Source organism: Streptomyces sp. NPDC048496 (assembly GCF_043200055.1).
In the GTDB taxonomy this organism is placed as follows: Bacteria; Actinomycetota; Actinomycetes; order Streptomycetales; family Streptomycetaceae; genus Streptomyces.
Genome location: NZ_JBICXB010000048.1, coordinates 1 through 42,925, shown reverse-complemented (window position 1 = coordinate 42,925; position 42,925 = coordinate 1). Strand labels below are relative to the sequence as shown.

General features: G+C 72.4%; 29 protein-coding genes, 1 tRNA gene, 2 pseudogenes and 2 riboswitches. Of the genes and pseudogenes, 16 read left to right on the top strand and 16 right to left on the bottom strand.

Translation table 11 applies throughout. From position 1 onward, the window contains the following. Window positions 1-55: 55 nt before the first annotated feature. The 3 genes from ACGFSA_RS29345 to cobN form a co-directional block, all read right to left on the bottom strand. Window positions 56-613 (bottom strand): hypothetical protein, encoded by a 558-nt coding sequence (locus ACGFSA_RS29345; RefSeq protein WP_393309064.1) that lies wholly within the window; start codon window positions 611-613, stop codon window positions 56-58. Between the two features lie 232 nt (window positions 614-845). Then, window positions 846-2,474 (bottom strand): adenosine deaminase, encoded by a 1,629-nt coding sequence (locus ACGFSA_RS29340; RefSeq protein WP_393309070.1) that lies wholly within the window; start codon window positions 2,472-2,474, stop codon window positions 846-848. A gap of 366 nt (window positions 2,475-2,840) precedes the next feature. Next, on the bottom strand, window positions 2,841-6,440 hold the full coding sequence (gene cobN / locus ACGFSA_RS29335; protein WP_393309063.1) for a cobaltochelatase subunit CobN: 3,600 nt from the start codon (window positions 6,438-6,440) through the stop codon (window positions 2,841-2,843). A gap of 71 nt (window positions 6,441-6,511) precedes the next feature. Beyond that, a riboswitch (cobalamin riboswitch) is annotated at window positions 6,512-6,649 on the bottom strand. Window positions 6,650-7,039: 390 nt separating this feature from the next. Here cobN and cobG point away from each other — a divergent pair. From cobG to ACGFSA_RS29320, 3 genes are read left to right on the top strand one after another with little or no spacing between them, the layout of a single operon-like run. Then, window positions 7,040-8,332, top strand: a complete 1,293-nt coding sequence (cobG, locus tag ACGFSA_RS29330) for a precorrin-3B synthase (protein WP_393309069.1) — start codon at window positions 7,040-7,042, stop codon at window positions 8,330-8,332. A gap of 56 nt (window positions 8,333-8,388) precedes the next feature. Then, a complete protein-coding gene (locus ACGFSA_RS29325) occupies window positions 8,389-9,015 on the top strand; it encodes a precorrin-8X methylmutase (RefSeq protein WP_393309062.1) in 627 nt (208 codons plus the stop codon). Window positions 9,016-9,017: 2 nt separating this feature from the next. Further along, on the top strand, window positions 9,018-10,532 hold the full coding sequence (locus ACGFSA_RS29320; protein ID WP_393309061.1) for a precorrin-2 C(20)-methyltransferase: 1,515 nt from the start codon (window positions 9,018-9,020) through the stop codon (window positions 10,530-10,532). Between the two features lie 34 nt (window positions 10,533-10,566). Here ACGFSA_RS29320 and ACGFSA_RS29315 read toward each other — a convergent pair whose 3' ends face one another. Then, the gene (locus ACGFSA_RS29315) at window positions 10,567-11,313 is read right to left on the bottom strand and encodes a cobalt-precorrin-6A reductase (protein WP_393309060.1); all 747 of its coding nucleotides are present in this window, start codon (window positions 11,311-11,313) and stop codon (window positions 10,567-10,569) included. 15 nt (window positions 11,314-11,328) lie between these two features. On the opposite strand from ACGFSA_RS29315, the gene ACGFSA_RS29310 reads away from it, so the two are divergent. Then, window positions 11,329-12,444, top strand: a complete 1,116-nt coding sequence (locus ACGFSA_RS29310; protein ID WP_393309059.1) for a cobalt-precorrin-5B (C(1))-methyltransferase — start codon at window positions 11,329-11,331, stop codon at window positions 12,442-12,444. An 18-nt stretch (window positions 12,445-12,462) separates the two neighbouring features. Here the strand turns inward: ACGFSA_RS29310 and cobM are convergent, their stop codons facing one another. The 4 genes from cobM to ACGFSA_RS29290 all read right to left on the bottom strand — a co-directional run bounded on the left by cobM (window position 12,463) and on the right by ACGFSA_RS29290 (window position 16,598). Next, complete coding sequence (gene cobM, locus ACGFSA_RS29305; protein WP_393309058.1) at window positions 12,463-13,212, bottom strand: precorrin-4 C(11)-methyltransferase; 750 nt, start codon at window positions 13,210-13,212, stop codon at window positions 12,463-12,465. Beyond that, window positions 13,209-14,486 carry a precorrin-6y C5,15-methyltransferase (decarboxylating) subunit CbiE gene (gene cbiE, locus ACGFSA_RS29300; protein ID WP_393309068.1) on the bottom strand — a complete coding sequence of 426 codons (1,278 nt, stop codon included), beginning with the start codon at window positions 14,484-14,486 and terminating at the stop codon, window positions 13,209-13,211. Before cbiE ends, cobM begins: the two co-directional genes overlap by 4 nt. Before the next feature lie 238 nt (window positions 14,487-14,724). After that, a complete protein-coding gene (locus ACGFSA_RS29295) occupies window positions 14,725-15,132 on the bottom strand; it encodes an SSI family serine proteinase inhibitor (protein ID WP_393309057.1) in 408 nt (135 codons plus the stop codon). Between the two features lie 83 nt (window positions 15,133-15,215). Next, complete coding sequence (locus ACGFSA_RS29290; protein WP_393309067.1) at window positions 15,216-16,598, bottom strand: FAD-binding oxidoreductase; 1,383 nt, start codon at window positions 16,596-16,598, stop codon at window positions 15,216-15,218. 157 nt (window positions 16,599-16,755) lie between these two features. On the opposite strand from ACGFSA_RS29290, the gene ACGFSA_RS29285 reads away from it, so the two are divergent. After that, entirely contained in the window at window positions 16,756-17,880 is a 1,125-nt protein-coding gene (locus ACGFSA_RS29285) for a sulfite oxidase (RefSeq protein WP_393309056.1), read from the top strand. Between the two features lie 2 nt (window positions 17,881-17,882). Here the strand turns inward: ACGFSA_RS29285 and ACGFSA_RS29280 are convergent, their stop codons facing one another. Next, on the bottom strand, window positions 17,883-18,299 hold the full coding sequence (locus tag ACGFSA_RS29280) for an SHOCT domain-containing protein (RefSeq protein WP_393309055.1): 417 nt from the start codon (window positions 18,297-18,299) through the stop codon (window positions 17,883-17,885). Window positions 18,300-18,494: 195 nt separating this feature from the next. On the opposite strand from ACGFSA_RS29280, the gene ACGFSA_RS29275 reads away from it, so the two are divergent. The 6 genes and pseudogenes from ACGFSA_RS29275 to ACGFSA_RS29250 all read left to right on the top strand — a co-directional run. Next, window positions 18,495-18,716: a hypothetical protein gene (locus ACGFSA_RS29275; protein WP_358858281.1), complete on the top strand. Its 222-nt coding sequence runs from the start codon at window positions 18,495-18,497 to the stop codon at window positions 18,714-18,716. Window positions 18,717-18,813: 97 nt separating this feature from the next. Further along, complete coding sequence (locus ACGFSA_RS29270; RefSeq protein ID WP_393309054.1) at window positions 18,814-20,016, top strand: SPFH domain-containing protein; 1,203 nt, start codon at window positions 18,814-18,816, stop codon at window positions 20,014-20,016. A 98-nt stretch (window positions 20,017-20,114) separates the two neighbouring features. Next, window positions 20,115-20,188: transfer RNA gene (locus ACGFSA_RS29265), tRNA-Met, on the top strand. 228 nt (window positions 20,189-20,416) lie between these two features. Further along, on the top strand, window positions 20,417-21,571 hold the full coding sequence (locus ACGFSA_RS29260; protein ID WP_393309053.1) for a PP2C family protein-serine/threonine phosphatase: 1,155 nt from the start codon (window positions 20,417-20,419) through the stop codon (window positions 21,569-21,571). A 260-nt stretch (window positions 21,572-21,831) separates the two neighbouring features. Further along, window positions 21,832-21,984: riboswitch (cyclic di-AMP (ydaO/yuaA leader) on the top strand. Between the two features lie 11 nt (window positions 21,985-21,995). Then, complete coding sequence (locus ACGFSA_RS29255) at window positions 21,996-23,114, top strand: M23 family metallopeptidase (protein ID WP_393309052.1); 1,119 nt, start codon at window positions 21,996-21,998, stop codon at window positions 23,112-23,114. A 148-nt stretch (window positions 23,115-23,262) separates the two neighbouring features. Next, window positions 23,263-23,445 (top strand): annotated as a pseudogene (locus tag ACGFSA_RS29250) (aldo/keto reductase); the annotation flags it as partial. 4 nt (window positions 23,446-23,449) lie between these two features. Here the strand turns inward: ACGFSA_RS29250 and ACGFSA_RS29245 are convergent. The 4 genes from ACGFSA_RS29245 to ACGFSA_RS29230 form a co-directional block, all read right to left on the bottom strand. Continuing rightward, the gene (locus ACGFSA_RS29245; RefSeq protein WP_393309051.1) at window positions 23,450-25,012 is read right to left on the bottom strand and encodes a PrsW family glutamic-type intramembrane protease; all 1,563 of its coding nucleotides are present in this window, start codon (window positions 25,010-25,012) and stop codon (window positions 23,450-23,452) included. 117 nt (window positions 25,013-25,129) lie between these two features. Then, complete coding sequence (trmB, locus tag ACGFSA_RS29240) at window positions 25,130-25,939, bottom strand: tRNA (guanosine(46)-N7)-methyltransferase TrmB (RefSeq protein WP_393309050.1); 810 nt, start codon at window positions 25,937-25,939, stop codon at window positions 25,130-25,132. Next, window positions 25,932-27,188, bottom strand: a complete 1,257-nt coding sequence (gene lhgO, locus ACGFSA_RS29235; protein WP_393309066.1) for an L-2-hydroxyglutarate oxidase — start codon at window positions 27,186-27,188, stop codon at window positions 25,932-25,934. Before lhgO ends, trmB begins: the two co-directional genes overlap by 8 nt. Before the next feature lie 196 nt (window positions 27,189-27,384). Next, complete coding sequence (locus ACGFSA_RS29230) at window positions 27,385-28,911, bottom strand: sporulation protein (RefSeq protein WP_393309049.1); 1,527 nt, start codon at window positions 28,909-28,911, stop codon at window positions 27,385-27,387. A gap of 1,044 nt (window positions 28,912-29,955) precedes the next feature. Here ACGFSA_RS29230 and ACGFSA_RS29225 point away from each other — a divergent pair. Together ACGFSA_RS29225 and ACGFSA_RS29220 are read left to right on the top strand one after the other, a co-directional pair. Further along, window positions 29,956-32,067, top strand: a complete 2,112-nt coding sequence (locus ACGFSA_RS29225; protein ID WP_393309048.1) for an asparagine synthase-related protein — start codon at window positions 29,956-29,958, stop codon at window positions 32,065-32,067. Window positions 32,068-32,186: 119 nt separating this feature from the next. Then, window positions 32,187-35,582 (top strand): BTAD domain-containing putative transcriptional regulator, encoded by a 3,396-nt coding sequence (locus ACGFSA_RS29220; protein WP_393309047.1) that lies wholly within the window; start codon window positions 32,187-32,189, stop codon window positions 35,580-35,582. On the opposite strand, the pseudogene ACGFSA_RS29215 reads toward ACGFSA_RS29220, so the two are convergent. After that, a pseudogene (locus ACGFSA_RS29215) lies at window positions 35,569-35,796 on the bottom strand (NPCBM/NEW2 domain-containing protein); the annotation flags it as partial. The gene ACGFSA_RS29220 and the pseudogene ACGFSA_RS29215 sit on opposite strands and share 14 nt — an antisense overlap. 82 nt (window positions 35,797-35,878) lie before the next feature. Beyond that, the gene (locus tag ACGFSA_RS29210) at window positions 35,879-36,736 is read right to left on the bottom strand and encodes a TetR/AcrR family transcriptional regulator (RefSeq protein ID WP_393309046.1); all 858 of its coding nucleotides are present in this window, start codon (window positions 36,734-36,736) and stop codon (window positions 35,879-35,881) included. A gap of 339 nt (window positions 36,737-37,075) precedes the next feature. Between ACGFSA_RS29210 and ACGFSA_RS29205 the strand changes: the two genes are divergently transcribed. Together ACGFSA_RS29205 and ACGFSA_RS29200 are read left to right on the top strand one after the other, a co-directional pair. Further along, complete coding sequence (locus tag ACGFSA_RS29205; RefSeq protein ID WP_393309045.1) at window positions 37,076-38,482, top strand: NAD(P)/FAD-dependent oxidoreductase; 1,407 nt, start codon at window positions 37,076-37,078, stop codon at window positions 38,480-38,482. 238 nt (window positions 38,483-38,720) lie between these two features. Then, on the top strand, window positions 38,721-40,430 hold the full coding sequence (locus ACGFSA_RS29200) for a SpoIIE family protein phosphatase (protein ID WP_393309044.1): 1,710 nt from the start codon (window positions 38,721-38,723) through the stop codon (window positions 40,428-40,430). Here ACGFSA_RS29200 and ACGFSA_RS29195 read toward each other — a convergent pair. Further along, entirely contained in the window at window positions 40,424-41,779 is a 1,356-nt protein-coding gene (locus tag ACGFSA_RS29195) for an MFS transporter (protein ID WP_393309065.1), read from the bottom strand. The two genes, ACGFSA_RS29200 and ACGFSA_RS29195, sit on opposite strands and share 7 nt — an antisense overlap. Before the next feature lie 133 nt (window positions 41,780-41,912). Here ACGFSA_RS29195 and ACGFSA_RS29190 point away from each other — a divergent pair, with 133 nt between their 5' ends. Beyond that, window positions 41,913-42,470: a MarR family winged helix-turn-helix transcriptional regulator gene (locus ACGFSA_RS29190; protein ID WP_393309043.1), complete on the top strand. Its 558-nt coding sequence runs from the start codon at window positions 41,913-41,915 to the stop codon at window positions 42,468-42,470. Window positions 42,471-42,925: the final 455 nt, after the last annotated feature.

The window sequence follows — 42,925 nt, the reverse complement described above, 5'->3', positions numbered from 1 at the left end:
ACAACCCACCCTCCACGGCCGGACGACACGTAACGACCGCAGGAACGATCATCACCTACCGGTCAAGCAGCCGCCGAGAATTGCGCACCAGAGTCGTGGTGGCACCGGCCGCGAGCACGGACATCCGGAAGACGACGCCGGGCTTCTGACCGTCGGGCGGGGTGTCGTTCGGGTACTCCGTCCAAGCCGCTACGACGGAACCGTCGGCCGAGGTGACGAGCTGTGCGTCACCTCGCTCGGTGGGGGTCGTGGTCAGCACCTGCGGTGCGCCCCAGACGGTGCTCCCGGCCGGGCGGACCGCCGCGACCAGCTCACGCTTGCTCTTGTCGGCGGGCTTGCGGTTCCACAGCGCGACGACGGCTCCGTTCTTGGCCGTCTTCACGTCAAGAACGTCCTGGATGGTGGTGCCGTCCGTCAGCGGTACGGACGCCGCCCAGGGGTCGAGCGCCGACGCGGTGGCGGTGGCGGCGACAGCCATCTGGGCGGCCGGGGCGGCGAACGCGGCGGGGACGCCGGTCGCTGCGATACCGAGCCCGAGCCCGAGGACAGGCACGAGTGCGCTGCCGAGAACCCTGCGGACAGTGGCCCGCCGCGGCTGGGTGTGGTGACTCACGGGTGTCTCCATGGTTGCGACGGGTGCATGGAGAGGGCGCGGCACGATGTGCCGCGGTCGACACCGCGAAGTGATGAGCCCCCCTGGGCCAAACCCCCCATGCAGTGGGGGAGAGTAACACCGGCCCCCAGGACACCGGCCCCCAGGGGCGGCCACCCACCCCTGTGCGAACCGCGAGGACCGCATGTGCCGGAGGGAGCCCGTGGTGTCCGGAGCCGGTGCGTCGTGTCCGTCAGCCTGTCGTGGTGGTGGCGATCCGCCGCTCGAAGGCCGAGAACGCGGCTTCCTGGCGCCACTGGATCCGCGCCTTGGGGCTGGCGTCCAGGAGGCGTCGGCACTGCTGCCCGGGGTTGCTCGCGCCGGGGGTCTCGTGGCGGCAGGAGTTGGCGAGACGGTAGCCGTTCCGGGTCGGGTTGCCCTGCCAGATGCCGGCGCCCGGCAGGAAGGCGTACTGCAGGGAGGCCCGCGCGAGGTCCTTCAGGTCGCGGTAGCCGAGGTCGTACGTTGTGGCGGCGTACTGGTACTCGTGGCTGATGTCGATCCGGGAGACACCGGGATCGTCGGTGGCCAGCACGACGGGCACGCCGTAGGCGCGGTAGGTGGTGAAGGGGTGGTCGGCGCCCTTGACCCCGAGGATCTGCGCGTTGCTGGTGAACGGGACCTCGACCGCGATCCGCCGGGCGGCCATGGTGCGGGCGAGCTGCCGCCAGTTGTCCTCGTGGACCAGGTCGACACCGTGGCCGATGCGCTCGGCGTGGGCGACTTTCACGGCCTCACCGATGTGGAAGGTCAGGTCCTCGGGCTTGACCAGGCCGGGCCACAACTCGCCCGCGTGCAGGGTGATGTGCGCCTTGGGGTACACGCGGTGCAGGTAGTCGAGCATCCGCATCTGGAGGCTGTAGTTCTGCAGGGAGCTGTCCCAGTCCTCCGGCTGCACCAGGTTCACGGCGACGAATCGCTTGTCCCGTTCGGCGAGGCGCAGTCCCAGAGCCATCTGCGTGAAGACCCGCTCGGGCGAACTGCCGCGCGACACCTGGGAGATCCACCGCACCGGCAGCCGGCAGCCGGCCTCCGCGCGGGGCGTGCCGCACTGTGCTGCCGTGCGGAACTCCGCGTCGGACTCGTCCGTCTCCCGGCTCGCCTCGGCGACCAGCTTGTCGAGCTTGCCACCGGCCAGCAGTTTGCCGTGCAGCTTTGCCAGGTCCGGGTCCCAGCCGACCTCGGCGGCCAGGTCCCTCGCGCCGTCCGACGCGGGGGTCACCATCGTCTCCAGATAGAACTGGTTCTGCCTCGCGACGGTGTTGGCCACTTCGGCGAGGAGCTTTCCCCGGTGGCGCCAGGTGACCTCGCCGAACTTCCCGAACGTGTCGAAGAAGTGGTCGTGCCCCGACTGCCCCGGCGGGAAGTCCTGCATGGACCACGCCCGCAGCACCGAGCGGCGGAAGGGGCCGTCGGACAGGGCGTCCGACGCCGGCCGCCGGCCGGGGCCGCACGGCGGCTGGACCGCGGTCAGCGTCGTCTCGTCGACGCACAGACCGTCTTCCGCGGCGAGCGAGATGAGGTATTCGGTCGAGACGGCGCCGGACAGGTGGTTGTGCAGGTCCCCTCCCTTCGGCAGTGCCGTGAAGAAGGCCTTCAGCGCGGCCGGATCGTTCCGGATCGCGGCGAGCCGCGCGGAGGCCCGGGCCTCCCCGGCGGTGAGCGGGGGTTGGGGTGCGGCAGCGGGGGACCGAGTGGCGGTCACCGGCTGCGCGGCGGCGGGCAGCGAGCCCGGCAGCAGGGACAGGACGGCGAGGGCGCCGAGACCGATCGGGGCCAGGAGGCCACGGGGGCGGCGCACGGAGCGGCTGTTCACGAAGATCACCTGCGCATGATCCCGAGTTCCGCCGACGCTGAACGCGCGACGGGCGGTCACCCGGCAGGGACCACCCGGCCGAGTGATCACGCCAGACGTCCTGCCGATTCTTCCCGGCGGTCCACGAGCGTCCGGCGCACGCACCTGTTCGTCGGCCGCCTGCTCCTCGGCCGGCGCGGGTCCGGTACGGCCTGTTCCCTCACGGCCGGCCGGCCGACCGCCCGCCGGAGGGACGGCCTGCCGGGCGGCTCACGCATGACCGGCGGCGGTGCGGTCGGACCGGGCGCGGGGAAGTCGACGAGAGGGCGGCGCCGGCTGGGTGTGGCGCCCCGTGCGGAACGGAGCGCCACACCCACGTACCACCGGCGTCGCTCAGTCCTCGCCCTCCAGGTCCCCCTCCGTCTCCAGGAACGCCTGGCGCAGCGCCTCCAGTACCGCAGGGTCCGGCTTGGCCCACATGCCGCGGGACTCGGCCTCCAGGAGGCGTTCCGCGATGCCGTGCAGGGCCCAGGGGTTGGCCTGCTGCAGGAATTCGCGGTTGGTCGGGTCCAGGACGTACGTCTCGGTGAGCTTGTCGTACATCCAGTCGGCGACCACGCCCGTCGTCGCGTCGTAGCCGAAGAGGTAGTCGACCGTCGCGGCGAGTTCGAAGGCGCCCTTGTAGCCGTGGCGGCGCATCGCCTCGATCCACTTGGGGTTGACCACGCGGGCGCGGAAGACGCGGGACGTCTCCTCGACGAGGGTGCGGGTGCGGACCGTCTCCGGGCGGGTGGAGTCGCCGATGTACGCCTCCGGGGCGGTGCCGCGCAGGGCGCGGACCGTGGCCACCATGCCGCCGTGGTACTGGAAGTAGTCGTCCGAGTCCGCGATGTCGTGCTCGCGGGTGTCCGTGTTCTTGGCGGCCACGGCGATGCGCTTGTACGCCGTCTCCATCTCGTCGCGGGCCGGGCGCCCGTCGAGTTCGCGGCCGTAGGCGTAACCGCCCCAGACGGTGTAGACCTCGGCGAGGTCGGCGTCGGTGCGCCAGTCGCGGCTGTCGATGAGCTGGAGGAGACCCGCTCCGTAGGTACCGGGGCGGGAGCCGAAGATACGGGTGGTGGCCCGGCGTTCGTCGCCGTGTTCGGCGAGGTCGGCCTGGGCGTGCGCCCGGATGTGGTTCTGCTCGGCCGGTTCGTCGAGGGACGCGGCGAGACGGACCGCGTCGTCGAGCAGGCCGATGGTGTGCGGGAACGCGTCCCGGAAGAAGCCGGAGATGCGCAGCGTCACATCGATGCGCGGGCGGCCCAGCTCGGCGAGGTCGATCGGTTCCAGGCCGGTGACGCGGCGCGAGGCGTCGTCCCAGACCGGGCGGATGCCGAGCAGCGCCAGGGCCTCGGCGACGTCGTCGCCGGAGGTGCGCATCGCGCTGGTGCCCCACAGGGAGAGGCCGACCGAGGTGGGCCACTCGCCGTTGTCGGTGCGGTAGCGCTCCAGGAGCGAGTCGGCCAGGGCCTGACCGGTCTCCCAGGCGAGGCGGGACGGGACCGCCTTCGGGTCGACGGAGTAGAAGTTGCGACCGGTCGGCAGGACGTTGACCAGGCCGCGCAGCGGGGATCCGGAGGGGCCCGCCGGGACGAAGCCACCGTTCAGGGCGTGGACGGTGTGGTCGAGTTCGGCGGTGGTGGCGGACAGCCGGGGGACCACCTCGCGGGCGGCGAAGTCGAGGATGTCCGCGACCGGTCGCGGATGCGACGCTGTTACGGTCGCGACCGCTGCCGGGTCCCAGTCCGCGTCCTCCATCGCCTGGACCAGGGCGCGTGCCTGCTCCTCGGCCTCGTCGGCGGTGGTGCGGGTGGCAGCGGACTCGTCCAGCCCGAGTGCCTCGCGCAGGCCGGGCAGCGACGCCGTACCGCCCCAGATCTGGCGGGCGCGCAGGATCGCCAGGACCAGGTTGACCCGGTCCGCACCGGCCGGAGCACCGCCCAGGACGTGCAGGCCGTCGCGGATCTGGGCGTCCTTGATCTCGCAGAGCCAGCCGTCCAGATGCATGATGAACTCGTCAAAACCCTCGTCGTCCGGGCGGTCGTCGAGCCCGAGGTCGTGGTCGAGCTTGGCGGCCTGGATCAGGGTCCAGATCTGGGCGCGGATCGCGGGCAGTTTCGCCGGGTCCATCGCGGCGATCTGGGCGTGCTCGTCGAGGAGTTGCTCCAGGCGCGCGATGTCGCCGTAGCTGTCCGCGCGGGCCATCGGCGGCACGAGGTGGTCGATCAGGGTGGCGTGGACGCGGCGCTTGGCCTGCGTGCCCTCGCCCGGGTCGTTCACCAGGAACGGGTAGACGAGCGGGAGATCACCCAGTGCCGCGTCCGGGCCGCAGTCCGCGGACAGGCCCGCGTTCTTGCCGGGCAGCCACTCCAGGTTGCCGTGCTTGCCGAGGTGGATCATCGCGTCGGCCCCGAAACCGCCGTCGTCCCGCGCCGCCGCGATCCAGCGGTACGCGGCCAAGTAGTGGTGCGAGGGCGGCAGATCGGGGTCGTGGTAGATCGCGATCGGGTTCTCGCCGAAGCCGCGCGGCGGCTGGATGAGAATGAGGAGGTTCCCGCGGCGCAGGGCGGCGAGCACGATGTCGCCCTCCGGATTGCGGGAGCGGTCCACGAACATCTCGCCGGGCGGCGGACCCCAGTGCCGCTCGACGGCGTCGCGGAGGCCGGCCGGGAGCGTGGCGTACCAGCGCCGGTAGTCGGCGGCCGGGATACGGACCGGGTTGCGGGCCAGCTGCTCCTCGGTCAGCCACTCCTGGTCGTGGCCGCCGGCCTCGATCAGGGCGTAGATCAGCTCGTCGCCGTCGCCGGAGACCAGGCCGGGGAGTTCGTCCTCGGGCCCGAAGTCGTATCCCTCGGCGCGCAGTCGGCGCAACAGGGCGACGGCGCTGGCGGGGGTGTCGAGCCCGACGGCGTTGCCGATACGGGAGTGCTTGGTCGGGTAGGCGGAGAGGACGAGTGCCAGACGCTTGTCCCCGGCCGGGATGTGGCGAAGCCGTGCGTGGCGTACGGCGATTCCGGCGACGCGTGCGGCGCGTTCGGTGTCGGCGACGTACGCGGGCAGCCCGTCCTCGTCGACCTCCTTGAAGGAGAACGGGACGGTGATCAGCCGGCCGTCGAACTCGGGGACCGCGATCTGGCTGGCCGCGTCGAGCGGGGAGACACCCTCGTCGTTGTCCTCCCAGTCGCTGCGCGAGCTGGTCAGGCAGAGAGCCTGCAGGATCGGTACGTCGAGTCCGGTGAGCGCACCCGCGTCCCAGGACTCGTCGTCGCCGCCCGCCGATGCCTCGGCGGGCCGGGTGCCGCCCGCGGCGAGGACGGTGGTGACGATGGCGTCGGCGGCGCGCAGTTCGTCGATGAGTGCGGGTTCCGGGGTACGCAGCGAGGCGACGTACAGGGGGAGGGCACGGGCGCCCGCGTCCTCGACCGCCCGGCAGAGCGTGTCGACGAACGCGGTGTTCCCGCTCATGTGGTGGGCGCGGTAGTAGAGCACCGCGATGGTCGGGCCGTCGGTGGCGCGCGCGGTGCGCTCCAGGGGTCCCCAGGACGGTGCGGGCGCCGGGGGCTCGAAGCCGTGGCCGGTCAGCAGCACGGTGTCGGAGAGGAACCGGGCCAGCTGGTCCAGGTTGGCCGGGCCGCCGTGCGCCAGGTAGGCGTGGGCCTCGGCGGCGATCCCGATCGGGACGGTGGAGGCGGCCATCAGCTGGGCGTCGGGGGCCTGTTCGCCGGTGAGGACGACGACCGGCCTGCCGGTGGCGAGGACCTGGTCGAGCCCTTCCTGCCAGGCGCGGACACCGCCGAGGAGGCGTACGACGACGAGGTCGGTGCCGTCGAGGAGGGCGGGGAGGTCGTCGAGCGACAGGCGCGAGGGGTTGGCGTAGCGGTAGGTCACCGGACCGTCCGCGGCGCGGGCGCTGAGCAGGTCGGTGTCGGACGTCGACAGGAGCAGAATCATGCGGCGTCGGGCCTTCCTCGGGGTGTCCACGCCCCGGGCGGTGTCGAAATGGGGTCTCCCCTGCTCGAGCGGGGTCGAGAGCTCGGGGAAGGGAGTTCCTGACTCGCCCGGCCGCCCAGGCCGGACTCACAGTGGCGGGACCGCGCCGGACTCGCACCGGGCTTCCTCCCCTATCGCCGTCTTAGAGGCCTCGCACGTAGGTGGGGCGGCGTCGCGTGCCGATGGGCGGCGCCTGGCGGCGTTGTCGTCGGTCGACGACGCTCCGCGTCGCCTCCCTCCTCCGCCTTGCCAGGCTTGCCCCTCGCCCCGCTCCTTCCTCCACCCCACCTACGTGCGAGGCCTCTTAGAGCCTGTCGGGTGACCTTCGATCGGAGAGCGGACGCGGCGTGGTGCGTGCGATTCCAAGGCGCCGGGATGGCCTCGTAGCGGAGCTACTAGGGCATTTCGGCAACGCCGGAAGCGTGCGTGCCACGCCGTGACCGCCCGATCAGAGGTCGCCCGACAGGCTCTTAGGCGACGCCGGGCCGGGTGGCCCGTTGCTAGGCATAGTAAGGGCCTTGCATCGGATGGGATTCATACAGCTCGGAATGATGGTCGGTATGCTCGCCGCCATGTCCACTTCCGACACCCCGCCATCAACCCTGGGGGAGCCCGTCTCCCGTGACCGCGGCGATGCCTGCCCGGGGTCGCTGCGGCTCCACCGGGCGGACGACGGGGCGCTGGCGCGGGTCCGGATCCCCGGTGGCGTGCTGACTGCCCGACAGGCGGACGCGCTCCACGGTGCCGCGCGGGAGTTGGGCGACGGTGAGCTGCATCTCACTTCGCGGGGCAATGTCCAGTTGCGCGGCCTCGGCCTGGGGTGCGGCGGACGGCTCGCCGAACTCCTGTCCGGGGCAGGGCTGCTGCCGTCCCGGAGCCATGAGCGGATACGCAACGTCGTGGCCTCCCCGCTCTCCGGGCTCGACGGCCGGGGCCACCGGGATGTCCGGCCGTGGCTGACCGCGCTGGACGCGCTGTTGTGCGGAAGTGACAAAGCGGCCGGGTTGTCCGGCCGCTTTCTCTTCGCGCTGGACGACGGCCGTGGTGACGTTGATGCCCTGGGTGCGGATGTGACGTTGCTGGGGCGGAGCGACGGGAGCGCGCTCCTGCGGGTCGGGGCCGCGGAGGCAGTGCTGAGGGTCTCCGGGGACGACGCGCCGCGCGCGGCGCTCATCGCCGCCGAGACGTTTCTGGCGGCGGCGCGGGAGACGGGCGCCTGGCGTGTGAGCGAACTTCCGTTCGCTGCCGAGGAGTTGCTGGATTCGGTGAGGGCGGCGCTGCGGGTGGCCGGTGCCGCGGAGCGCGTACCGCCGGCGACGGCGGCGCAGGAGCCCGCGTACGGCGTCGTCTCCACCGCGGTCTGTGTGGGGGTGCCGCTCGGGCGGCTCACCGGTGCGCAGTGGGCGAGCCTGTCCCGCGTGGGCCGCGAGCTGCGGCTGACCCCGTGGCGGAGCGTCGTCGTGACGGGCGTGACGCCCGGCGACGCGGCGGCGCGGCTGCGCGAGTGGGGCGCGGCCGGATTGATCACCGGGCCCGACTCCGCGTGGACGGGGGTCGGTGCGTGCATCGGCCGGCCCGGCTGTGCGAAGTCCCTGGCGGATGTGCGGGGCGACGCGGAGGCTTTCGTGCGGACCGCCGGAGAGCTCGTTGCCGGGCAGCTCCCCGTCCACTGGTCCGGCTGTGAACGCCGCTGCGGTCACCCCAAGGGCGCCTGGGCCGACGTCGTCGCCGTTCCGGGCGGGCACCAGGTGGCCCAGGTCCGCGGCGGCGAACGGGGCGCCCCCGTGACGGTCCACGGCGGCCCGTCCGACCTGGCCGCCGCGGTGAACGCCGCCCGCCGCACCCGTACCTGAACCACCGACCCGAGGGCGCTGCAGCCCGACCACCGACCGGAGAGAGCGAAACCACCGTGTTCCAGTACGAGAAGGACGGACCGGCGATCTACCGCCAGTCCTTCGCCACCATCCGCGCCGAGGCGGATCTCGCGGGGCTGCCCGCCGACGTCAGCCAGGTCGCGGTCCGTATGATCCACGCGTGCGGCATGGTCGACCTCGTACGCGACATCGACTTCACCCCGGGGGTCGTGGCCGCTGCCCGCGTGGCGCTGCGCTCCGGTGCGCCGATCCTGTGCGACGTGGCCATGGTCGCCAGCGGGGTCACCCGCAAGCGGCTGCCCGCCGACAACGAGGTCATCTGCACCCTGTCGGACCCCACGGTCCCCGATCTCGCCAAGAAGCTGGGAACGACCCGCAGCGCCGCGGCGATGGAGCTGTGGCGGGACCGCATGGAGGGGGCGGTGGTGGCCGTGGGCAACGCACCGACCGCCCTGTTCCGGCTGCTTGAGATGATCGAGGAAGGCGCTCCGCGCCCGGCCGCCGTCATCGGTGTGCCCGTCGGCTTCGTCGGAGCCGCCGAGTCCAAGGACGCCCTGGCCGACCATCCGTCCGGTCTGGAACACCTGGTCGTACGGGGCCGCCGCGGCGGCAGCGCCATAGCCGCGGCCGCGCTCAACGCGATCGCCAGCGAGGAAGAGTAAGAGTGAGCGAGCAGAACACGGGCCGGCTGTACGGGGTGGGGCTCGGTCCCGGCGATCCGGCACTGATGACCGTACGCGCCGTGCAGACCATCGCCGAGGCCGATGTCATCGCCTATCACAGCGCCCGTCACGGACGGTCCATCGCGCGCTCCATCGCCGCCGAGCACATCCGCGCGGACCACATCGAGGAGAAGCTGGTCTATCCGGTCACGACGGAGACCACCGACCACCCGGGCGGCTACCGGGGTGCGATGGAGGAGTTCTACGGCGAGGCCGCGGCCCGGCTGGCCGTGCACCTGGACGCCGGGCGGACGGTGGCGGTCCTCGCCGAGGGCGACCCGATGTTCTACGGCTCGTACATGCACATGCACAAGCGGCTCGCCGACCGGTATCCCACCGAGGTGATCCCCGGGGTCACGTCGGTCAGCGCCGCTGCCGCCCGGCTCGGCACCCCGCTCGCCGAGGGCGAGGAGGTGCTGACGATCCTGCCCGGCACGCTGCCGGAGGAGGAGTTGACGGCCCGCCTGGCCGCCACCGACGCCGCCGTGGTGATGAAGCTGGGGCGCACGTTCCCCGCCGTGCGGCGCGCCTTCGAGGCCTCCGGGCGGCTGGACGAGGCGCACTACGTGGAGCGCGCCACGATGGCCGGGGAGCGCACCGGCGATCTCGCGGACACCGACCCGGACTCCGTTCCGTACTTCGCTGTCGCGGTGCTGCCCAGCCGGATCGACGCGCCCCGGCCGGAGGCGGCCGAGGACGCGGAGCGCGTGGGTGAGGTCGTGGTCGTCGGGACCGGTCCCGCCGGGCCGCTGTGGCTGACCCCGGAGTCCTGCGGGGCGCTGGCCGCCGCCGACGATCTCGTCGGCTACACCACGTACCTGGACCGCGTCCCGGTCCGCCCGGGACAGGCGCGCCACGGCTCCGACAACAAGGTGGAGTCGGAACGTGCCGAGTTCGCCCTCGACCTGGCCCGGCGCGGACGCCGCGTGGCCGTGGTCTCGGGCGGCGACCCGGGGATCTTCGCCATGGCGACCGCCGTGCTGGAGGTCGCCTCGCAGGACGCGTACGCGAAGGTGCCCGTGCGGGTGCTGCCCGGGGTGACCGCGGCCAACGCCGCCGCCGCCCGCGCGGGCGCGCCGCTCGGCCACGACTACGCCACGATCTCGCTCTCCGACCGGCTCAAGCCGTGGGAGGTGATCGCCACCCGGCTGTGCGCGGCCGCGGCGGCGGACCTGGTGCTGGCGCTGTACAACCCGGGTTCGCGGACCCGCACCGAGCAGGTGGGCAAGGCCCGTGACCTGCTGCTGGAGCACCGTTCGCCGGATACGCCGGTGGTGGTGGGCCGGGATGTGGGCGGGCCCTCGGAGAGCGTACGCATCGTCACCCTGGCGGAGCTGGAACCGGCCGAGGTCGACATGCGGACGATCCTGCTGGTCGGCTCCTCGCAGACGCGGTCGGTGCGGCGGGGGGACGGTCAGCAGATCGTGTGGACGCCGCGGCGCTACCCGGAGGCCTGAGGTCCCGCCTCACGGCCTGCCGCGGGGGAGGCCGTCAGCCGAGCAGGCCGGACAGCCAGTCCACGGCGAGTTCCGGCGTGGCGACCACGGGGACGCCGTCCGGGACCGGCGGCCGGCGGACCACCACCACCGGAACACCGGACTCCCGGGCCGCGGTCAGTTTCGGGGCGGTGGCGTCACCCCCGCTGTCCTTGGTGACGAGGACATCGATGCGGTGACGGCGGATCAGTTCGCGCTCCCCGCCGAGGGTGAACGGCCCCCGGTCCAGCAGGACCTCCATCCGCGCCGGGTGCGGTCCGTCGGGGGCGTCCACCGACCGCATCAGGAACCACTGCGAGTCGAGACCGGCGAAGGCGGCGAGCCCCATTCGGCCCGTGGTCAGGAAGACCCGCTCCCCGAGCCCGGGCAGCGCCTGCGCCGCCTCGGCCAGGGAGCCCACCGGGTGCCAGCGGTCGCCGTCCGTGGGCACCCAGCCGGGGCGGCGCAGAGCGAGCAGGGGAACATGGGCGGCGGCGGCGGCCGACGCCGCATGGAAGCTGATCGTCCCGGCGAAAGGATGGGTGGCATCGATGAGCGCGTCGACCCGGTGCGTACGCAGCCACACGGCGAGCCCCTCGGCTCCGCCGAACCCGCCCACCCGCACCTCGCCGGGCGGCAGCTTCGGACTGGCCACCCGGCCGGCCAGCGAACTGGTGACCCGGGCCCCGGCCGGGAGCGCCCCGGCCAGGTGCTCGGCGAGACGGCGTGCCTCCGTGGTGCCACCGAGGACGAGTACGTGCATGGGATCGGTCCAGACATGAGTGAGGCGAAGGGCGGGCGCAGCGCCCAACTCAAACACACCGGTCTGCGGCCGGGCTGGACGACCGGCGCCTGTGCGACCGCGGCCACGACCGCCGCGTACACCGCCCTGCTGACCGGCGACTTCCCCGACCCGGTGACCATCGTCCTGCCCAAGGACCAGCGCCCGGCGTTCGCGCTGGCGGTGGAGGAACTCGCCGGGGACCGGGCGACGGCCGGCGTGGTCAAGGACGCGGGAGACGACCCGGACGTGACGCACGGCGCGCTGGTACGGGCCACGGTGCGCCGGCTGCCGCCGGGATCGGGTGTGGTGTTCCGGGCCGGTCCGGGCGTGGGCACCGTGACCCGCCCCGGTCTGCCGCTCGACGTCGGCGAGCCCGCGATCAACCCGGTGCCGCGGCAGATGATGCGCGACCACATCGCGCGCGTGGCGGCGGACCACGGGGACACGGGCGACGTCGAGATCACCGTGTCCGTCGATCACGGCGAGGAGATCGCCCGTTCCACGTGGAATCCGCGACTCGGCATCCTGGGCGGCCTGTCGATCCTCGGCACGACCGGGATCGTCGTCCCCTACTCCTGCTCGGCGTGGATCGACTCGATCCGCCGGGGCGTGGACGTGGCCCGCGCCGCGGGGCACACGCATGTGGCGGGGTGCACGGGGTCGACCTCGGAGAAGACCGTCGTCGCCGAGTACGGTCTGCCGGAGATCGCCCTGCTCGACATGGGCGACTTCGCCGGGGCGGTGCTCAAGTACGTACGCAGGCATCCGGTGGACCGGCTGACGGTCTGCGGCGGCTTCGCGAAGCTGTCGAAGCTCGCGGCGGGCCATCTGGATCTGCACTCCGCCCGCTCCCAGGTCGACAAGGGGTTCCTCGCCGGACTCGCCCGGCAGGGCGGCGCGGACGCGTCGCTGACCGCCGAGGTGGCGGACGCCAACACGGGTCTGGCCGCCCTTCAGCTGTGCGCGGCGGCCGGGGTCCCGCTGGGCGACCTGGTCGCGGTGGCCGCCCGCGACCAGGCGCTGTCGGTGCTGCGCGGGGCTCCGGTGGCCGTGGACGTCATCTGCATCGACCGGGCGGGCACGGTCGTCGGCCGCAGCGATGTGCGCTGACGCGGGCGGCGCCGCCCGTCAGCAGACGTGCCGGTCGCGCTCGGCCGAGTACAGGTGGCTGTCGCGGAACTGCTCGGCGCCCAGCGTGCGGCCGACCATGATGACGGCGGTACGGATCACCCCCGCGGCCTTCACCTGCTCGGCGATGTCACTCAGCGAACCGCGCAGGATCAGCTCGTCCGGGCGGGACGCCATGGCCACCACGGCGGCCGGGCAGTCGGCCCCGTAGTGCGGCAGCAGCTCCTCGACGACCCGGTCGACGTACCGGGCGGCCAGGTGCAGCACGATCAGCGCACCGCTGCGGCCGAGCGTGGCCAGGTCCTCGCCGTCCGGCATGGCGGTGGCGCGGTGGGCGATCCGGGTGAGGATGACGGTCTGGCCGACGGTCGGTACGGTCAGCTCCCGCCCCAGGGCCGCGGCAGCGGCCGCGAACGCCGGTACACCGGGCACCACTTCGTACGGCACGCCTGCCGCGTCGAGCCGCCGCATCTGCTCGGCGACCGCGCTGAAGACGGACGGGTCGCCGGAGTGCAGCCGGGCCACGTCCTGCCCGTTTCCGTGGGCGCGCACCAACTCGTCGGTGATCTCGTCGAGGTTGAGCTGCGCGGTGTCGACGAGGCGGGCGTCCGGCGGGCATTCGGCGAGGAGTTCGCGGGGGACCAGGCTGCCCGCGTACAGACAGACCTGACAGGCGGCGAGCGTCCGGGCGCCGCGGACCGTGATCAGGTCGGCGGCGCCGGGGCCGGCGCCGATGAAGTACACGGTCATCTGTTCTCTCCTGACGAGGACGGTATCGAGGGGGTGCCGACGGGTTTGCGCACGGACCACTGGGTGACCGGCATGGCCTGGCGCCAGCCGGTGAAGCCGCCGACCGGCACGGCGTGCGCCACCGCGAGCCGCACCAGCTCGCCGCCGTGGCGCCGGTACCGCTCGGCGAGCAGCGCCTCGGACTCCAGCGTGACGGTGTTGGCGACCAGCCGTCCGCCGGGGGGCAGCGCGTCCCAGCAGGCGTCGAGCAGCCCCGGCACGGTCAGCCCGCCGCCGATGAACACGGCGTCCGGCACCGGCAGTCCGGCCAGAGCTTCCGGTGCCCGGCCGGTGACCACGCGCAGCGCGGGGACGCCGAGCCGGTCCGCGTTACGGGTGATGCGTCCGGCCCGCACCGGGTCGCGTTCGACGGTGACGGCACGGCAGGACGGGTGGGTGCGCATCCACTCGACGGCGATCGACCCGGACCCGCCGCCGATGTCCCACAGCAGCTCGCCGGGCGCCGGGGCCAGCGTCCCGAGCGTGGCGGCGCGGACATGCCGCTTGGTGAGCTGACCATCGTGCTCGTACGCGTCGTCCGGCAGCCCGGGTACGGCGCCGAGCCGCAGTGCGTCCGGGGCACGACGGCACTCGACCGCGATGACGTTGAGCGGATCGCCCGCCGGATGTGCCCACCCGTCGGCCGTACCCGTGACGCAGTCCTCGGCCTCGCCGCCGAGCTGTTCCAGCACCCGCATCGGGCTGGGCCCGAAGCCGCGTTCGCGCAGCAGCGCGGCCACGTCGGCGGGGGTTTTGGCACCCGCGCTCAGCACCAGCAGGCGCCGGCCCTCGTGCAGGGCGGCGGCCAGGCGGGCGGCGGGCCTGCCCACCAGCGTGACGACCTCGGTGTCCTCCAGCGGCCAGCCGAGCCGGGCACAGGCGTAGGAGACGGAGGACGGATGCGGCAGGACACGGAGGTTCCCGGCGCCCAACTCCTCGCAGAGGGCGCGCCCGATGCCGTAGAACATGGGGTCGCCACTGGCGAGTACGGCGATGCGGAGCCCCGGGTGCGCGGCCAGCAGACCGGGTACGGCGGGCCGCAGCGGCGAGGGCCAGGGCACCCGCTGTCCCGCGCACTGCGGCGGCAGCAGCTCCAACTGCCGTGCACCGCCGATCAGCACCTCGGCGCGGAACAGTGCCGTGCGTGAGGTCCCGGGCAGTCCCTCCCACCCGTCGGCACCGATCCCGACGACGGTGGGCGCAGGGGGCGGGGGTATTGCGGGCTCTGCGGGGATCACGGCCGGTACCTCGGTGTTCGGGGGTTTTGACGCAGCCGAAACTCTACTGTTCGCGCTGACCGCTGAGATCGTTCCGGGCGGGTGAGCATCGCCATACGTACGTCGGAACGCCTCGGGGCGGCCCTCGGAACCGGCGGTTCGCGTCGCGGAGCGGATGGCCGCGGCGGCCCGCTGACCGCGGAACACCCTGCCCGGTCTGCGCGCCGGGCAGGGGGTGTTCAGGGCCGGCGCCAGGTCAGAAGTCGAAGACGGGCCCCGCGCTCGCCTCCATGACGCAGGCGTTCGGGTAGGTGCGCCGCCAGTCCACCGTGGCGCCGTTGTACGTCCCCCGCGCGGTGACCGTGACGGGGTCGTGGATCAGCAGGCACGGGTGCGGGTTGCCGGGCAGCTCGTCGAGGTCGCCCCCGGCCTCGTTCAGAGCGGCGCAGGCCTCCGCCGCCTTCGGGTGGTGACTCGCGGAGGTGAGCGGACACTGGAGGCCGATGCCGCGGATCCAGGTGTTCTCGCTGCCGGAGACGGTCAGGAAGAGGCTGCTCTCCTGGACGTCGGCGTGCACGGCGGGAGCCAGGAGCAGGGGCGTGGCCAGGGCGGCGGCGGCCAGCGAGGCCGCGGCCAGACACCGGGCGGCGGAAGAGATGATCATGGTCTGGGTAACGAAGAGCCGGTCACGAGGACACGAGCGGTGTGCCCCGGGTACGTGACCTCACTGCTGTACGCGTGACCTCATCACCGGCCGGCCGGCTTGATGTTCTGGTTGGTGTGGAAGAAATTGTCGGGGTCGTACGCCTGCTTGACGGCCGCGAGCCGGTCGTAGTGGTCGCCGTAGGTGGCCCGTACCCGGTCCTGGGACTCGCCCGTGCCCATGAAGTTCACGTACGTTCCGCCCATCGACTGCGGATGCAGCTCCTCCCAGTAGTCCACGCACCACTGCCTGAGCGCCTCGGCGTTGTCCGGGTCGGGGTCGACGCCCGCGATGACGCCGGACCAGACGGCGTCCCGGTACGCCCAGGCCGTGTCGTCCGGCCCGATCCGGTGGGCGGCCCCGTCGACCGGATACAGATGCGTCAGCGACAGGTCCGTGGGGAGGTTCTCGGCGTACTTGGCGTGGACGGCGATGGCATCGTCCGTGATCCGGTCGAAGAAGTTGCCCCGCCAGTACCACTGCAGTCCGCTCGGGAGCAGTGCGTCGAACATGGTCTGGAGCGCCGGGTAGGGCATCGGCGAGGTGAAGTGGAAGGCGGGCGGGCCCGGTTCGGCCACGACCTTCAGGGTGGCTTCGAGGAGCTCGGGGCCGCCGGTCCAGCACCAGACGACGCCGCACATCTTCTGATGGTGGATCTCCTCCGGGAACGGCGGGCCGGGCGGCACGGTGAACGCCGCGAAGAAGCCGTTCAGGTCCTCGGGCGCCTGCGGCAGGAAGTCCCGGTACCACTCCAGGACTCCGCGGATCCGGTCGACCGGCCACATGGTGATCGCGACCCCCACGGTGTCGACCGGGTGCAGCCGGAAGTCGAACGAGGTGACGATGCCGAAGTTCCCGCCGCCGCCGCGCAGCGCCCAGAAGAGGTCGGCGTTCTCGGACCCGTTCGCGGTGACGTGGCGGCCGTCGGCCAGGACGACGTCCGCCGCGAGGAGGTTGTCCACGGTCAGGCCGTACCTGCGGGTGAGATAGCCGTGGCCACCGCCGAGGGTGAGGCCGCCGACCCCGGTCGTCGACAGGATTCCGGAGGGCGTGGCCAGACCGAACGCGTGGGCGGCGTGGTCCAGATCGCCGATCAGGGTGCCGCCGCCGACCCGGCCGGTCCGGGCGGCGGGATCGATGTGCGCCCAGCGCATCGGTGACAGGTCGAGGGTGACGCCGTCGTCCACCAGGCACAGTCCGGCTCCACTGTGTCCGCCGCCCCGCACGGCGAGTTCGAGACCTTCGCCGCGGACGAAGTCCACCGCGGCCATGACGTCCGCCGCGTCCGCGCACCGCACCACGGCGGCCGGGCGCCGGTCGATCATGCCGTTGTAGATCGTGCGGGCCTCGCGGTACTCCGGGTCCTGCGGGCCGATGACCGGACCGCGCAACGCGGCCCTCATCGCTTCGAGCGTGGTGGAGCACATGGCCGTCTCCTTGCCGCGGGTGCGGACCGCTGTCGTCTTCACGCTCCCGCCGGTCGGAGGGCCGTGCAATCGGCAGCCGCGGCGCAAAGAGCGGGATGCGGTGTCCGGCAGGTGAGGAGCGGTGGTCGGGATGCCCGGACGGGCGCACCATGAATCCATGGACCGAGCCCTTGGTGATGTGAGCCCGCCGGGGCGCCTCGCCGGGCCCGGCGAGGGCATCAGCCCGGAGGAACTCGCGCTCGCCGCCCGCAACCACGGTCTGCCGCTGGAGGCGCTGCGCTACGACATCACCCCGCCCGGACTGCACTACGTACTGGTCCACTACGACATCCCCGAGATCCCGGACGGCTCCGCGCAGCTCACCGTGCACGGCAGGGTCCGGAAGCCGCTGGCACTGGATCTGGCGGCGCTGCGGTCGTTCCCGGCCGTCACACTGCGCGTCACGATGGAGTGCGCGGGCAACGGCCGGGCCCGGCTCGTACCGCGGCCGGTGAGCCAGCCGTGGCTGGTCGAGGCGGTCGGTACGGCGGAGTGGACCGGGGTGCCGCTGCGGCTGCTGCTCGCCGAGGCCGGGGTGGAACCGGACGCCGTCGAGGCGGTGTTCTGCGGGGCCGACCACGGTATCGAGCGGGGCGTCGAGCAGGACTACCGGCGGAGCCTGCCGGTGGACGTGGCCACCGGCGACACGCCGGAAGTGCTGGTGGCGTACGCGATGAACGGCGGTCCGCTGCCGCCGCAGCACGGCCGTCCGCTGCGGCTGGTGGTGCCCGGCTGGTACGGCATGGCGCACGTGAAATGGCTTCGGGAGATCCGGCTCACCGAGACCCCGTTCACCGGCTTCCAGCAGACGACCGCCTACCGCTACCGGCAGGAGCCCGACGATCCGGGTGAACCCGTCACCCGGATCGCTCCCCGGGCGCTGATGATCCCGCCCGGGTTCCCGGACTTCATGTCCCGGACCCGTTACGTACGCCCCGGCCGGGTACTGCTCCGGGGCCGCGCCTGGTCGGGGGAGCCGCCGGTCACCCGGGTCGAGGTGAGCACGGACGACGGCCGCTCCTGGTACGACGCCGAACTCGCCCCGCCGGACGGGGACGGCAGGCACACCTGGGCCTGGCAACGGTGGCAGGCGCCGTGGAAGGCGGTGCCCGGCACCTATGTCCTCAGCGCCCGTGCCACCGATGCCGGGGGCCGGGTCCAGCCCCTCACCCAGCCGTGGAACCGCGGCGGCTTCGGCAACAACCTGGTCCAGCGGATCGCGGTCCACTGCGGGCTGGGGTGAGCTCAGACGAGAAGTTTTGTCTTCGCCCGCTGGAACTCCTCGTCCGTGATCGCGCCACGGTCCTTCAGCTCGGCGAGTTTCGCCAGGTCCTCGACGCTGCCGCCGCTGGGTTTCGCCGGGCCGGTCGTTTCACCGGTGGCGGCGGCTTCCCGTACGTACGCCTTGAAGGCGGCTTCCCGCTGCCTGGCTTCCTCGATGTCGCGCTTCCCCATGGATTTACCGCGTGCGATCACGTAGATCAGGACGCCGAGGAACGGCACGACCAGGGCCAGGATCAGCCAGCCCGCCTTGGCCCAGCCGCCGAGGTCGTCGCTGCGGAAGATGTCCGAGATGACCTTGAAGAGGAGGAAGAGCCACATGATCCAGAGGAAGAACCAGAGCATGGTCCAGAAGAGGTTGAGCAGGGGGTAGCTGTCCACGTTCCGCTCCCTGGTCGTCGCGTCGTTCGACTCGTCGCTTCGTCTCGGTGACACAGTCCTGAACGACTGAACCGTAAATCAGTCATATCATCAGATTTCGGCCCCTGCTCGTTGTCGTCCGGACCGTTCCCCAGGGGCCGTTCCCGCGGAGGCGGCGCGGAGTACCGTGGAATGACCGAGGGAGGCGTGTGGCGTATGAGCGCCGCAGATGGGTCCGCCTGGAGCCCGATCGGGGCGATCGGCCGCGTCACCGTGCCGATCCCGCCGAACGGCCCCGGCGAAGTACTGGTGGCCGTACGGGGTGGGTCGGAGGCCTACACCGCATGGTCGGCGACGTCGATCGACAGGGACGTACGCGTCGTTGTCGTCGACTCGGTCTCGGCACGCGGCGTGATCGTCGAACGCCTGCCGTCCTGAACCGCGAACCGACGCCGGGGGTCGACGCCGGGGGACGGTGACAGCGGCGCCGCACCGGGACATCACGTCGAGAAAGGCGTACGGCAGGAGTCCGCTCATGTTGTTCTGGCACGTTCCCGCCCCCAACGAGGCGATGCTCATCTCCGGATCGAAATCGAAACGGCAGACGCAGGACACCCAGTTCCGGATCGTCACCGGTCACGGCAGCTTCGTCGTACCGGTGAAGCAGAAGGTGCGCATGCTCTCCCTGGCGCTGCGCGAGGCGGAGATCACCGAGGACTGCGTCACCCAGCAGGGCATCCGTCTCAACGTCCGCGCCGTCGCCGTCTTCAAGGTCGGTGACGATGCCGTCTCCATCGCGAACGCCGCCCGCCGCTTCCTGTCCGAACAGGACCAGATGGAGGAGCTCGCCGGCCGGATCTTCGCCGGACACCTGCGTTCCATCGTCGGCGGGCTGACCGTCGAGCAGATCATCCGGGAGCGGAACCGGGTCTCCCAGGAGGTCATCGCGGGCAGCCACGGCGAGATGGAGAAGCTCGGCATCGTCGTGGACGCCCTCCAGATCCAGGAGATCGAGGACTCCACCGGCTACATCAAGAACCTCGCCGCCCCGCACGCGGCCGCCGTCGCCAGCCAGGCCCGGATCGCCGAGGCCAGGGCCGACCAGGAGGCGTCCCAGCGGGAGCAGCAGGCCGCGGCGCTCAAGGCCGAGTACGAACGGGACACCGCGATCAAGCGGGCCGGCTTCCGCGCCGAGACCGAGCAGTGCAACGCCCGCGCCGCCCAGGCCGGACCGCTCGCCCAGGCCAGGGCCTCGCACGAGGTCATCGAGGAGCAGACCGCACTGGCCGAGCGGCAGGCGGCGCTGGCCGCGCAACGGCTGGAGGCGGAGGTCAGGCGTCCGGCGGACGCCGAGGCGTACCGGCAGCGCACGCTCGCCGAGGCCGCCCGGGACCAGGCGAAGTTCCAGGCCGACGGCAGTGCATACGCCGAACGGACCGTCGCCCAGGCGCAGGCCGACGCCAACACCGCGCGTGCCGCGTCGCTCCGGGACGGCAATCAGGAGCTGATCGCCGCCAACCGGATCGTGGAGAACCTGCCGGCCCTGGCCGACGCGGCCGCCCGCGGCATGTCGGGGGCCGACCTCACCGTGCTCAACGGCACCAACGGTGTCAACGAGATGGCGGCGGGCGTGGTCAGCCAGGGGCTGGCGATCCTCCACGCACTCCAGCGCGGTGCGAACACGGCGAAGCCGGTGGTCGACGCGAAGCGGGCCCCGCACATCACCGACTCGAACTGAGACCGACCGGCAAATGGGGGGGTGGGAGCGGATGGGCGCAGCCGGATCAGTAAGTGGTCAACCGTCCGTCCCGGATGGCGTAGAGTTGTGTTCACCGACGCGGGGTGGAGCAGCTCGGTAGCTCGCTGGGCTCATAACCCAGAGGTCGCAGGTTCAAATCCTGTCCCCGCTACTGAAGAATCAGGCCCGGCACGCTCTATGCGTGCCGGGCCTGATTCGTGTTTTCCGTCCCCCCTTCGGCCGATGCGGAGTCGCCGTGCGACGCCGCTCCGGCAAGCCTGGGGAGTGGAGTGCGGCACCGTCCGCAGCCAGGCGCGTACCGGGCAGGAGACCGTGGGGCGTATCGGGCAGGAGACCGCAGGAGCCACTGCGCGTACCGGGCAGGAGACCACAGGTGGGGATGGCGGAGAGGCGGCGTGGGGTGCGGGGCGGGGGCGGCAGCCCTTCCCGGCGCTTCGTCCGCGCGCTGCCGGCGCTGTTGATCGTCGCCGGGCTCGTGTTCGACATTCTCACCCCGCCGCCGTTCACCGCCGTGCCGCTGTTCGTGGCGGCCCCGCTGGTCGCCGCACCGTTCTTCGCACGGGCGGGCACCGTCCGTATCGGCGTCGCCTCGCTGCTCTCGATCCTCGTCCTGCGGACCGAGAGCGGCACGGTGCTGCAGGTCGTGCCGTCCCTCGAGGTCGTCACCGTGCTCACCGCCTCGATCCTCGCCTTCTTCATCAACGGAGTCGTAGCGCGCGGCAATGAGCAGCTGGCTTCGGCGCGGGTCATCGCGGAGACCGCCATGCGGGCCGTGCTGCCGGAGCCGAACGACTGGATCGGCGGGCTGCAGGTCGCCGCGCGGTACGAGGCGGCACAGGCGGACGAGTTCGTCGGCGGCGACCTGTTCGCCGTGGTGGACACCCCGCACGGCGTGCGGCTGGTGGTCGGGGACGTGCGGGGCAAGGGGATCGACGCGGTCGAGGCGGTGGCGGTGATCATCGGCGCGTTCCGGGAGGTCGCCGAGCACGAGGCCTCGCTGGAGGGCGTGGCGCAGCGGCTGGAGCGGGCGCTGGCGCGGGAGGGGGAGCGACGCGGCGGGATCGATCCGGTCGAAGGGTTCGTCACCGCCGTACTCGCCGAGATCCCGCACGGTGGCGCCGAGGTGCGGATCGTCAACCGCGGCCACCCCGAGCCGCTGCTGCTCCACCCCGACGGAGGGGTGGAGGTGCTGGCGCCGAGCGTGCCCGCGCTGCCGCTCGGCATGGGGCTGGGGGTGTGGCCGGACCTGGCCGACGCCTGGGGTCTGGCCGCCGGGACGACCCTGCTCGTCTACACCGACGGTCTCTCCGAGGCGCGCGACAGGCATGGGGTGTTCTACGACCCGGCGGCCCGGCTGCGTGGGCGGATCTTCCCCGGGCCCGAGGAGCTGCTGTCCGCGCTGACCGATGACGTACGGCTGCACACGGGCGGTAAGTCCACCGACGACATGGCGCTGGTCGCGGTCGTACGGCCCGCGGAGGGGCAGCCGGAGCGGCGCAGGACCGTGAAGATCGTGGGGCGCGGGCAGGAATGAGGCGCGGCTGCGGTGAGCATACGAGGACGATGCCACTGTGCGTAATCGAAGAGTGCCGCTCTGCATAACGTTTGACGCAACGTCAGAAACGCGGTAGTGACTGAGTCCGCGTCAGCTCGCCCGATTCTGCCCGGTTGTGTCCAGTAAAGTCCAGGCCAAGACCGTGAACGATCAGTGGGAACAGCTTGGAATCAGGCCCGTGTGTCTATTAACGTTCGATAACGCAGCGCGGTCGTCCCAGCCGTCGTCAGTGGCGGCACCGTGCGCGAGCGCCGAATTCCGCAAGGGAACCGGGGAACCACCTACATGGGGTGAATCGGACGCCTGTGTCTCGTGAGAGGCAGAGGAATCCGTAGGAGACCTTCCTGCTCCGAACCCGTCAGCTAACCCGGTAGGCGAGAAGGAAGGAAAGGAGTGCGCCCCCGTGGCGTCCAACAAGCCTGCCCCCGAAGCCCCTTCCCGGTTCGGCTCCGACTTCACCACTGAGTACGCATCCGGGACGGACACCGAGTTCGGCACCGGGTTCACCGCCGAGTTCGGGACCGAAGGCTCCGGAGAGACCGACCGGGACTGGGAGGAATGGAACCCCACCGAGGAGTCCGTCCGCCCCGTACGCGGCAGGCACCGCGTCGCCAAGCAGCGCAACGGGCTCGCCCGTAGCTCCACGGTTCTCGGCGTCGGCGTCATCGCGGCCGTCGGCGCGGGCGGCATGGCCAGCGCACAGAGCAAGCCGCCGGTCTCCATCTCCCTTCCCGATTCCATCGCGGACAAGCTCCCCGACGCCAACTCCCTCCCCGGCGTGGGCGCGCTGTTCTCCGAGGGGTCCGCCACCGACCAGGCCCAGGCCAAGACCGCCGCCGCACCGCTGACCAGCGCGGGCATCACCACTGCCGAGGCCGAGCAGGGTGCCACCGACGCCGGCGAGGCGCTCCGCGCCCGCATCCTCCAGCAGGCCGAGCAGCAGCGGAACGCCGCCGACGCGGAGGCCAAGGCGGCCGAGGAGAAGGCAGCCGCGGAGAAGGCGGCAGCCGAGGCGAAGCAGAAGCAGGACATCGCCGAGTCCAAGGCCGCGGCCGAGAAGAAGAAGGCGGAGGAAGAGGCGAAGGCGAAGGCCGAGGCCGAGCGGCTCGCCAAACTGGCCGCCAGTTACGCCATCCCCACTTCCTCGTACACGATCACCTCGACCTTCGGCCAAGCCGGTTCGATGTGGTCCTCCGGTTACCACACCGGCCTCGACTTCGCGGCGCCGACCGGCACCCCGATCAAGGCCATCCACACCGGCACCATCAAGTCGGCGGGCTGGTCCGGCTCCTACGGCTACCGCACGGTCCTGGAGCTCGAGGACGGCACGGAACTGTGGTTCTGCCACCAGTCGTCGATCGACGTCAGCGCCGGCCAGAAGGTCACCACCGGTGAGACCATCGGCCGCGTCGGCGCCACCGGAAATGTGACGGGTCCCCACCTCCACCTGGAGGTCCACAGCCCGAGCGGCACGGGCATCGACCCGATGACCTGGCTGCGTGACAAGGGCCTCACGGTCTGACCCGATGAACGCGGGCCGGTCCCACCGGCCCGCCACCGATCCCCGGCAGTCCTGACGCTCACCCCCCGACGTCAGGGCTGCCGGTCCGTTTGGCCACGGCTTTCGCGTGCACCATGCATGGAACAGTGGCACCGCTGGAATCCGTTGGGTGGCCCAGGAGCGCGGCGCCGAGATCGCGACCGTCGCCCTGGCCTGGCTCGCCGCCCGTCCGGCCGTAGCCGCCCCGATCGCCTCGGCCCGCACGGTCGAGCAGTTGCCCGCACTGGTGGCCGTCGCCGGCCTCCGGCTGACCGAGCGGGAGCCGGCGGAACTCACCGAGGCGTCCGCCTGACCCGTCACCAGGGATGCCGGGGCGGCCGGTTCCCGTAGCTCTGCTGTCCGTGGGGCGGCTGGTGATACGGCTGCCCAGGGGGCGACAGGTACGGGTTGTGGCCGCCGTACGGCTGGTACTGCTGCGGAACCGGCGCCGGGGCCATGTAGTGCGGGCGCAGACGGCCCGTCGCCTGTGCCGCGTACGCCAGGGCGGGGGCGGCCACGTCCCGGCGCTGCCAGAGATGGTGCAGCAGTTCCAGTTCGCGTGCGGTGAAGTCCGGTTCCGCCGCCCCGCGGCCGGCCCGGCGGCGCAGGAACGCCAGGGACGTGGCGAACGACTCGTACTCGGCGACCGCCCGCGCCGCCGCCTTGCCGCGCGCCCTGGCCTGCGCCTCGGCGTGGCTCCGCACCTGAGCCGCGATCCGGCTGTGAGTGCCGTGGGCGGGGCCGTAGGCAGGGGCGTACCCGTGACCCGGGGCTCCGTACCCCACTTGCGCGTGCTGCCGGCGCGCCAGGTCCCGGGCCAGGCCGCGGGCCCGCATCGAGGAGAGCGCGAGCGGCTCGGCCGGGGTCAGCCAGCCGGCGGCCGCGTACGCGGGCAGCTCGGTCGCCAGGGTGCGCAGCTCCCGCTGGCGCGACCAGATCGCCAGCCAGGTGACCAGTCCGAAGACCGGGACCATGAACACCCCGTACACGACATAGAAACCGTACGGGCCGAACGTCCCCGAACCGTTCCACAGGGCGTGCATGCCCATGGCGAGGACCAGTCCGAGCAGCGGCAGCGTGATGCGGCGGATGCGGTGGCGGCGTGCGCTGAGCGCCGCGAAGCCGAAGCCCAGGCCGGTCAGCACGGTGAAGAGGGGATGCGCGAACGGCGTCATCACCCCTCGTACGAAGAAGGTCGCGGCCGTCACCGACGCCAGGCCCGAGTTGCCGATCTGCTGGTCCTCGCCGAACGCGTTGCCCAGATAGAGGATGTTCTCCGTGAAGGCGAAGCCCGTCGCGGTGAAGCCGGCGACGACGACGCCGGCGACGACACCGCCGAAGTCCCGTCGCCGGAACAGGAAGATCAGCAGGACGGCCGTCGCCTTCGCGCTCTCCTCGACGACCGGCGCTATGACCGTGGCCCCGAGGGTGTCCGCGCTCGCCGGGTCCGCGGTGGCCGTCGCGATCCAGCGGGTCGCGAACGAATTGGCGATGATCGCGACCAGGGCGGCGGCGCATGCACCCCAGGCGAAGGCGAACAGCAGATTCCGCCAGGGTTCGGGTTCGACCCGGTCCAGCCAGCGGAACGCCGTCATCAGGAGCGGGACGGGCAGCACGGCCAGACCCAGCCCGACCAGGAACCCTTCGGTGCCGGTCTGGGCGCGGACCAGGGCCAGGATCACCAGCCCGCACAGCGCGAGCACCGTGAAGACAGCAGCGATACGGAACGTCTTGCTCCGCCAGACCATGCCGACGCGGCGCGGACGGTAGCGCCACTGGCCCCGCTCCGGCACGGCCGCCAGGATCTCGCCGACCCGCTGCTCATCGAGGAGCGGGACGGCCGGCTGCGACTGTTGCTGCTGGACAGACCCGTCGGACACCCCATGACCCTAACGAGGGGGACCGACAGCTGACCATGGGGCGGTGAGGTGCGCGTACCGCCCCATCAGGAAATCCGCAGCTCAGCCACGGGTGAGGACCCAGTCGCGGTGGAAAGGTCAGCTGCGGGCGAAGAGCAGGTCGTGCACGACATGGCCCTTGTCCAGGCCCTGCCCCTCGAACCGGGTCAGCGGACGGAACGCGGGCCGCGGTGCGTAGCCGCCGTCCGCCGCCGTGTTCTCGAACAGGGGGTGCGCGGTGAGCACCTCGAGCATCTGCTCGGCGTACGGCTCCCAGTCGGTCGCGCAGTGGAGCACGGCGCCCGGCTTCAGCCGCTGCGCCGCCAGGTCGAGGAACTCCGGCTGGATCAGCCGCCGCTTGTGGTGGCGCTTCTTGGGCCACGGGTCGGGGAAGTACACCCGCAGCCCGTCGAGTGCGTCCGGCGGCAGCATCTCGCGCAGCAGGATGATCGCGTCACCGTTGGCCACCCGGATGTTGGACAGTCCGTTCCGGTCCGCGAGACCGAGCAGGTTGCCCTGGCCGGGGGTGTGCACATCGACGGCGAGTATGCCGGTGCCCGGGTCGCCGGCCGCCATCTGCGCGGTGGCCTCGCCCATCCCGAAGCCGATCTCCAGCACGACCGGAAGCCCGTCGAACAGCTCGGGCAGGTCGAGGACCGACTGCCCGTCGATGTCCAGGCCCCACTTCGGCCAGAGCCGCTGCAGCGCGTCCTCCTGGCCGGGCGTGACACGGCTGCGGCGCGGCTGGAAGCTGCGGATCCGGCGCTCGTGGTGCGACCCGGCCGGGTCGGCGGCGGGTCCGCCGGGGAAGCGCGGTTCCTGACGCAGCCTGCGCTGCCGCTCGAAGGCTGCGGCGCGCAGAGCGTGGGCCTCGTCGGACTCGGGGGCGGGGTTCAAGGACTCAGACACAATGCCCCGATTCTACGGCGGGCGGCTTCCACCCCGTTCCCTGTGCCCGGAGCAGCGCCCTGCGTGCCACCTCCCGCCCGATGGGCAGCGAGGCCGTCGCGGCGGGCGACGGGGCGTTCAGTACATGCACGGTGTGCGGGGCCTCGCGGATCAGGAAGTCGTCCACCAGCGTGCCGTCGCGCAATACCGCCTGGGCCCTGACACCGGACGGGGCGGGGCGCAGGTCGTCCTCCGTGACCTCGGGCAGCAGCCGCCGGACGGCCGCGGTGAATGCGCTCCTCGACAGCGAACGGTGCACCTCGCCCGCCCCGTACCGCCAGTGTCTGCGTGCGATCTGCCAGGAGCCCGGCCAGGTCAGCGTGGACGCGAGCTCACGCGGGCGTACGACCGGCCAGCCGTACCCCTCGCGGGCCAGCGCGGGCACCGCGTTCGGCCCGACGTGGACGCCGCCGTCATGGCCCCGGGTCAGGTGCACCCCGAGGAACGGGAATGCCGGATCCGGCACCGGGTAGACCAGCCCGCGCACCAGCTCCGGCCTGGCCAGCTCGTAGTACTCCCCACGGAAGGGCACGATCCGCATGCCCGGCTCGTCGCCCGCGAGCCGGGCCACCCGGTCGCAGTGCAGCCCCGCGCAGTTGACCAGGACCCGGGCCCGCACGACGCGGCCGTCCGCTGTCCGCACCGCGACACCCCACGGGCGGCGGTCGATCGCCGTGACCTCCGCCCCGAACCTGATCAGCCCGCCCGCGCCGCGCACCTCGGCCGCGAACCGCTCGGCAACCGCCTTGAAGTCGCACACACCGGTCGTCCCGACCCGGATCGCCGCGAGCCCGCGCACCTGCGGCTCGTACTCCGCGATCCCCGCGGGCCCCAGCTCCCGCACCGGCAGCCCGTGCTGCCGGCCGCGCTGCACCAGGGCGTGCAGCCGGGGCAGCTCGGAGCGCCCGGTCGCGACGATCAGCTTGCCGGTCACCGCGTGCGGAATGCCGTGCTCCGCGCAGAAGTCGACCATCTCGGCGGCGCCGCGCACCGCATAGCGGGCCTTGAGTGAACCGGGGCGGTAATAGATGCCACTGTGGATCACTCCGCTGTTGCGCCCCGTCTGGTGGCGCGCCGGGCCCCACTCCTTCTCCAGCACGGTCACCCGCGTGCCCGGAGCGGTCCGCGTGAGGGCATACGCCGTCGACAGGCCGACGATCCCGCCGCCGATCACCAGCACATCGCAGTCGTACGCCGCGTGAGTCATCACCACGCCACCTCCCACCCCGATAGTGCACTGACCCACTGACATCGCACTCAAACCAGCGGAGGCCAGCGTGGCGCCCAGAATTCCGCCCCCGGCCGCCTGCGCGTCGCCCGGAGGACTCCGCGCGGGCATCCGAGAGGTGCGGGCGCCCCCGGGGAGGCCGCCAAGGGGTGTCCCGTAATCCCTGGCGGGACAGCCCTCAGGTCGGCGCCACCAGCAGCGGCCGTGCCCGCTCGCGCAGCTCGGCGACGCGTGGCTCGTCCCCGTACGGTTCGAGGCGGTGCAGCAGGTCCCGTACGTACTCCGTGGTCCGCGCCGACGAGATGCGGCCGGCCACCTCGACCGCCCGGGTGCCCGCCGCGCAGGCCGCGTCCAGGTTGCCTGACTCAAGCTCGGCGACGGCCGAGACCACCAGCCGCAGCCCGTGCGAGCGCACGAACTCCTCGGTCGGCCGGGACAGCGCCTGTTCGATGAAGCGCCGCACCTGCCGCGGGGCCTTCAGATCGCGGTAGCACTCGGCGGCGTCGGCGGCGAACCTGTCGTACGAGTAGAAGCCCAGCCACGACGGGTCCGCGTCGCCGTCCCGGGAACGCTCCAGCCAGCTCTCGGCGGCCTTCAGCGCGGCCCCCGCGGCCGCGGCGTCGCCCGCCTTCGCATGGGCCCGCGCCTCCACCAGCCGGAAGAAACTCATGGTGCGGGCGGTGGCGAGCCCGCGGTTGCGTTCGACGGCCGCCTGCGCGAGGTCGACCCCCTCGTCGGCGAAGCCGCGGTAGGTCGCCTGCAGCGACATCGACGCGAGGACATAGCCGCCGAGCGGCACGTCGGCAGCCGCCCGCGCGAGCCGCAGCGCCTGGATGTAGTAGCGCTGGGCGGCCTCCTGCTGCCCGGTGTCGAACGCCATCCACCCGGCGAGTCTGGTCAGCTCGGAGGCGGCGCCGAAGAGCGCCCGGCCCACCTCGTCGCTGTACGAGCCGAGGAGCAGCGGCGCCGCGTCCACCCGTAAACACTCCGGGACCATGGAGGAGCGCCAGTCGCCGCCGCCGTACTTGGAGTCCCAGCGGCGCGCGTCCTGGGCCGCCTCGCGGAGTTTGGTCACATCGCTGTGGCCGACGCGCAGCGGCGAGACGTCGTTCACGGAGTCCGGTCCCGGCTGTACGGGAATGCCGGACGCGCCGCCCGGCGCACCCGGCGGTGGCTGTGCACCGTGCGCGCCCTGCGTGCCGAGGATCGCGGCCTCGGCCGCCGACGAGTCGCGTGCCACCGACGGGTCGGCGGGGGTTATCAGCCAGCGCGACGCGGGCGTCGCGTACGCGCTCACCGAGAACGAGCCCGCCAGCGACTGCCAGATTCCGCCGCTGCCCGCCCGGCGCCCGGCCAGATCCAGCCGGTAGAGCTCGGTCGCCGAACGCACCGCCTCGCCCACGTCGCGCGGGAAGGACAGACCTACCTCGGGCGCCGGATCCGCGTCCGCGAGCCCGATCTCGTGCAGCGGGACCGGCCGGCCGAGCTTGGCGCCGATCGCCGCGGCGATGAGATGGGGCGCGGCACCCTGCGGCACCATGCCCTTCGAGACCCACCTCGCGACCGAGGTCTTGTCGTAGCGAAGTGTCAGCCCGCGCTGTGCCCCGAGGTCGTTGACCCGCCGGGCGAGCCCGGCATTGCTGATTCCCGCGAGGGCGAGAACGGTTCCGAGCTTCTCGTTCGGCCCGCGTTGCTCCCTGGACATGCGCCACCCCTCGACACACAGACGGCAGCCGCGTCACCGGGGAGGCGCGCGGCATTCGTACCGTGTTCTCCCCAGGGACGGGCCCCGGCACTCCGGCCGCACACGCATGTGGCCGAGCCCCGAGGAATATGCCTCCTGCCGAGAACCTCAGTGAACCCAGCGTAGTTCGTCGCATCCCTACCGTTAAGGGGCAGACGTCCGTATGGCGGGATTGTTGTCCGTACGGACGATCGGCGTACGGGGGCGGTCCCGCCGCGGCGGTCCGGTCGCCCTGCCGGACCTGCCCGGACGCCGCTCCGGACCCCGCCGGGCGAGCCCCCCACGTGCTCCTGTCGTGTGGCCGTGCGCCCGGCCGTGCGCTCTGGCCCGGCCTGCGGGGGAGCGCTTCCATGGGTGCTGCGTGGGTCGGCCCACTGCACTGGACTCAGTGGGCTGGGGGACACTGCCGCCTCATTCCCCGCAGGCGGCGGACCGGTCCGGGAGGCGAACCACGTCTCCCGGACTGTGCGTTCGGCGGGCCGCCGGAGCGGACCGGGGCCGGCGTGAGGGGGCCGGTACGGGAGCGACAGGGGGTCGTCGCGGAGCCGGTCGGGCGACCTCGTGGCAAAGCGGGACGGAACGGGAAGCCGTGCGCACAGGGAATCGGTTCCGGCGCTTGTCGTGCTCTCCGAGAATGGCCGAATGACGTCGGTCCATGGTGGTTGGGTCGGGCGATTCGCGGACACCCGGCGGACTGCCGGTCCGCGGTCGACGGGCGGTTCGGGGGCTGGCCGGATTTCGGCCGGTACGACCCGGGGCGACGGGGAAGGCAACAAGCGGAACCTGTAAGTCCGTTGTGGCGTCCCGCAGTGCGTGGGGATCGGGCACCCCCGGCCCGCCCTCCGGCTTTTGCCAGGGGCGCATGCGCTTGCGACGTGCGCCCTCCGTAGCCGCTCCTGCGCGCCGTTGTCGTGGCAGCATGTTCCGCAACGGCGCTGCATGTTCTCGCAGTTCTCCCGGTATGAACCAGGTGCGCCGTTTTGTCCACAGCCTGTGGAGGCGGCGATGCGTTGGTTGGTGGGGTGGAGCAGTATCGCCGCGAGCTTCGGCACGGTCGGCGCGGTCGGCGCAGCCGACGAGGGAGGCACGGTGCACCCTGTGGGCTCCCAACTCCTGTGGGGCGATCCGGATCCGCTCTGGGCGGTCGGCGACTGGCGCCCCGACGAGATCCGGATCGCCTCGATCGAGACCGCCGAAGGCGCACCCACCGCGCACCTCGCGGTCCTCGGCTGCTGCAGTGCCACCGACGAGCAGCTCCGGCGCGGCCTCCTCGCCGCCCGCGGCGGCGCCCTGCGCCATCTCACCGCCTGGCCGGGCAGCTACACGGCCGTCGTCCGGATCGGCCGGAGGATCACCGTCGTCGGGGACCTCGCCGGAGCCCGCCCGGTCTTCTACACGCCCTGGGCGAGCGGTACGGCGTACGCGACCGCCGCACTCCCGCTCGCCGACCTCATCGAGGCGCAGCTGGACATCGGGCACCTGGCCGCACTGCTCGCCTGCCCCGAGACGCCGGAGGCGCTGCGCGACGGCACTCCGTACGTGGGTGTGAAGCGCATCCCGCCGGGGCACGCGCTCATCCTCCGCGAGGGCTCCCGCGAGATCACCGGGTACGAGCCGGTCGCCTCCCTCGCCGTCGCCGCCCCCCAGCTCGACCCGGTGAGCGCGGTGGACGGGGTGCGCGACGCGCTGCTCGAAGCGGTACGCGCCAGGCTCATGGCCCCCCGCCACGCGCCCGAGACCCTGCCGCCCGACCCCGGACCGGTTCCCGGCATGGGGCCCGCCGAACGCCGCGCCGCCCGCGGCGCGCCCGTCCCCGGCATCGGCGCCGACCTGTCCGGAGGCAGCGCCTCCGCCACCCTCGCTCTGCTCGCCGCGGGTCTGCCCGGACTGCCCGGCACCCTCCTCGGCCACGGCACGGGCGCGGGCGAGCGGCTGCTCGCCGTCACCTTCAACGACCTCACCACCCGCGACCACGAGGACGAACTCGAACGCGCCGCGGTCATCGCCGCCGACCCGCGGCTGCATCACGTCGTCGTCGCCGCGGGCGAGGACGCGCTGCCCTACGCCGACCTGGGCAGCGGCCCGCTCACCGACGAACCGGCCCCGTCCCTCGTCGTCGCCGAACGCCACCGCAGACGCCTCGCCGCGGGCAGCGCCGACCACTTCGTCGGCGACGGCGCCCGGCAGGTCCTCGACGCCCACCCGGCCCGCCTCGCCGACCTCCTGATGGACCGCCGCCGACGGCATCTGCTGCGCCCGGTCGCCGCCTTGGCCAGAGCCGAAGGACCGTCCGCACACTCGCTGTTCGTACCGCTGACCGTCTACCGCGCGGCCCGCCGCCTGGCCCGTACGTCATACCGGGCGGGTCTCGAAACGGCAGCCGCCCGGCTTCCGGACGCCAACCGCCGCACGCCCGACCTCGACACCCCCGCCGACGCCTCGCTCGCCGCACTCACCTGGTCGCGGCCGGGGCCCGCCGCCCGCTGGCTGACCGGGGAGGCGCTCGCGGAAGTGTCGGTGCGCCTCCAGGAGGCGGCGATCCGCCCCACTTCGGTCCAGCGTCCCGGCGAGGCCCGGGCCCGCGCCGCGCTCGCCCGGCACGCCGCCGGCCACCGGATCCTGGAACAGGCCGCCGAGATCCGCAGCCAGCGGCTGCACGCCCCGTTCCTCGACAACCAGGTGGTACGCGCCGCCCGCGCCCTGCCCGAATCGCTCCGCGTCCAGCCGGGTGCCCGCGCCGCCGTCCTGCGCCGCGTTCTCGCGGGCGCGGGCATCCACGAACTGCCGCCGGGCTGGGGCACCCCTTCCCAGGCGACCTCGACCGCGGTCAGCCGCACCGGTCTGCGCACCGCTCTCCCCGACCTGATCGCCCTCTTCGACGCACCGCTGCTCGCCGACGCGGGCCTGATCGAGGCCCGGGTCGTACGGAAGGCCCTGCGCGCGGCCTCCGAGGGCGAACCGCTGCCCCTGGACGGCCTCGCCGACCTGGCCGCCACGGAGCTCTGGCTCCGCCGTCTCGTCTCCCGCCGCGGCACCTGCTGGACCGGTACGGCGGCGCCCCGCCGGCGCGCGGTGGCGGGTGGAGTGGTCCCGGCCCGCCGCACCCTGCAACGCTGACCGCCACCCGATACCCGACGTCGTTCCCCGCAACGCTGACCGCCACCCGATACCCGACGCCGCTCCCGGCCGCCGGAATCCCGGCGCACGCGGCCGGTGCCGCGGGCCACAATGACCGGGTGCGGTACCTGATCCTGGGCGTCACCGAGGCGCGAGACGAGCACGGCGGCACGCTGCCCGTCGGGGGCACGCGGCTGCGCGCCCTCCTTGCCGCGCTCGCCCTGCGCAAGGGCCGCCCGGTCCCGGTCGCCGATCTGGTCGACGACGTATGGGCGGGCGATCCTCCGTACGACGCGTCCGCCGCGCTCCAGGCGCTGGTCGGCCGGCTGCGCCGGGCACTGGACCGGACCGCCGTCACCAGCACTCCCGGCGGCTACCGCCTGGCAGCCGCCCCCGACGACATCGACCTGCATGTGTTCGAGCAGCTGTCCCAGCGGGGAGCGGCCGAACTGGAGTCCGGGGACCCGGAGGCGGCCGCCGCGACGCTCCGTACGGCACTCGCCCTCTGGCGCGGACCCGCCCTGGCCGACCTGCCCGAACGCGACCACGGCAGACGCCCGGAGGCCCACCGCCTGACCACCCTCGAACGCCGTATCGAGGCCGACCTGCGGCGCGGGGGAGCCCTCACCCCCGTCGCCCTCGTGCCGGAACTCACGGAGCTCACCACCGCCCATCCGTACGACGAACGCTTCCGTGCGCAGCTGATCCGGGCCCTTTGCGCGGAGGGCCGTCAGGCGGACGCGCTGACCGCGTACGAGGAGGCGCGCCGGGCGCTGGCGGACGGCCTGGGCGCGGACCCGGGGAGCGAGCTGCGGGCACTCCACCAGGAGCTGCTGGCAGCGACTGAGCCGACGGCGACTGCGGGTCGGGGTGCCGTGGGCGCCCCCACCACCGACGACCCCCAGCCCCCGGAGCCCGCGCCGCTGCGCGGCAACCTCCGCCCCCGCCTCACCTCGTTCGTCGGCCGCGAACCCGAACTCCGGGCCATCCGGGCCGATCTGGCCGGCTCCCGGCTGGTGACCCTCACCGGCCCCGGTGGTTCGGGCAAGACCCGCCTGGCGGAGGAGTCCGCCCACACTGTTCGCGCCACCGTGCCCGCCCCCGACACCGACGCCTGGATCGCCGAGCTCGCCCCCGTCGAGGACCCCGCCGTCGTCCCCGGAGCCGTACTCACCGCTCTCGGCCTCCGCGAGACGAACCTCCTCCTGGACAGCGGCCGCGACAGCCAGCCCCTGCGCCGCGACCCGACCGAGCTCCTCGTCGAGCACCTCGCGCACCGGACCCGCCCCGGCTCCCGCCCCTTCCTGCTCATCCTCGACAACTGCGAGCACGTCATCGACGCGGCCGCCGCCCTCGCCGAGACCCTGCTCACCCGCTGCCCGCGCCTGCGCATCCTCGCCACCAGCCGTGAACCCCTGGGCGTCCCCGGCGAATCGGTTCGCCCCGTCGGTCCGCTCCCGGCGGACCGCGCCCACCGCCTTTTCGCCGAGCGCGCCCGCGCCGTACGTCCCGACTTCGACCCCGAGCCCGGCAGCCAACGGGACGCCGTCGCCGAGATCTGCCGCCGCCTCGACGGACTTCCGCTGGCCATCGAACTCGCCGCGGCCCGACTCCGGATGCTCGGCCCGCGCCAGATCGCGGACCGCCTCGACGACCGTTTCCGCCTGCTGACAGGCGGCAGCCGCACCGTGCTGCCCCGCCAGCAGACCCTCCGCGCGGTCGTCGACTGGTCCTGGGACCTCCTCGACGACGCGGAACGAACCGCTCTGCGTCAGGTCTCCGTCTTCGCGGGCGGCTGGGACCTGACCGCGGCCGAAGCCGTCATCACCGCGAGCCCCGGGGGCACCGCCGCCGACCTCATCGCCACCCTCGTCGACAAGTCCCTCGTCGCCGCCGCCCCGACCCCCACCGGCGAGATGCGCTACCGCCTCCTGGAGACCATCCACGAGTACGCCACCGAGCGCGCCGCCGAGACTCCCGAGACCCTGGTTGCCGCCGAGAGCGCGCACACCGCATACGTCACCGCGCTCGTCGAGGAGGCCGAACCCCGGCTGCGCTCCGGCGAACAGCTCCCCTGGATCCAGCGCCTGGAGACGGACCTCGACAACATCCGCGCCGCCCTCACCCGCACCACCGTCGCCCACGTCTGCGAAGCGGACGCGACACGTCTCGTGCTCGGCATGGGCTGGTTCTGGTGGCTGCGCAATCTCCGCAGCGAGGGCCTCGCCTGGACCGAACGGACCCTCTCACTCGGCAACGACCCCACCGACCCCACCGATCCCCGCTACTGGCCCCGGATGGAGCTGCGCATGCTGCAGTTGTTCCTCGCCGTGGAGAGCCGGGCGTCCGACGACGTCCCTGACGACGACCGCTTCCAGGAGCTTGTCCGCACGGTGCGGGACGCGTTCCGCACGCCGGGCCCGCGTTCCGCCCGCTTTCCCGGGCTGCTCTGGCCCATGACCTCGTACCTGATCCGCCAGGAGGTCGCCACCCGGGACATGTTCGATGCGGCGCTCGCCAACACCCGGCTGCATGGAGGCACCTGGGAGTACGGCGTCACGTTGATGTTCCGCACCCACATGATCGTCGACATGCCCGGTGGCATGCCCGGAGTCGACGACGACCTCGCCGAACTACGCGGGCTGGCCCGCAGCAACGGCGACCGCTGGATGCGCGCCCAGTCCGCCGGCGCCGCCGCGGAGGCGGGCATGATGCGCGGACGGTACGAGGAGGCGCGCGCGGCCTACGAGGAGGCGCTGCTGCTCGCTCGCGAGGTCGGGGCCCACGCCGAGGCACCGTTCCTGCTGGCCCGCCTGGCCGATCTCGCCTACCGGACCGGTGACACGGCAGCCGCCGAGCGCAGCCTGGACGAGTCCGCGGCGGAGGCGGAGCGCTACCAGGTGCACGACGCCGTTGCCTACGTCCAGTGTCTGCGCGGCGTCATCGCCCTGGACCGCGGCGAGATCCCGGAGGCCCGTCGGCAGGTCACCGAGGCGCAGCGCACGGCCGGCCGCGGCAGCCCGCCCGTGCACTTCCTGGCGATGATCGACGGACTGTCCGCCCGGATCGCCGCACGCGAGCCGGAGTCCAGGGGCGGAGGTCCGGCCGTCGGCGTACGCGGACTGACCGGCGCCCTCCGCATGGCGTGGGACGCCCGGTGCGCCGAGGTCGTCACCGGGTTCCTGGCGCAGAGCGCGGCGCTCCTGCTCCCGGCGGTCGGCTTCACTGCCGCCGGCGTACGAGTCCTGGCGGCCGCCGGGACGTGGCGGCTCCCCGGCTCCCTGACCGGGAGGGAACGGGCGGAAGCGGAGGAGCTCGGACGTCAGGCGCGCGAGGAACTGGGCCGGCAGCTGTACGAGTCCGAGCGCGCCGCGGGCACCCCGCTGACCGTCGACGACGTCCTCGAACTCCTGACCCGCATCGCCGCGGAGCTCCCCGGCGCCGAGGAGAGCGGCTCGGATCCCCACATCGGTTCCGACGGGAACAGCCCTGGCCCGCGGATCAGCGGCAGCTGATCCGCGACTCCGCCCAGTCGGCCGGCACCACCCCGCCGAACGGGGCCGCCGGTTCCACGACGAGCCGGATCCGCTGCTGCCCCGCGATACTGATCCCCATGGGTACGGCGGGATCCGTGCCGTTCATCAACGGGGACTGCCACAGCTGCACCCCGGCACCGGTGAACACGGAGAAGCGCACCGAGCCGAGCCCCGCCGCCAGATCGTCGACCCCGCCGGCACTGCTTCCGCCGTCCCGCTGCATCGGTACGGCGTCATGCGGTTCCGCTCGTGCGGTTCCGCTCATGCGGCCCCGGTCACGCAGGGCGCGAGCGCAGCCCCTCCAGCAGGATGTCCAGCAGTCGGTCCGAAGCGGCAGCCTGCTGAGCCGCATCCGGCAGGACGGGCGCCGCCGTCGCGATGACCAGCAGCACATCCGCCACCGTCACATCACGCCGCAGCTCACCCGCCGCCCGCGCACGGTCGACCAGCCGGCCCACGACCTCCAGCAGCTCGGCCGTGCCCGCGCCCTCGTCCGAGAGCCCGTCGTCGGCCTCCGGGTGCCGGTCGACGACCCGGAGGCCGACCTGCCCCGCCCCCTGTCGCTGATGAGGAACCCGCGCCTCATCCCGGACATCGCCAGAGCCCGCAGCCGAGGCCGCGCCCACGTCCTGCGCAACTCCCGTGTCCCCGACCACCGTCGAGTCGTCGGCATCGACCCCGACCCGCAGCACCTGCGGCGGCAGCAGCCGCCCCGCGCCCGAGGCCACGGAGGTCCGCAGGAAGCGCGAGAGCGCCGACCACGGCTCGTCCTCCTGCCCCAGCGCGGTCCGCGCCTGGTCGGTCAGCCGGGAGGTCTCCTCCTCGGCTATCCGGCGCACCAGCACGTCCTTGCTCGGGAAACGCCGGTACACCGTGCCGACCCCGACCCGGGCGCGGCGTGCCACGTCCTCCATCGGAGCCCCGTACCCCAGCTCGCCGAACACCTCGCGTGCGGCTCGCAGTACATGTTCCAGATTCCGCTGCGCGTCCACGCGCAGCGGCGCCGAGCGGCCGGCGGTGGAGCCGGAGCCCACAGTCGCTCCCACCGTGCTCACGGTACCGACTGTGCCGATGTGTCCGTTTCCGTTGGACGAGACAGCGGCAGTCTGCCAATGCGAATCCTGAATGTGCATAACTTTCCCCCGGTTATGACGTCTCCCCCCGGAGACTTCCCGCCGTGTCGGTCGGGGAGTGGATCATCATCCCAGCCCGACACCCCGACGACATACGAACATAGTTGAGCCCGGGTCAATTCAGAAGGGGGCAGTTCCGCACGGTAGGCCCCCCGATCGGAGCAAGGACCGGTTGATTCCTGATTCCGCCCCTCTCCGCCACCCCCACTGCAACGTCTGACCTGCGCAGCGTCCGTATTGCCCCGAAGGCCGGCCCCACCGGCCCATCCAGAACCTCCGGTCACACAGTTTGCCGGGGCTGTGGACAAATACCTGAGCACGTTGCGTCATGGGGAGGTGATGGCTTCAGATTCCCGGGGGACACCCCCCGGCCCGCCGCCGGGTGTGCGCATCCTCGTCATCGGCGGCGGCTACGTCGGGATGTACACAGCGCTGCGTCTCCAGCGGAAGCTGAAGCAGAGACTCAAGTCCGGCGAGGCCGAGATCGTCGTCGTCGCGCCCGAGCCCTACATGACGTATCAGCCGTTCCTGCCCGAGGCGGCCGCAGGCTCGATCTCGCCGCGCCATGTCGTCGTACCGCTCCGCCGCGTGCTGGCGCAGTGCACGATCGTCATCGGCGAGGCGCAGCGCATCGACCACGCCAAGCGCACCGCGACCGTCGCCACGCTCACCACCGGCGAGGACGGGACCGGTGCCCTGGAGATCCCGTACGACGAGATCGTCATCGCACCCGGCACCGTCTCGCGCACCCTCCCGATCCCCGGCCTCGCCGACCACGGCATCGGCTTCAAGACCATCGAGGAGGCCATCGGCCTGCGCAACCACGTCATCGAGCAGATGGACATCGCCTCCGCCACCCGCGACCCGGCCATCCGCGACGCCGCCCTCACCTTCGTCTTCGTCGGCGGCGGCTACGCGGGCGTGGAGGCGCTCGCCGAACTCGAGGACATGGCCCGCTACACCTCGCGGTACTACCACAACATCAAGGCCGAGGACCTGAAATGGATCCTCGTCGAGGCGTCCGACCGGATCCTGCCGGAGGTCGGCGACGACATGGGCAAGTACGCCGTACGGGAGTTGCGCGGCCGCAATATCGACGTACGCCTCGGCACCCGGCTGGACTCCTGCGAGGACCGGGTCGCCGTCCTCAGCGACGGCTCCCGCATCCCGACCCGCACGCTCGTGTGGACCGCAGGCGTCAAGCCCGCCCCGATCCTCACCGCCACCGATCTGCCCCTCACCGAGCGCGGCAGGCTTCGCTGCACCGCGCAGCTCACCGTCGAGGGCACCGAACACGCCTGGGCCGCCGGGGACGCCGCGGCCGTTCCCGATCTGACGGCCGGTGAAGCGGGCAAGGAGACCGCGCCCAACGCCCAGCACGCGGTGCGCCAGGCCAAAGTCCTCGCCGAGAACATCCTCGCGGCGATCAGCGGCGAACCGCTCAAGGAGTACCGGCACAGCTACGCGGGCTCCGTCGCCTCGCTCGGCCTCCACAAGGGCGTCGCCCATGTATACGGACGCAAGCTCAAGGGCCGTCCGGCCTGGCTGATGCACCGTACGTACCACCTGAGCAGGGTCCCGACCTTCAACCGGAAGGCCCGCGTCCTTGCCGAATGGACCCTCGCCGGACTCTTCAAACGCGAGATCGTCTCCCTCGGCTCGCTGGAACACCCGCGCGCCGAATTCGAACTCGCCGCCGGGGGCAGACGTACCGGGGACGACGGTCCGCCCAAGCAGGATGGCTGACTGTCAGTACGGTCCGTCACACTGGACGTGTGACCATAGGTTGGTCCACACCTGTACAGAGTGACCCGGCCGACTGTGACCAACAGTGACCAGTACGACGAGGCCCGGCTGCGCCTCACCTCACCGGGGGGCCGGCCCCCGGTGCCCCCGACCCCGGCGGAAGAGAGCCGGTAGCAGAACCGGCAGAGGAAGCAGCCCGCCCGAGCGGACCAGACCGACACACGAGGCCAGAATTTCCGTGAACTTCACGCGTTGGAGCGCCCGCCTACCAGGAACGCAGCGTCGCGCCGCCGCCCGGGACGGCCGCAGTTCAGTGCCCGCGGCCCGCGGCGAGCACGCCGGGGCCGGGCCAGGGTCCGCCGCACCGGACGGAAACACCCCCAAGGCCTTCGGAGAGGTCTCCGAACCGGCCCCCGGACCCGCGCTGGAGGATCTCTCCGCCCGCGAGCTCCTCGGCCGGCTGCCCGCCCCGGTCGCCCTGGTGTACGGCCCCGACCACCGCATCGCGTACGTCAACGACGCCTACGCCACAGCCTTCGGTCCCCGCCCCACCGGCGCCACGGCGGCCGACGCGATGCCGGAGCTCGACGAGCTCAGCCTGCTGCCCCTCATGGACCAGGTCCTGCGCAGCGGCACGCCCCGTACCGTCAAGTCCCGCAAGGTCCGCAACGGCAGCTCGTACACCGTGACCTGCACCCCGGTCGCCACGCCCGCCGCCCACGGCAAGCAGGACGGCAGCGGAAGCAGCAAGGGGAGCGAGGGCGGTGTTCTCGTCCACGCGGCCGACGTCACCGACCACGCCGAAGCGGCCGAGCGCCTCCGCACCAGCGAGCGCCGCCACCGGGAGACAGCCGTCACCCTCCAGCGCTCCCTGCTCCCGCAGGAGCTGGAGCACCCCGACGACCTGCGGATCGCCGCCACGTACCAGCCGGGCGGCACGGACGCGGCGGTCGGCGGCGACTGGTACGACGTCATCACCCTCGGCGCGGGCCGCACCGCGCTCGTCATCGGGGACGTGATGGGCCGCGGGGTGCGTGCCGCCGCGGTGATGGGCCAGCTGCGCACCGCCGTCCGCGCCTACGCCCGACTCGACCTCCCGCCGCACGAGGTGCTGCAGCTGCTCGACGGTCTCGCCGCCGAGATCGACGCCAGCCAGATCGCCACCTGCGCCTACGCGGTCCACGATCCGAACGAGGACCGGCTCGTCTACGCCTCCGCCGGCCATCTCCCGATCCTCGTACGCGACGAGGACGGTTCGGTGCGCCGTGCCGAGGACCCGACCGGACCGCCGCTCGGCACCGGGGGCTGGATCCACACGTCGGGCACGATCGCGCTGCCGCCCGGCTCCACCGCCGTCCTCTACACGGACGGTCTCGTGGAACGCCGCAGCGAGGACATCGACGAGGGGGTCGCGGCCCTGGAGCGCGCCCTCTCCGGCGCCAAGGGATCACCGCAGGTGGTCTGCGACCGTCTCATCCGCTCCCTCGGGGTCACCGCCGAACACGACGACGACGTGGCGGTGCTGGTGGTCCAGCACCCCGCCCGCACGGGGGCGAACGCGGAGCTGTTCCACAACGCCTCGCTCGATCTCCTCGGCGGCATCGAAGCGGCCCCGCGCGCCCGCGCCTTCGCCACCGGCGTCCTGACGTCGTGGCGGTTCCCGGTGGAACTGCGCGATCTGGGCGTCCTCGCCGCCAGCGAACTGGTGGCGAACTCCCTCCAGCACGGCACCCCGCCGATGCGCCTGGGACTGCGCCGCACCGACCGCCGCCTGATCATCGAGGTGACCGACGGCGACGACCACCTGCCGCGCCGCCGCCGCGCCGAGCCGGTGGACGAAGCGGGCCGCGGTATCTCCATCGTCGCGACGATCGCCTCGTCCTGGGGCAGCCGCCGCACACCCGGCGGCGGCAAAGCGGTCTGGTGCGAGTTCGCGCTGCCTCAGTGAGCGGCAGCAGAAGCCGCGGCTGAAACCGCAGGGGCCGCAACGGGGGCGGTCGCCGGCTCGGCCGTCGCTGTGGCTGTCGCTTCGGCGTCCGGCACCGACGCGGCCACCACCCGCGACGGCACCACCGCGAGCGAAGGCTGATCCTGTACGGGGGTGAGCCGACGCCCCAGCCGCAGTGCGAGCACCGTGATGCCCAGCGAGAACAGCACGAACGTCACGATGTACGGCCCGTGCAGCGAGGCCCCCATCGGCCCGCCCACGGCCGGACCGACCGCCAGCGCGAGCTGCTTGACCAGGGCGAAGGCCGAGTTGTACTGACCGACCATCGACTCCGGTGCCAGATCGGCGACCAGCGGCGCGACCGTCGGCGACAGCATCGACTCACCGAGTCCGAACAGGGCGTACGTGGAGATCAACGCGGCCGTCGCCATGGTCTGGCTGCCGTGCCCGAGCCCCGCGTAACCCGCCACGATCCAGGCGACCGCCCAGATCAGCCCGACCGCGGCAATGACCCGGCTGCGCTTGCGACGCTCCACCAGCCGCAGTACGACGAATTGCGCCACGACGATGACCGCGGTGTTGGCGGCCAGCGCGATGCCCAGCGTCGACGGCTCGATCCCGGCAGCCTCGGTGCCGTACGCCGCAAGACCGGACTCGAACTGTCCGTAGCAGGCGAAGAACAGCACGAAGCCCAGCACACACAGCTGCACCATCGCCCGGTGCGAAAGCAGCATCCGCAACCCGCCCTTCGCGGCGGACCCGTCGGTGGGCCTGGCGTCCGCGAGCATGGGGGAACGGGGCATCCGCACCGTCACCGCGACGACACCGAGCACGATGAACATCGCCGCCTCGATCAGGAACAGCAGCGTGAAGGTCTCCGGCCGGCTCGTGTCGACGATCTGCCCGCCGACCAGACCACCGATGCCGAGCCCCAGGTTCTGCAGGAAGAACTGCATCGCGAAGGCGCGCGTACGGGTGGCGGCGCCGGAGCACTGGACGAGCATCGTGGCGAGCGCCGGCGACATGACGGCCGTGCCCGCACCGAGGACGGCGGCCGACAGCACGGCGGCCGACACGTTCGACGAAAATCCGAGGGCCGCGGCGCCCACGGACGCCACCACGGCGGCGACGATCAGTACCGGCATCGGACCCCGCCGGTCGATGGCCCGCCCGGTGAACGGCAGGACTGCCAGCGCTGCCATGGCGAAGACGGCCAGCACGACTCCCGCCGTACCGGCGCCCAGATCCCGCACCTGTGCCACATAGACGTACAGATACGGAACGGTGAACCCCACACCGAACGCGCTCAGCGCGCTCCCCAGCTGGATCCGCCGCAGCGCTGCGCCCATTTCCCTGGTCACACTCACCTACCTCAAGCTCACGAAGGACTCACGTCCAAAGACTTCAACAGTAAAGTTAGAAGCTCAACAGTACAGACCGAAGGACTTCGACGCCAATGAAAGGCGTGCCATACTGCCCGCCATGTCTGACACCACCGAGCCCTCCGGCCTCCAGGAGCCGAGCCTCGACGAACAGATCGCCGCCTATCAGCGCGAGTTCCGCGATCTGGATCCCCAGGTCGAGCAGGTCGTCTCGGCCCTCGGCCGGCTGAACCGCCGCATGAACGTCGGGTACGGACGCCAGCTGGCCGACCTCGGCATCAGCAACACCGAGTGGGAGGTCCTCAAGACCCTCGTCGTGGCGGGCTCCCCCTACCGGCTGGGCCCGGGGGAGCTGGCCAAGCGCCTTGGTCTCACCCCGGCGGCGATGACCCACCGCATCGACCGCATGGCGAACGAGGGCCTGGTCACGCGGGACAGGGACGAGAACAACCGCGTACGCGTCATCGTCGAACTGACCGATGAGGGGCGTACGAAGTGGCTGGAGGCGATGCGCATGGCATCCGCCTTCGAGGAGGACCTGCTCCAGGACCTCTCGGGCGAGGAGCGTGGAGCCCTCGGCGGGATGCTGATCCGCCTCCTGCGCAGGGTCGAGCACACCCAACCGGACGCCGGCGGCCGCCTCACGGACCTGGACTGACCCGCGCGGGGCGAGCGGGGAAAACGGCTTGACCTGGCGGGGTTGACACGCCCCCTGTCGTTCCGTAAATTTCTCCAAGTTGTCACGGAGCCGGAACGGGTCTGTGGCAGCCGATCCCGCCGCGAATGCGGCAACCAAACTCTGCGCGACCTCCCGTCCGGGATGATTTCGGCATGCCGGAATTCATTTCGAAGGTTCGATTATGAATGGCCGGGAAAAACCGCTAAAGTTTGGGACGTCGGAACGGCTCAACGGCCGGGAAGACGAAACCCGCTGACTGGGAATCAGGCCCGAAAGGATCTGATAGAGTCGGAAACGCCGGAAAGGGAAACGCGAAAGCGTAGAACTGGAAAGCGCAGCAACAAATCTTCTGCTTCGCAGAGGGCCCGCTTCGACCGGGAATCGGACACGAAAGAGTCTGATAGAGTCGGAAACGCAAGACCGAAGGGAAAGCC

Excerpts from the sequence above, each read along its gene's own strand:
- cobN (WP_393309063.1), bottom strand. The coding sequence starts at position 6,440 with ATGATTCTGCTCCTGTCGACGTCCGACACCGACCTGCTCAGCGCCCGC.
- cobG (WP_393309069.1), top strand. The coding sequence starts at position 7,040 with ATGCTCGCCGCCATGTCCACTTCCGACACCCCGCCATCAACCCTGGGG.
- ACGFSA_RS29315 (WP_393309060.1), bottom strand. The coding sequence starts at position 11,313 with ATGCACGTACTCGTCCTCGGTGGCACCACGGAGGCACGCCGTCTCGCC.
- ACGFSA_RS29310 (WP_393309059.1), top strand. The coding sequence starts at position 11,329 with ATGAGTGAGGCGAAGGGCGGGCGCAGCGCCCAACTCAAACACACCGGT.
- cobM (WP_393309058.1), bottom strand. The coding sequence starts at position 13,212 with ATGACCGTGTACTTCATCGGCGCCGGCCCCGGCGCCGCCGACCTGATC.
- ACGFSA_RS29295 (WP_393309057.1), bottom strand. The coding sequence starts at position 15,132 with ATGATCATCTCTTCCGCCGCCCGGTGTCTGGCCGCGGCCTCGCTGGCC.
- ACGFSA_RS29290 (WP_393309067.1), bottom strand. The coding sequence starts at position 16,598 with ATGTGCTCCACCACGCTCGAAGCGATGAGGGCCGCGTTGCGCGGTCCG.
- ACGFSA_RS29285 (WP_393309056.1), top strand. The coding sequence starts at position 16,756 with ATGGACCGAGCCCTTGGTGATGTGAGCCCGCCGGGGCGCCTCGCCGGG.
- ACGFSA_RS29275 (WP_358858281.1), top strand. The coding sequence starts at position 18,495 with ATGAGCGCCGCAGATGGGTCCGCCTGGAGCCCGATCGGGGCGATCGGC.
- ACGFSA_RS29270 (WP_393309054.1), top strand. The coding sequence starts at position 18,814 with ATGTTGTTCTGGCACGTTCCCGCCCCCAACGAGGCGATGCTCATCTCC.
- ACGFSA_RS29260 (WP_393309053.1), top strand. The coding sequence starts at position 20,417 with ATGGCGGAGAGGCGGCGTGGGGTGCGGGGCGGGGGCGGCAGCCCTTCC.
- ACGFSA_RS29230 (WP_393309049.1), bottom strand. The coding sequence starts at position 28,911 with ATGTCCAGGGAGCAACGCGGGCCGAACGAGAAGCTCGGAACCGTTCTC.
- ACGFSA_RS29225 (WP_393309048.1), top strand. The coding sequence starts at position 29,956 with ATGCGTTGGTTGGTGGGGTGGAGCAGTATCGCCGCGAGCTTCGGCACG.
- ACGFSA_RS29210 (WP_393309046.1), bottom strand. The coding sequence starts at position 36,736 with ATGCACATTCAGGATTCGCATTGGCAGACTGCCGCTGTCTCGTCCAAC.
- ACGFSA_RS29205 (WP_393309045.1), top strand. The coding sequence starts at position 37,076 with ATGGCTTCAGATTCCCGGGGGACACCCCCCGGCCCGCCGCCGGGTGTG.
- ACGFSA_RS29195 (WP_393309065.1), bottom strand. The coding sequence starts at position 41,779 with ATGGGCGCAGCGCTGCGGCGGATCCAGCTGGGGAGCGCGCTGAGCGCG.
- ACGFSA_RS29190 (WP_393309043.1), top strand. The coding sequence starts at position 41,913 with ATGTCTGACACCACCGAGCCCTCCGGCCTCCAGGAGCCGAGCCTCGAC.